Raw genomic sequence first — 57,671 nt, 5'->3', positions numbered from 1 at the left:
TCATTTCTTCTTTTGCGGTTAATCAAAAACAAGCTTATAAAGAAAAAGCAGATGAAAAAAGTTCATGGATATTAAAATACAGCCACATTATGATGGTCGTTACAGTGATGTTTTTCGTCTTTAGTTGTGTCCTTAGTTTATCACCGCAGGATCTCGCACTAGCCAAAAAGCAAAATATTTCAATTTTGTCCTACTTGGCCAATCACTTTCATACTCCAACCATTGCTTACATCGCCCCGATCATTGCTTTTATTGCCATCGCAAAATCGTTCCTTGGGCATTATTTGGGTGCTAGCGAGGGTTTACATGGCTTAATTGTTAAATCCCTTCGTTCTCGTGGCAAAACAATCGGAAACTTTAAACTGTATTCTTTAATTGAAGGATTCATGATTATCAGCTGCTGGGCTGTAGCGACAATTAATCCGAATATCCTGACAATGATTGAAACGCTCGGTGGCCCTATTATTGCGCTCATTCTGTTTTTGATGCCCATGTATGCAATCCTGAAAGTGCCAGCGATGAAAAAATACCGTAGTCCCTTTATTAATGTTTTTCTCACCATCATCGGAGTCATTGCGATTTCCGCTATTCTTTATGGCTTAGTGCGCTAGCCCTCATTGAGGGTTCGTGCATGCCCTTCGTAGGGATAGCCGAGGAGCAGACCAGCCATCATTAAGAGCAAAAAACAGCATCCCGAATGACGACGGCTTCTTCATTACGGGCTATCCCTTGCTCTTAACTCAGTTAAGATTAAAACCCCTCATAAAAATATATACTATTATATTGAAATCCAACTTGATTTGCTCAGTAGGAAAAAGATGAAGCAAGATTATGTTCTTTGTGCCACCAAAGAGGGGTACCATAAAGTGGCTTATACTGAATGGGGCGAGGTGAATTCTGAGCCCTCTGCGGTGATTTGTGTTCACGGGCTAACGCGAAACGCACATGACTTTGATCCACTTGCAAACTATTTAAGCACGCAAGGATACCACGTCTTTTGCCCAGACGTCGTTGGTCGTGGAGACAGTAGTTGGCTTAAGAACCCACAAAATTACAATTTCGACCGTTATATCTTAGACATGAATGTGCTCATCAGTCGAACGGGAGCAACAAAAATTGATTGGATAGGGACCTCGATGGGCGGTCTAATAGGAATTATGATGGCTGCTTTACCTAATACTCCTATTCGTCGGCTCATTCTCAATGATGTGAGTCCTCAGGTGCCCATTCACGCATTGTGGCAACTGGCAAAATACGTGGGTAAAGACCCCGAATTTTCAAGTAAAGAACAAGCCAAAGAGCACTATAAGAAAATTTATGCTGAGTTTGGTAATCTTACTGAGGAACAATGGGATCAATTCACCGAAACCAGCGTTATCGAACACTCCCCTGGTGTATTTATCAGTAAATATGATCCAAGTATTCATGATTTCCGAATTAAATGGCAGGCGGTTAAAGAGTTTTTTTATCATCCTCATAAAGCACTGGAAGGAATTTTGTTTGACGTCGATCTTTGGGAATTTTGGCATAATGTGAAGTGCCCTGTCCTTGTGATTCGAGGCCGTCATTCTAAGCTACTGCTCCCAGAACACATCAGAAAAATGAAGCGAACCCACCCGCATGTAGATGTTTTAGAGATCGAAGATGCCGGGCACGCCCCTGCCTTATTTGATCGAGACGATCATGAAAAGATAATCGATTGGTTAGACCATGTTAGTACTCATGCTTAACCACCCTATCTGTAGTAATCACTCCTACTAAGAAGAAAATCCACAAATTGATTAAGAAACATTCTAACTTACACGTTTTATGCAAATAATTTCAATCCTTTTCGCTTCTCCCACTGCTTTAGTATATTATTTATACAGGAACCACAATAATTTCATCTTGAGTGAGTTTACAATCTATATTCCATGGCTTGATAATGGCTAAATGAAAAGAGAATATAGAGGGACCGGGACTTAAGGATAGTTTAATGAAGCTATTATTTCTGGGTGTCTCATCGGCTTTTAGTGTAGGTGAAAACCGATTTCAATCGAATATGCTGGTTGAAAGTGACTCAGGGAGTAAATTGCTTCTTGATTGTGGAAGTGATGCAAGGCATTCACTCTATGCCCAAGGATACACCTATAGCGACATTGATGCTGTTTATGTGAGCCACCTGCATAGTGATCATATTGGGGGATTAGAATGGCTAGGCTTTTCCAAGCGCTTTATTGATGAGGGAAAAATAACGCTCTTCATTAGCCCTGACCAGGTAGATAGACTATGGGACAGCGTTTTGCGCGGTGGTATGTCATCCATAGAAACCGAGCAAGCCACATTATCGACTTACTTTAATGTTCAACCTGCTTACCACCACTTCGTTTGGGAAAATTATCACTTCCAACTGGTGAAAACGATCCATTCTATCTCGAACGGAAAAATTTTGCCGAGTTACGGGTTATTCATCACCGGGATTGCTAAAAAAGTATTCATTTCAATGGACACTCGTTTCACCCCTGATATTTTACAACCTTTTTACAATGCAGCGGATGTTATTTTTCACGATTGTGAAACTTCAGCAAAATTAAGTGGCCAACACGCACATTACAATGAGTTAAAAACCCTTGATAACAAAATTAAGAAGAAAATTTGGCTGTACGATTATAACTGTGGCCTTTTACCAAACGCAAAAAAAGATGGTTTTAAAGGGTTTGTAGTGCGGGGACAGCGCTTCGACTTTTAATCCATCCTGGAACTCAATTTGATCAATATCTAAAACAAAGTTATATTATTTTATCGATAAAAACCAATTGGTTAACTGTTTAGATTTAAAAAAAGAGTTGCATTCAATTCCAATTCGTGTAAAATTTGCCCAGTTATGAAAAGAAAATTAATACTTACTACAGGAATCGCTCTGCTCTCAATACTAGGTTTCTTTTCGTGGTGGCATTGGCTACAAAAGCCCCAAAAGCCCAAAGAAATCGTATTAAAGCAGAAATCATTCGAACAATTACCCGGTTGGAAAACAGCCAAGGTAAAAAAATCGCTCCTTGCCTTCCAGATCTCTTGTAAAGCTTTTTTGAAGCAAGATCCCGAACAATTAGTAGGTAGCGAGCATATCGCTTTACGAGCAAAAGACTGGCAACCTGCCTGCCGTGCTGCACTTGCGATTCATCCGCTTTCGGAAACCACTGCAAGAGCGTTTTTTCAGCAATGGTTCACTCCCGTTGAATTCAACAATAATCAGCCAGTACGTGGACTATTCACCGGTTATTATATGGCGCAATTGCGTGGCAGCCGTACCAAATCTAAAGAATATAACGTCCCTATTTATGGCTTACCTACTAACCTTGTGACAATTAACTTAGGCTTATTTGATCCAACCCTTAAAAATCGCCGAATTGTAGGGCGAATGGCTGATAATCAAGTGCTTCCCTATTATACTCGCGCTGAAATCAATAATGGGGCTATAGCGGAAAAAGCACCGGTGTTAATTTGGGTGAATAGTCATATAGATCGCCTTTTCTTAGAAATTCAAGGTTCAGGCACCGTTGAGCTTGACGATGGTTCACGAGTACATCTAGGCTATGCCGGCGAGAATGGCGCTCCTTATACTTCAGTCGCACGTGTTCTCATCGATCAAGGAGTTATGACAAGGGATAATGCCTCCATGCAGCACATTAAGCGCTATCTGGAAGAAAATCCTGAGCAAATGCACAAGGTGTTAAATCAAAATAAGTCCTTTGTGTTTTTTCATTATTTGAAAGATGAAGCTGCGCTGGGTTCTCAAGGTGTTGCCCTGACCCCAGGGTACTCCTTAGCAATTGATAAAAAATGGATTCCTTTAGGAGCACCACTGTGGTTAAGTACTACAAGGCCTGATGTGAACCCAGACCAAGAGAAAGCCTTTCAACGCTTAATGATTGCTCAAGACACCGGCGGCGCAATTAAAGGTTTAGTGCGTGGTGATGTCTATTGGGGAGCTGGTGAAAAAGCGACTTTTATTGCAGGTCACATGAAAAATCCAGGGCATTATTGGCTTTTGCTACCTAATCACATGATGACTAAATTACAGAAAAAAATGGCTTAGATCTCGACTTCTGGGTCAATCGGTTAATCGGATTGACCTATGCAGTCCCTTCCCATATTACTGCTTTAGAACGGTATCTATCCTTATCAAAATAATGAATTTTATACCCTATTGAATGCTCAATTTGCAACGTATCAGTACCTTTCTTAATTTGAAATACAGTAGCTGGTGAACACTCCACGTTAACACCTTGGTAAACAAAGCTATAATCTCCATGCACATGGCCAGTAACAATTAATTTCACTTTAGAATTGGAAATGGTTTTCCATAAATCCTCTCTATTGTTCAAAATATACTGATCGATCAATGGGGTATTAACAGGAATGGGATGGTGGTGCATGATTAAAGCGATATTCTTTTTGCTTGCATTGATGATTTTTTCTACTTCGTTTAACTCATCTAAATGAATATAACCACTCCCAGAGCCTTCAAGCTTAGAGTGAATAAACACTAAATTCCAATGCTTTAATTCAAGTAATCTTGTGCGTGTAAACAAAGAGAATGAATTAAAAACCGCACTCATAACGCTTTCATTATCATGATTCCCCGGGAGCCAAAAAACACGGCTCTTGCAGTTTTTAAATGACTTCAATAAATGCTGATAGGCAGCTGAGGTTTCATCTTGTGATAAATCCCCTGTTAATAAAATAAAGTCGGTATCTTCAAGTTCATTTCTAAAAATGACCTTCATAACCTCATCAAAATTTTTATTAGGATTAACACCGAACAAACTGGAATGATGAGCAAAGAGGTGCGTATCTGTAATTTGTAGAATTTTCAGACTGTCTTTTGTGGAAAAATCATTGAACATATCGATAAAGAACCGAATTGTTTCATTGCATTGTAATCATAATGCATTAAAATATCCATTTTTCAAATTCACTTTCTTCTGGGGATGTTGAATCATTGAGTGGCGGGTCATCAATAGGGGCTATCTTCGATACACCTGCGGTTTGATCTAAACTATCAGCTATGTCATTCCCTGTCGATGAGTTTTCCCCCAGTACGGGTTGTTGCAGCGCTTCTGACAAGCTAATGAATCGATAACCGTTTTTCTTAAACATAGCAATAATCTCTTCCATGCAGTAGCTATTGAGCAAATTAGAATGAATGAGCAAAATTTGTTTTATCGGTTGATTTTTATTTTTGGCAATCCTTTCTGCTTTTTGGATTTGACTTGCGAGATAAGCTAAGTATTCTTGCTTAATACGATTTAAATTCTTTTCTCGCACTTTGTATGACATTGCGTATAGCCGAGCATTAAAAACGAAATCTTTGCTGTCAATAGTCACTGGCGCAATAATGTAATTATTTGCCGCGAGAAAATCCTGCACTCGCTGTTTTTTCTCACCTCTACCTTCAGCTAAAAAAGGGTAACGAAAATACTTCGGTGATGACATGAGAGGGGCTAGAATTTTATCTGCTTTTTCCACATTGGAGATGTATTTGTCAGTGCTCATTGCATTTAAATTGGCATGAGTATAGGTATGATTACCTATCACAATACCCGCTTGCTGTAATTGTTCTAAAAGCTCCCATTGGCCATTTTCTATGTTTCCTGCGATAACAAAACCTGTGGCAGGCACATTGTTATCAATAAGTGCTTGCATGATTTTCCAGATTCTAACCTCTTCTCGTTTTAATTTAGCGGCATCATTATTTGCAAACCCCACATAAGGTAAATCATCAATGGTGATTGCAACTTCTTTTTCAAAAGCAAAGGAGGAATTGATCAAGCTAAATCCTAATAAAGTTAGACTTAAAAGGTATTTCTTTATCATTAAAAATCCTCCGCCATTGAATGAATTGATTCTCTATTCGTTTGCAATATCTATACCAAATGAACGAAGATAATTTTATGATAGCAATGAATTGAAATTGCGATTTGTAAAGCGCTTTTACCAAAAAAGGTTATTCGATGAACTCTAACCAGCGTAGTCGCCATAATTTAAACAAGAATATCTGATTGTGCTTGTCGTTAATAAAAGGAATGAGTCTTTTAGTGGTCAAGACCCGTGAATTCGCCACTGCCTTAATTAAATCGTTAGCGGCTTGGTCCGAGTCCCACAAACCCCCATTGATAAATAAATGAAGGAATCGTCGATCAATCGATTCTTGATAAGCAAAACGGCAAAGCGGGTTGCGAATGAGCCCTTCACTGTTTTTTAATTCTTTAACAAAATGATCTAACTGAGCACTTTTCTTGTTCAGTGGAGAAGGCAATAATGCTTCTGCTTGGCAATCCAACCGGGTGACAAAACAGCCAAACCAAGATTTAAGTAGCTCTTCATTATCTAATAGATGCCTCATCAGTTTTTTTGCGTTTAGCCAAGCCTGTTGCGGCAGTTCTGAAGTTCCACGATTAGGCTCCCAAATCGGATCTTGATACAACAAGGTGGACTGTCCTTGTTCTGCTAAATACTCCGCATAACTATCCCATAGTTCGTGGCCTTGATAACTGCGATAACCGAAAGAATACGTCATGCACGCTTCTGAGATGGCTATACCATAGTGCCCCACATGAGGCGGGAGATAAAGCATATCCCCTTCTTCAAGTATGTATTCATCTTCGATGTCAAATTGCTTCATAATGCGTAACTCGGTGTCAGCTAGGTAATTATGATTATTACAATCTTTAGTAGTAAGCGACCATTTTCGTCGCCCTTTTGCCTGATATAAGAAAACATCATAATTATCATAATGCGGTCCTACACTGCCATGATTAACTGCGTAACTGATCATCACATCATCAATTCGCCATTGAGGGATAAAATCAAAGTGATCGAGCATTGCATAGACATCCGGAATAAAACGGTCAACACCTTGCACCAGCAAGGTCCAATGCGTCGCAGGCAAGCGAGTGAAATCACTTTCGGAAAAAGGGCCACGTTTTAAATGCCAACGGGGGGCTTTATTCGGTGTTTCAAAAACAATTCGACTTTCTATTTCTTCTTCCATGGCTAAACCGGCTAATTCATCAGGAGTTAATGCATTGATAAAATCAGGCAAAGCCTGGCGAATAACAAGAGGCTTTTTTTGCCAATAGTGATTTAAAAATTCGTTTGCACTGATTTCTGTAAAACAAAGCATGCTAAAATTCCCCATTGAATTGAAGTCTATAATCCATTGATATTGATGAAAAAGGATGATTTCATGAATAATAGCTTAGAAAAACCAATCCGCTTACTGTTTATTTTACCCTTTTTTGCTTTTTAAAAACCCTCACTTCTACTGACGTACGCGAATTCGAATCCATTGCCAGAGTGAATGAAACATCACCCGTTGAATTGACTTTCATGTCTTGTTCATTGTTCTCTTCGATTTTATTGCTTTTTTCTCTCCTTTTATTAGAAAAATAAGCGTGGGTATCCTTAATTGTTATTAGAGCAAAATTGGTCGATTAATCGCTCATTCTCCTGCATAAATCTTATTGCGGAAAAAAGAGCACAATTAAGGTCATTATCCGCCAAAACTCCTTTTTAGACGTTCGAAACTAAGCACGATTAATACATAAAATAATAAATTCTAAACCTTAATATTGTGTTAATAATTATTACTTAGCTGTAAAAGCAGGGCTCCTGTTCTTCTGCTAATAGTTTGACCATGTTAGGCTTGCTCCAGTGTTCAAATGAGGGTCAGATTATGGCAAGATTTTTCTATCGATATTTACCTAAAAAAGCGCTTAATGAGGCAGAGCAAGCCTTACAAGAAGCGAAGCAGTTAATGCAGTTACCATCAAAAAACTACGATCATAATCAAGTTCAATCTCTTTTACACCTGATTGATGAGAGAGCGGCTGCTTTCAGAAGGCAAATTGAACGATTTAAAAAACCAAGTCACCAACAACCTTACATCAATAGTTTTTATGCTTTCGCAAAAACATTAAAAGACTATTTTGAAACCCCAGGAATGACAGATCCACTCAGCCGATACCATAATTCTGGGCTTTACTGTTATGTGGGTGAGAATCCAGATCTTTCCTATAGCTTTGCCGATACTGCATCCAGTGCTTTTTTCTACGGTGGTCTTGGACTATTAGTTTTGAGTTTATTCCTTATCCCGGTCAATTTGCCTGCCGCACTCATTACCCTAGGAGTTGCACTCAGCTTTCTATTCCCGAGCGCTTATTACTCGTTTTGTATCACCCGACCCAATGAGGCAGCAGTATTCAAGAAAGAAGAGGAATTATTTAATGCGGCCATTGCCGTTGCGACTGGTACACCCAGTAGGTCTGCAAATGAAGAATTTGAGCTTGAGGAGCACCTAAAAGTACAATAACCTTATCCAGTCAATGATTGACATCCTTTAATTAAAAAAAATTGCTGAAGCATTCCTTTGGCCCATGAAAACTTGCTTTATTTGAGCTATCATAATTGCTTTGAACTCAATGGAGTCGGTATATGAAAGTGGGCCAAAACAGTCTCTCAACTGAATGCCAATTACAAGTAGAAGATAAAACCTACCATTATTTTAGCCTCAAAGAAGCAGAGAAAAGACATTTTAAAGGCATTAATCGCCTACCCTACTCGCTCAAAGTCCTTTTCGAAAACTTATTGCGCTTTGAAGACGGCAGTACAGTGACGACAGAAGACATCAAAGCCCTGGCTGATTGGATACATACCAAAACCTCGCAACATGAGATTGCTTATCGTCCGGCAAGGGTATTAATGCAAGATTTCACCGGCGTGCCTGCGGTCGTCGATTTAGCAGCCATGCGCACGGCTTTGGAAAAAATGGGAGGAAATCCAGAAAAAATTTCACCGCTTTCCCCCGTGGATTTAGTGATTGACCATTCAGTAATGGTCGATAAATTTGCCAGTCCCGATGCCCTGAAAGTGAATACTGAAATTGAATTGGAACGTAACATCGAGCGTTATGAGTTCTTACGTTGGGGGCAGAAAGCGTTTGCTAATTTCCAGGTAGTGCCTCCAGGTACAGGGATCTGTCACCAAGTTAATTTGGAATATTTAGGAAAAGCGGTCTGGTCAAGTCAAGAAAATGGGACCTGGTATGCTTATCCAGATACTCTTGTCGGTACCGACTCACACACCACAATGATTAATGGCTTAGGTGTACTCGGTTGGGGGGTCGGCGGCATAGAAGCAGAAGCGGCAATGCTGGGACAACCTATTTCCATGCTCATACCCGAGGTTATTGGATTTAAATTAACAGGAAAAATGCGAGAAGGCATTACGGCAACGGATTTAGTGTTAACTGTCACACAGATGCTCCGTAAAAAAGGAGTTGTCGGTAAATTTGTTGAATTCTATGGCCCTGGTCTTGCGGAATTGCCCCTTGCCGATCGCGCAACCATCTCTAACATGGCACCGGAATACGGTGCGACTTGCGGCTTTTTCCCTGTCGATAAAGAGACTCTCCATTACATGCAATTGACAGGTCGCGATTCACATACTATCGCGTTAGTTGAAGCATATGCCAAAGCACAAGGCTTGTGGTATGACAGCAATGCAGAAGATCCTGTTTTTACTGACACATTAAGTCTTGATTTATCCACGGTGGAACCCTCACTTGCTGGCCCCAAACGTCCTCAAGACAAAGTGAATTTACCTTCGCTCTCTCAGGAGTTTTCCGCGTTTATGGAAGGAGTAGGTAAAATCAATGAAATGGATAATGCTTTTGCGGTTAAAGGAGAATCCTATGAAATGCATCACGGAGATGTGGTCATTGCTGCTATAACCAGTTGCACTAACACTTCAAATCCGAGTGTATTAATGGCTGCAGGCCTGGTGGCAAAAAAGGCGGTAGAGAAAGGGTTAAAACGTAAGCCTTGGGTTAAATCTTCTTTGGCTCCTGGATCAAAAGTGGTCACTGATTATTTGAAATACGCAGGATTACAAACGTACCTCGACGAACTCGGGTTTAATTTGGTGGGCTATGGCTGTACTACATGCATTGGTAACTCAGGACCGCTTCCTGATTCTGTTTCCCAAGCGGTCAATGACCATGATCTCGTAGTGTCCTCCGTTCTTTCAGGGAATCGTAACTTTGAAGGAAGAGTTCATCCTCAAGTTCGTGCAAATTGGTTAGCGTCTCCTCCTTTAGTCGTTGCTTTTGCGCTCGCTGGAACTGTTCGGATTAACTTAGCCCAAGATCCCATTGGTGAAAGTGCTGACGGCAAAGCCGTTTATCTTAAAGATATTTGGCCGAGCAATGAAGAGATTGCTCATGAGGTTGCCAAGGTAAATGGTTCAATGTTCCGCAAGGAATACGCTGAAGTCTTCCAAGGGGATAGTCATTGGCAAGGAATAAAAACCAGCAGTAGCTCGACTTACAATTGGAATGCAAGTTCGACTTACATTCAGCATCCACCGTATTTTGAAAACTTGCCTAAAACACCACAATCCATCAAACCAGTCACCAAGGCTTATGTCTTAGCCCTTTTAGGTGATTCAATTACAACCGATCATATTTCACCGGCAGGCTCTATTAAAGCAAACTCACCTGCAGGTTTATACCTAAAATCTCAAGGCGTAACAGAGGCCGACTTTAACTCATATGGTTCGCGGCGCGGAAATCATGAGGTGATGATGCGAGGAACCTTTGCCAATATCCGCATCCGCAACGAAATGACACCGGACATTGAAGGAGGCATTACTCGTCATATACCCACTGGCAAAGTGATGTCCATTTATGATGCTTCCATGCTTTACCAGAAAGATAAACAGCAGTTGGTGGTGATTGCCGGTAAAGAGTACGGAACAGGCTCTTCACGCGATTGGGCAGCAAAAGGAACTAATCTTTTGGGAGTAAAAGCCGTGATTGCTGAGAGTTTTGAACGTATTCATCGTTCCAACCTGATTGGCATGGGGATACTTCCCTTGCAATTTCAAGAAGGAACAACACGAAAAACATTGAACCTTGATGGTAGCGAACAAATCAGTATTGCCGTGGACGACACATTAAAACCCGGTGCGAGACTGGAAATGACCATCACTCGCCAAAATGGTCATGAAGACAAAATAAAAGTCATTTGCCGAATTGACACAGCAAATGAACTCGAATATTACCGTCATGGCGGTATCTTGCAGTACGTACTTCGTAATTTGCTTTGAGATAAAGTAACCAGCACGCGTACGCATCTAATGGTGGGACATAAAACCAAAAAGACCTGATTCCGCGCTTTATGCGCCAATCAGGTCTACGTCCCGTTTAGAGTGCATGAATCTCGCGCATAAAGCGCGGGAAGTTAGGCAAAAAAACAGGTTTTTATGTTCAAAAATTAGATGCGTTTGGCCTGAAGAAGCCACTAACCTGATTGATTTTAAGTAGGTAAACTGTTAAATTTTGCCGCCTGTCAATTTAACTGCGTGGCTTGCACTTATCTACCACCCATTTTTTAGAATTGAGTAACAATTCTCGAGTAAGGACTTTGCATGCATCCTTCTAAAAAAGTCTTGTCGGTTTTTTCCTTAGTCATGATCAACGTCATTGCTGTTGATAGCCTGAGGACTTTACCCATAAGTGCAAAACTTGGTTTACCTTTAGTCTCCTATTATTTAGTTGCTGCCGTCACTTTTTTTATTCCCATTGCGCTTGTTGCAGCGGAATTAGCAACGGCTTATCCCAACACAGGTGGGCTTTATGTTTGGGTTCGTGAAGCCTTTGGACGGCGTGCTGGGTTTATAACGATTTGGTTACAGTGGATTTATAATGTTGTTTGGTACCCCACAATTTTAGCTTTTATTGCAGCAACCTTGTCCTACCTTTTTGCCCCGGAGCTTGCTAACAATAAATTTTACTTACTGACCACTGTCCTTGGCTTGTTCTGGCTTTTCACTTTGCTCAACTGCTTTGGCATGAGAGTATCCAGCATAGTGAGCATTATTGGTGCAAGTTTAGGTACTATCCTGCCCATGGTTCTCGTCAGTATTTTAGGTGCACTTTGGCTTTTCCAGGGAAAACCTCTTCCTATCGATATGCCGTTTAATTGGATTCCTGACTTTAGCTCTGTAGGTAATTTATCGCTTTTTGCCGCTGTTTTATTCGGGCTACTTGGCATGGAAATGTCTGCTGTGCACGCAGAAGAAGTCAAAAATCCTCAGAGGGATTATCCAAGAGCCATTTTATACTCCACTATACTCATCTTTGCTACCCTTGTATTAGGCTCGCTTGCCATTGTGATCGTCGTGCCTAATAAAGAATTAAGTGTTGTATCTGGTTTGATTGATGCCTACGCCGTATTTTTTAGCAATTACCACATACCCTGGATGACTAAAGTCATTGCTGTCTTGATTATCCTTGGTGGGGTAAGCGGGGTTTCAGCCTGGATTATCGGGCCGACTAAAGGCTTATTGGTTGCTGCACGAGATGGCTCTTTGCCTGAGCGACTGGCAAAAGTAAATCGCCATGGCGCTCCTGTGGCCATTTTAATCGCTCAGGGAGTTATTTTCACTTTACTCAGCTCTGTGTTTATATTATTGGATTCCATCAATGCAGCCTACTGGCTTCTCAGCGACCTTAGCGCCCAGATGGCTCTACTCGTTTATGTTTTCATGTTTTCTGCTGCGATAAAATTACGTTATAGCCAACCCCATAAGCATCGAAGTTACACTATCCCTGGGGGAAACCTAATGATGTGGATTGTTGCTGGACTTGGTATTTTATGCTGCCTCACTGCGATGCTTATTGGTTTTGTTCCACCCACGCAAATCCCTGTAGGCAACGTTTTCTTTTTTGAAGCATTTCTCCTTGGCGGATTAATCCTTTTTGTTGTGCTTCCTTGGTTTTTGGCTAAAAAACATGAAGAGGTATTTGATCGTGAGCATGGAATTGACTCTGAAGCCTTCGATCTTCATGGAAGCAGTCAGCAAAAAAGTTGATTTTCAACTTCAAACATTGTTATCAGTTCAAAGTGTTTGCTTTTAAAAACAAGACCATTATAATTGCAGCGCTGTATAGAGCTCATGGAGTTACACCAGCTGTATTAGTTTTGCGCTTTAAATACAATAAAAGGCTCATGAGCTCTAAATAGCATCCCAGCCCTATTCGTAATGTGCTATTTTAGTATTCCATTTAAAGACTAGGATAGTTTTTTTAACCCAAGTATTTCGAGGACAGAGATGAAGATAAAAATTTTTGTAAAGGATGAATCAGAAAATAACAGCCCAGCTTTAAGAGGTTTATTAGAAGAAATCCAGCTTGATTCAGATGAAGATCAGGTAACTTATCATGATATTAGTGAAACTGAATTACCCTTAGAAAATGTAGTCTTTCAAGAAATAGGTCAAGGAATCACTTTATATTATCAATTCGATGAAGAGCCAAACGAAGAAAACAATAGCTCCAAACTGTTAGAATTTGCTAGTTCTCATAAAAACCGTATTGTTTCAAAACTAGAAACAAACGAACATTTTCAGCCTAGGCTGAAATCCAATTTGGAAACAGTATACAATGCGGTAAGAGAAGAGGCTACCCCTATATTCGCAACGATAAAAAAAGAAGTAGCGCCTGCTCTCGGAGGAGTATGGAATAGTGTAACTGCTTACGTTAGAGGCGGCCAATATCAACCCACTATGTTTAGCGCAGAACAACGCAAAAACTACTTCAATAAACAATCTAGAAATGAATTAATAGCAGGTGTTACGCTTGGTTTACTTTGTATACCAGTTGCCCTCTTTCTACCCACAGCAGTTACTGCCATTCTAGCTGTTGCTGCCATCGCTTTAATCGGCGCCGCGATTTATCATAAAACAAAAGCCAATCAAGTGGAAAATTTAGAAAAATACGAGCCAGTTCCACAGATGTAATTACTGCAGGAAATATATATAGCCTCAAACGAGGCTATATATACCTTAATGAATAATTTTAATGAGTCATCATAAGTTGCTTAGCATTGCCAAATTTATCAGCAATCGCAGCGTGAGCAAAAACATCCTTGGTTCGAGCAAAGCCAACGACCACCAAACAACAACATAGAACAGCAAGGATAATCTTAAATAGGCTTGATCTATCCATATTATTCTCCCCTATTTGAAGTTATTCTGTATTTTCCTTGAAATTAAAGCATAGGCAATGAATTTAAATTCTGCAAACTATCGCAATCCATCGATTCAATAGGAGTAAATTGATCATACTCTCGCAGGTGAACTACAAGAGATAATCGCAATACATCGGAATAAAAAAGCTACAGTATTGGAAGAGCGCACCCACCTTTACGAATCACCAAATTTTTAAGGTTTCTTTTTAGCAACTACCTTAAAATCGACCTTCACCTCATCCTGAATTTGATCAGTACTCGCCCACTCACCTTGTCCAACACCAAAAGCGCTGCGTTTCAAGACAGTACTTCCCACCACAACCCCGGTATCAGGTGAGGATTGCTCTGCAGTAAATGTTAAAATCACTGGGACCGACTTATCACGAATCGTAAGGTTACCGTTGGCTTGATAAGTATTATTCCCTGTTTTATTAAAATTCGTTGATTTGAACTCAGCCTTAGGGAACACTTTTACATTGAACCAATCGGATGTAAGCAAAGTATCTCTTACATCAGAATAATCAGTACTGATTGAATTCATATCGATAACAATATGGATACTGCTTGTTTTATAGTGGGCTGGATTCACAAAAATTTCTCCAGTAAAAGTCTTAAACAGACCTTTGACTGGTGCACCATTTTGTGTTGCTGTAAAAGAGAGATGACTTTGACTTGAATCAATTTGCCATTCCGGTGGAGTCGCTTCTGCTCCAAGCGGCATTAATAGGAATAGCAACACTATCATTCCGTGATGGATATACACTTTCATGCATTACTCCTTTAAACTCAACTTGTAATAGGTTTTCCTTTTTTCTCCGTTCCGCGATCCATGGTCTTTCGCCCTGCAGGACGGACGGAGGATAAGGCCAATCATTACGCTTTATACGCTTCAGCACCTATCTCAATTTTGACGTCATCACCGACTTGAGGAATTAGAGTCTTTATGCCGAAACTAGAACGCTTAATGGTCGTTGTGGCAGAAAAGCCTACCGTCATTTTGTTAGTGATGGGGTTTTTTCCTACTTTATTGAGTGTCACATCTAACGTAACGAGCTTAGTGACACCGTGTAAAGTTAATAAGCCTTCTACTTTAGCCGTGTTTTCACTGAGCACATTCACTTTCTTAGATACGAAAGTGGCCTTTGGGTATTTTGTGACATCAAAGAAAAGGGGGCCTTGCAAATGCTTATCCAACTCTGGAATTCCAGTAGTAACATTAGCCAGATCAATGACCACTTCCACTTTGCTGGTTTGTGGATTATCTTTATCCAGTGTTACCGTGCCATTACTGATATACCATTTACCCGCTTGAGTGGAAAAACCTAGATGCTCGACGCGCCATAAAACATAGCTATGTTTGGTATCAAGCGTCAGTGTTTCAGGGGCAGCATAGAGGTTAGTGTTAGACAGAATAAATAACGCAACCATAAAAAAACGCGCTAGATTCCTAATCATAAAGTACTCCGTGTAAGGTTAAATAGGTTTATGATTTTTTTTCTGTTCCGGCGCTTAAACTACCGCCTACGAGTTTCTCACATAACCCTTTTGAAACAAAAACAAAAGCGTCTGGCTGATTATCTTTGGTTGAAGAACCAGCACAAGAGGCAGTTGCTGTTGCGCAATCATTCATTCCTGCTTTAACTACACCATAACATTTTTCTGTATTTTGAGACGATTGATCTTCAGTTTTGGTATCAGCAGCAAAATCCTGAGCGGCAGCCATTGCAAGAAAAGCGGATACCGCAGCTTTAATTATTTTATCCTTATTCTTTATCATAATAGTCTTTTTCCCTATTTTCTTTAGAATAACAATAACTTCAACTTCTCTGTCTTGTCTACTTTTTACTTATTGAGATTCCATTCAAATACCTTTTGCTCGTCGATCACGTCATTTGTTTCACTGAAGCCACCCCGATTTTTTAGAGGCTCAATCGCCGAAGCGGCAATATTAATACAATTGGGCTTAGCGTATTTTTGCATGTGGCCAGCGATATCAATGACCCGATCACTGACTTGTTCAAGGGGCGTGTCTTCATCAAAATAGACAAATCCCGCATTTATCCCACAACGGATCTGAAAGTCTCGCTTTATTTTCTTGCTGGTTGCATTAAATACTTTTAACTTATCTAATAAATTTTGTGCGGCCCTCACTGCATCATCCACTGTACGAAAGCAACTCATGATACCGTCAGGAGTCATAGCGTATTTAAGAACACCGCTTTCTTTAAGACTACTACTAACAAGTTGGTTGTAACGATCGAAATCATAAGCAGCAACGTATTTATCCTCATTCCTTTTCATCCCCGTTGAATCAACGACGTCAATGGCAAGAAAAGCAAGCTGTTGCCCCATACTATCCAATTTACTTTTTAATAGAGCGAATTCTTTCAGGATTTTTTTCCGGTCGCTTGCTTTGCTCGTACTGAGCGCTTCAAATTTGCTATCAATTTCATGCATTTTCTCTTTCGATACCACAGTACTTACCTGCTTACGCCATTGATAATAAGTTTCTTTCTCATGAATTCGCTGAACCAACCCTTGCAATCGAGAGCGGGCCATGACGCAAAAATGACCCAAAATGAGCATCAGAAAAATTAGAATAAGCCTGCTGTAATCGGTTCCTTGATAGCGATGCGGCATCGCCATTTTTATTTGCTGGATCAATGGCCCGCTTAATTGTTGTTCGAGCTTATTTATTTTTACCAGAGTGGGATACTGACTAATGTTTTCAACAAATTGTGAAATAAATGCAATAAGTAAAAGGAAGACAAAAAGTAGAATAACTATTCTCACAAAATAGACTAGATACGCCAATGAGTTTAAGAAGAATGATTTCATTTTAGTCGTTCCCGCGCATGTTGGATTGTATCCTCACGTATAAGTTGGCCTTCGCCCAACAATGATTGATTAAGACATCGCTCTGTTCTGATATTGAGCTTAGGTCCAACTTTTACTTTGGTTCACCCTCAACTCATGAATTATTATAATAATAGGCTTTATTCGGCAGATCTGTAAATTGAATGACTTTATTCTTATTGAATAATTTTTCCCACATCTTCTTTTTTTAAAAAGAGTAGTTCATTTTTCCCCTTTATTTTTAGGTAAAAAGCTGTTTTTATTATTGAATTAAACGCATTTCCCCAAATTAACCAGACAAAACCCAAAGCAATAACCCCATAAAATAAAATATCTTTGACTATTTCTTGATAACCCAAAGGAGTTAGTTGTTGAGCTAAATAGAGAGAAGCAATTAATGGGACAAGGTAGAGGCCTAATAAGAATAAAATATTCACCTGAAATACCGCCGACGACACAAAATATTGCGAGGATTTTTCGAAAGCCGCACTGGGTGTTAGTTTTTCAATAATAAGGTAGGGCATCATTAAAAAAGCACAGATATGCCATCCAGCATTAGCCGTTGAAAAAATAAGTTTATCAATCTTTCCAGCACGCGAAAGCAACGATAAAATAAATCCCGCGCACAAAAAAAATATTCCCCAAGATAATAAGGCATTTCGTTGCAGCCAGCATTGCTGGAAAGCTTCTTTGCAAGAGACCGTTTTTCCTAATAAATTAAAACTCGCAATATAAACGATTGAGGCGCTAACGAACGTGTTGATGCCAATTATAAAAAACAAAAGGACTAAAAAAAGCCCAAGCTGTAAATACCAATAATATTGAGGGGCGTTGGCATAAGATCCATTGGACGCATTAATCCAATGAATATCACACCCGAGTAAAATAAACGCGGATAAACTTAATACTACGGAAATGAATGGTAGGATGATGAATACTTTATTATGTACAAGCAGATGTAGCGCTTGCATAAATAAACGGTTTGAGAGATACCACATACGAAGAACTTGAGTTTTGACTAGCGTGTTTCTTAGTATAGACAAACTGGATGGAGGGCGTTGGGCCGAAGGCCCAACTTACTCGCTGAAAAACCTAATACCCTTCGGGTAGCGACATTAAACTGGCATTCCCGCCGGCAGCAGTTGTATCAACCGTATAAGTCCGCTCATGGCATAAACGGAGCAAATAGTTTGGCCCCCCTGCTTTCGGCCCGGTACCAGATAGTCCCTCGCCACCAAAAGGCTGTAAACCCACTACAGCCCCAATCATGTTACGATTAACATAACAGTTACCGGCATGTACGCGCTCTTTGATATATTGCACCGTTTCGTTGATACGGCTGTGTATGCCTAATGTTAAACCGTAACCCGTGCTATTAATTTGCTCAATAACATCGTCAAGATTCTTTCGCTTGTAACTGATGACATGCAAGACGGGACCAAATATCTCTTTATGTAATGCCGATATAGTGTCAATTGCGATTGCCGTAGGAGGCATAAAGCAACCTGATTCACATTCTTCTGGAAGTTCACACTGATAAATGATTTCATGTTTTTGTCGCATCGCGGCAACATGCGTTTTTAATCCAGCTAAGGCCTCACTATCAATTACCGGTCCTATGTCCGTGGATAACCAACGAGGATCTCCTACCTGCAGTTCGGCCATTGCCCCTTTCAGTAAATGAATCATGCGAGGGTAAACTTCTTCCTGGACAAACAAAATACGTAAAGCAGAGCATCGTTGACCAGCACTACCGAAGGCCGAAGTGATCGCATCCACAGTGACTTGTTCAAGTAACGCGGAAGAATCCACAATCATTGCATTTTGGCCACCAGTTTCAGCAATTAAAGGAATAATCTCGCCACCACGTGTTGCAAGCGTTTTATTAATAAGTGCCGCGGTTTGTGTGGAACCGGTAAATAAAATTCCTTTCACCCGCAAATCAGCAACCAACGCAGCACCTACTGTTTCGCCGCTTCCCGGAAGTAATTGCACGACGTCTGTCGGAATTCCCGCTTTATGCATTAGCTGCACGGCAAAACAAGCGATTAATGGAGTTTGCTCAGCGGGTTTCGCAATGACACAATTGCCAGTCACCAGTGCTGCCACCACTTGTCCTGTAAAAATGGCCAAGGGAAAATTCCATGGACTTATACAAACAACAACTCCTCGCCCATGTAAACTAAGCTCGTTTAATTCACCAGTATACCCGTGCAATTTCATGGGCTTTGCCATGAGTTTTTCTGCCATCATCGCGTAATAACGGCAAAAGTCGACTGCTTCGCGAATCTCTGCAACCCCATCACTCCATGTTTTTCCAGCCTCAAGGCAAGCCATGGCAAGCAATTCAGGCATATTCTCTTCTAAAAGATTAGCAAAGCGCTCGATACAGACTATTCGCTCATTAACTGGCTTTCTACTCCACTTCGGAAATGCCAACTCTGCTTGCGATAAAGCCCAATCAACGTCTTGCCGGGTGGAATCATTGACACGACCAATGGGACGTTCGGGTTTTTGCGGTGAGACAACAGAGCGGTCTACTTCACCGCCTTGCTTTCCTCCGGCTAACAGAGGTTTAGCGAACCAATGTGAAAGATCCATATCAACATAGCGTTGCTGTAATTTTGCCACGGCTTCCCGATCAGAAAAATCAAATCCACTTGAATTTTTTCTTCCTGGAATAAAAATAGAGGCAGGCAATGGAATATTTTGGTTGATTTTACCTAACAAATGCATCGCTTTACTGACTGGATCTTCAACTAAAGTGCTTATTGGCGCTTTTTCGTCAACAATACGGTTTACAAAAGAAGAGTTCGCTCCATTTTCTAATAATCGGCGCACTAAATAAGGTAATAAATCTTCATGAGATCCAACGGGTGCATAAATACGACAAGGGATACCTAAGCGATTTGCAGGGACAATTTGCTCATAGAGTTCATTTCCCATCCCGTGCAAACATTGGAATTCAAAGTCGCGATAATCGCCAACAATATGGAGTATCATCGCGACAGAATAGGCATTGTGGGTAGCAAACTGCGGGTAAATGGCATCAGTCATTGTCAACAATTTTTTTGCACACGCTTGGAATGAAACATCAGTAAATACTTTTCGTGTGAACACAGGGTATTCTGAAAGTCCTTGCATTTGCGTTTTCTTAATTTCGCTATCCCAATAAGCGCCCTTAATCAAACGCACCATCATTCGTCGCTGTTTACTTCTGGCCAAAGCAGCAACCCAATCCAAGACATAAAAGGCTCTTTTTTGATACGATTGTACGGCCATTCCAAACCCATGCCAGCCGTGCAAACTATCATCAGTGAAGACTCGCTCAATAATATCCAGGGACAAATCAAGCCGTTCTGACTCTTCGGCATCAATGGTGAGAGCAATATCGAATTTTTTTGCTAATTGTGCCAGTGCCAGCAATTTGGGTGGGAGTTCTTCCATTACCCTTGCTCGCTGTGTTTCTTGATAACGTGGATGTAAAGCCGACAGTTTGATTGAAATACCTGGACGCTGATAAACATTCGTATCTTTATCAACACTTGCCCCTATCTTTTCAATGGCCTCTTTATAGGCATTGAAATAACGCTCAGCATCAATCGCAGTCAGTGCAGCCTCACCTAACATGTCATAGGAATAACGGTAACCTAAGGCTTCTTTTTTCTTTGCACGTGCTAACGCTTCTTCAATTGTTCTTCCAGTAACAAATTGTTTACTCATAATACGCATCGCCTTGTCCACTGCTTTACGTACTACAGGCTCACCGCTTCGATTAAGCAGTTTAAACAACGCTTTTGATAACATTGAATCTGCTTTCTCCGGAGTTAACACTTTTCCGGTTAACATCAGCGCCCAAGTGGTGGCATTGACAAAGAAAGAGTCACTTTGACCACGATGTGCCTTCCAATCGGCGCCAGTCAGTTTATCTTTAATTAAACTATCAATAGTCGGATTATCAGGCACGCGCAGTAGCGCTTCTGCCAAACACATTAAAGCAATTCCCTCATCACTGGATAATGAATACTCCGTTAAAAAGGAATCAATTCCGGTGCTTTTTTTTCGCTCAGCCCGAACTTGCTCTACTAAACTTGTCGCTTGATTGCGAATAGCAACGATTTGATCATTATCCAATTCAGCTTGTTTTATAAGCTCAGTTACTATTGTCAATTCATCAATGCGGTAAGCATTATTTATCAGTGCACGAGCACCTTGCGGCAGTTGTGCTGAGTATCGCTCAAGCATAATAATCTCCAGTCCAGCAGGTGAAAAATACCAAGGGATGATAATTCAGAACATTTCGAAATGAAATGCATTAGAACTAATTTTAGCGGTTCAAACCAGTTGTTTTCGCTTATTATTACAAATAATTTGTTCAAAAGATAGCCAAAATAGATCTATTTGTGATAATATTGCGTTTTTTTAATACTGTTAAATCGGTGGAAATTGAACAAAATAGATTTTTTTACAGACTTTTTGTGTAATATTTACCCTGATGTTAAGGTGTATTCTTTTAATAAGTTGCTGAATTTGGATAATATTTTATCCTAATGGGCAATCATCATCCTTGTAATTTTACATTTGCCTTACTTGTAAATATAATCACCAACCGTTTGTAGACGTTATTTCCTACGTTTAACAAGAAAAAAGGAGTGCTATGAGTACATTATTAAGCATAATCTCTGCAGCTTTTTTTTCAACAGGGCTCACACACAATTCATTGCCCTCAGCAAAAAACTTTGACATTAACACCCACGTGCAACATTTAAGTCAGAAGGCACCCCAACTTAACAAGAGGGTTCTTAAACTCGCACTAACTGCCTATAAAAAAGCAGCGGACAGAGGGGCTGTCAAAAAACAAGTTCTGACTGTCATTGATTATTCTTTACCTTCTAATAAACAACGTATGTGGGTTTTTGACCTTGGTAGAGAACGCCTTTTATATAATACTTATGTTGCTCATGGTAGAAACTCAGGAATGGATGTACCGACTCACTTCTCCAATGCGCCTTCAAGTAAGGCAACAAGCCTAGGTACATTTGTTACTCGCGACACCTATATTGGTTCTAAAGGCTACTCACTTAACTTACAAGGTTTAGAGCGTGGCTTTAATGATAATGCCTACAGTAGACGCGTTGTGATCCATGGAGCCTGGTATGTGGAACCCGATTTTATTAAGAAAGCGGGGCGTGCTGGTCGTAGCTGGGGTTGTCCATCTATTGCTCAGACTTTAGCTAAACCTGTGATCAATACCATAAAAGGCGGTTCTGTCGTCTTTGCCTATTATCCTGACCGCTACTACTTAAGTCACTCAGGATTTGCCACCGTATAAAAAGATAAAGCCAGGGGTCTACCCTGGCTTTCGCAGTCTTCCGTCAGAACATCCTGTTCCGACATCATCCCTGACTATCATTTCCCTATGATTACAAATCCTTTTGTCGAGCCCCAATTCCATTGAAGCCATGTTTGAAATTTAGCAACTGAATTGCTGCTTTGCAAGACAGTATGTCAGTCACAAGCCGGAATGCCCTTTTCTTAATAAATGGGTTTAGCGCATATAATTCAAAGAGTTAGTTAGCATAACAGAAGAATATAGAAGCAATTCCAATTGATTTCTTAATACAAATTGAGAAATTTCTTGGACTAAAGCAAGACATTAAGACAGAAAAAGATTAAGTTGATAAATAAAAGTGATGATTTAAAAAGAATTAAGCATTACGTGAAAACAATTGTGGCTAAGATGGGTATCCACTTAGTGGTCTGGATTCAAATTTGAGCCACTTATCGATGACGTACCCTTGATAAACGCATTAATTATGGTAGTTTAGTCAACATCCTATTGCTTCGGAGTGTAAAGCATGATTCAGCAAAGTGAGACTGCAAAAAAGGACAAACTGCAGATTATTGATTGGTTAGTGGAACATTTTCCCAGTGCTTTTTTTAAGAAGGCGAGTCAAGTAAGGCCCTTACAAATTGGTATATTTGATGAGATTATTGATTTTTATGAACGCTTGGATACTCCGCCTTTTAGCAAGAAAGCACTGCGAGAAGCCTTGAGCTATTACAGTTCATCACCTGCCTATTTAAATTGTCAAAAAGCGAATACTGCGCGTGTTGACCTATTTGGCAATGAGGTCGATGTCGTCACGGAGGAGCAAGCGAAGTACGCGTACCAACGCTATCAGCAACGGTATGGAGATAAAAAAAATCAGGGTTTAAAACAAGAAAATAAATAATTGACATCCACCGATTCTTGAAGTCTTGCCGTTCGACTTAAAGGATTGTAATTCATACCGACTAAGCCACGGAATTCAAGCCCGGCTTTTCTTGTCATAGCAGCTAATTCACTGGGCTTTATGAATTTCTCAAAATCATGGGTTTGTCTAGGAAGTAATCCCAGTACATATTCTGCAGCAACAATGGCAGTCGCATACGCTTTTAAGGTTCTATTGATAGTTGATAAAAAAAGATAACCACCTGGTTTTAATAAACGGGCGCAATGATTAATCACTAATTGTGGATCATTGACATGCTCTAACATCTCCATACAAGTTACAGCATCAAAAACACCTTCAAAGTCCTCCACCGGAGAACATATATAATTGATAGCGAATTGACTTGTTTTTGCATGTGCCTTTGCGGCTTCAAGTGCCTCAGCTTCAACATCCAAGCCAGTCACCAGAGCACTCTTCGCTGCCATTCCTTCACACAAAATACCCCCACCACAACCCACATCAAGAACGGAATGTTGAGCAAGAATAAAATAATTTTGAATGAATTCAAGTCGCGCAGGATTAATATCGTGCAACGTTTTAAAAGGGCCCTCTTTGTCCCACCAATGGGCAGCATGCTGCGCAAATTTAGCAACTTCTTGAGGATTAATGGTCGATTTATCCATAGCAATTCAGTAAGTTTAATGGTTTGAAGAATTCCAACACGTTTGGGTTGGTAATAAAACTTAAATTGTATGGATGCTCGGCAATTAAGCAAGAAAAAAAATGCGATTCGGGGATTTGTTCAGCAATTTTGCCAAATAAAAGGAGTTGTAAAGAGTCTTTTCTCTCTACCAACTGAATTAACAGGCTATGCATAAAAGGTCGCCATTGACGTGCATGGAATTGTACCTTACCTTCATCATAAACAAGCGAAGCATTTAGCAGCAAAAATCCTTTTTTGATTAAACTCGTAAAAAACTCTTCGGCTGTTTGCCAATAGTTTGATTTATCTAGCCCAGCAATCGCTGCTTGTGAGCAATCTTCACGGAGATCACCACAAGCGGTGAGTAACATTTTTAGCCAATTACGCAACGAAGTGGCTCGATTCACTTGTTTGCTAAACCCCGTACTACTCCACAACCCATGAACAGCACCATCCCAAAATGCATAACCATTTGCTGATTCAGACCGTGGATAAGGGGACTCCCCAAATAAAATATAGTTTGTTTGGCTTAGGGGAAGGCTAAACGCTGAAAATAATCGTGAAGAACCTGGCAACCAGTTCGTGCTGTTTAGTAATAGCTGTAAATATTCAGGATCCATCTGCTGTAATGCTTTCGTCAACACTGGATGCCATTCTGAATGGGTATTCTCGATGAAATAATGCACCACTTCTCCAACCAAAAAACATAATAAAAGTTAAGCATAATAGCGGATAAAGTGCTTAATGTCCTGAGTTAACTCATAAGTAAGTTGCATCTTGCCCTCGACCTACCCATTATTCTACCGAAGTGTTGATGCACTTCGCGTAATACAATATTGCGAACCCGCCTATTTTCCGCTAATGTCATTAATTGCCTTATCAATTTAAAGTGATCAATCTGATGACAAAGGAAGTTCTTCTCTCTTTAAATGCCCGTAAACAAACCATGGTTGAACAACTTCACCATCTTTGTGAAATCAATTCAGGAACTGAAAATTTGCAAGGGTTATCCCTCGTATGCCAAAGTCTAAAAACCTTGTTTTCTCCGCTGGCGGATGAAATTGAGACATTAAAGCTTCCCCCAATCACTCTCATGAACATGAGCGGGGAAAGCATAGCCCAGCAATGTGGTGACACCCTTCTCATTCGCAAACGTCCTGAGCTGAAACGACGAGTTCTATTAAGTGGTCACATGGATACGGTCTATGGGGTCAATCACCCCTTTCAAACACTGACTTATGTCAATGATAATCAACTCAATGGACCCGGGGTAGCAGATATGAAAGGCGGTTTACTGGTGATTCTTCATGCGCTCATCAGCGTTGAAGAAAGTAATGCCTCCAAAAACTTAGGCTGGGATGTGTTAATTAATGCGGATGAAGAAATTGGCTCTCCCGCATCCAGCCCCCTTTTTGCTGAACTAGCCCATCATCATCAAGCGGCTTTAGTGTATGAACCTGCAATGACGCCCAGTGGCACGCTCGCTAAAAATCGACGCGGTAGCGGCAAAGCCACTCTCATCGCCACTGGAAAATCTGCCCATGTGGGCAGGGCCTTTTCGGAGGGTCGCAATGCAATCTGTTATTTAGCAGAAACTATCACAGCAATTCATGCACTCAATCAGCAAGACAATGGCATCACAATTAATATCGGTAAAATTGCCGGGGGAGGAGCCTTGAATGTTGTTCCGGATAAGGCCGTTGCCAAATTAGATATTCGCATTACCAAACCTGAAGATGAATATTGGGTTAGACAACATCTTAATGAGATCATCAGTACTATGAATCGTGAAGATTACTCATTAACACTTCATTGTGATTTTGGTCGCCCAGTTAAACGGGTTTGCTCCGCTACAGAACGTTTATTTGCTCGGCTTCAAAAAGCAGGATGCGAATTGGGTTTGTCAATTGATTGGCAAGACAGTGGTGGTTGTTGCGATGGAAACAATTTTGCTCAGCTCGGTTTACCCGTGATCGATACTCTGGGTGTTCGCGGTGGAAATATTCATAGCGCAGAGGAATTCATTTTACTCGATAGTCTAACAGAACGCGCTGCACTAAGTGCCCTACTACTCATGGACTTAGCAGAGGGTGGGCTCGAGGAGCTAAAAACATGATGCTTTTTCGCAGCGCTCATACCGCTGATTTAGATGCCATTCATCAATTAGCTGAGCATTGCGGTGTCGGAATGACTACGCTACCGAAAGATAAAGAACTCCTGCATCATCGTCTTGATTGGTCTTGTCAATCTTTTCGTAAGACAGTGAATTTCCCAAGCAATGAATATTATTTATTTGTGTTAGAAGATCCCGAGTCCTCAAAAGTAATAGGCACCGCTGCAATTGCTTCGGCAATAGGACACGATGCCCCCTTCTATTCTTATAAATTATCGAAACGGACACGGATTTGTCGCGCATTAAATATTCGAAATGATTATGAAATTTTAAGCCTGGTTAACGATTATCAGGATGCAAGCGAGGTCTGTACACTCTTCTTAGAGCCTGCTTTTAGACACAGCGCAAATGGTTTGCTTCTTTCCCGCGCTCGATTCTTATTTATGGCCCACTTCCCAACGCGCTTTTCCCCCATTGTCATTGCAGAAATGCGTGGTATCTCGGATGATGCGGGTCACTCTCCTTTTTGGGATAATGTAGGTCGTCATTTTTTTCATATGCCTTTCCCTGAGGCGGATCGCTTGACACTATCTACCAATAAACAATTTATTGCTGATTTAATGCCAAGAAATTCCCTCTACGTTAAACTGCTCGCTCCAGCAGCCCAGGCGGTCATTGGCAAACCACATCAATCCACAGCGCCGGCTATGAATATTTTGCTTCATGAGGGTTTTCGCTATAACAACTACATTGATATCTTTGATGCAGGACCGACACTAGAGGCACCTCGTACACAAATAAAAACAATTGCGTCAAGTGGCATTATGACGATTAAAAGTCTCAGTGATGAAGTGAGCGCTAAACGACTTCTGCTTTCTAATACCAAACTTGATTTTCGTGCCACAGTAAGCCAAGCGATTTTAAATGAACCCCAGGGTTCCTGCATCATCAGCAAGAAAACCGCCCAGCTTTTAAAAGTAAAAGTGGGTGATTGCCTGCGAATCGCCCCTTTACAACAAGAGCAAGCCACCCCTGCAAGCGAGTCGTACTATGAAAAACAATCCACAAAATAGCAAGACAGCCGATCATTACATCAACGGACAATGGATGAATGGCCAAGGTGAAAATTTTATTTCAAAAAATCCTGCAGATGGCTCCATCATTTGGCGAGGAAATAAAGCCACCATTGCAGAAATCGCTTTGGCTTGTGAAGCAGCTCATTTAGCGCTCCCACATTGGTCTTCGCTTGAGGTACAAACTCGAACTCATTATCTACAGGCTTTCGCCAAAGAAGTCGAAGCAAGACGTCAAGAACTGGCCTATTTAATCGCGTTAGAAACTGGGAAACCCCTATGGGAAGCCCAAACCGAGGTGAGCGCAGTGGTAAGCAAAGTGAATCTTTCTATTCAAGCGTATCAAGAACGCAATGCAGAAAAGGAGTTTGCTCTACCTGAAGCCAATGCCTGTTTGCGTTACAAGCCACATGGTGTTGCCGCGGTATTGGGTGCCTTTAATTTTCCAGCTCACCTCAGTAATGGCCATATTGTTCCTGCTCTTTTAGCGGGTAACACTGTTGTTTATAAACCCAGTGAACTTACGCCAGCTGTTGCTCAATTCATAATGCAATGCTGGCATGAAAGTGGCCTACCTAAGGGGGTCCTTAATTGCATACAAGGTGATGGTTTTTGCGGTAAAGCCCTGCTCTCTTTTGATGTGCAAGCAGTGTATTTCACCGGTAGCTATAAAACAGGGAAACAAATTCATCAACAGTTTAGTGACAAACCTGAAGTGATTTTAGCGCTTGAGATGGGCGGCAATAATCCACTCATTATTGATGAAGTTAAGAATAGCCAAGCTGCTGTTTACCTCAGTCTTCTTTCATCAATGATTACCGCAGGACAGCGCTGTACTTGTGCAAGACGACTTTTTATTCCAAATGGCACTGCAGGAGAGCGCTTTTTAAAGCAATTCATTAAAAGTTGTCAATCACTTCGTGTAGGCAAATTTAATGACAAACCTGAGCCTTTTATGGGGCCTGTCATTACTCACGAACAGGCTCAAACACATCTAAAAGCTCAACAAGAGCTAACCGCTCTTGGTGGTCATGCACTGCTCACCATGTCATTATTAGCCGAAGACACCGGCCTGCTTTCTCCCGGTATTATGGATATGACGTCGATTGCAAACGTACCTGATGAGGAGATTTTTGCACCATTCGTGCAAATCTATCGCTATAATGATTTTGAAGAAGCCCTTTTTTTAGCAAATCAAACCCGTTATGGATTAGCTGCTGGTTTGTTATCAGACAATCTTAAGCATTATCAGCACTTCTATAAACACATTCGAGCAGGACTTATCAATTGGAATAGACCAACGACAGGGGCCGTAAGTAGCCTGCCTTTTGGCGGAGTGGGTTGTAGCGGTAACCACCGGCCAAGTGCTTATTTTGCTGCAGACTATTGTGCTTATCCGATTGCGAGTTTGGAGCAGTCTCATCTAACCTTGCCAGAGCAGTTATTACCTGGCATTAATTTGGAATAATAATGCGGGTACAGGTCTACGAGTTAAATATGGATGGCTTAGTCGGGCCAAATCATAATTATGCAGGTTTGTCTGTAGGCAATATCGCCTCCACATCTAATGCACTGAGTGTTTCAAATCCGCAAGCCGCGGCGTTGCAAGGCATCGCTAAAATGCGTTTGTTACATCAACTTGGTCTCAAACAAGCTTTATTACCTCCGCATCAACGCCCAAATTTGCAATTACTCCATCAGCTAGGATTTACAGGTACCCCAGCACAGCAAATCGAAAAGGCCTATCATACAGCACCAGCGCTGCTGGCTGCTTGCTATTCCGCTTCAGCCATGTGGACAGCAAATGCAGCAACCGTCTCTTCTAGCCTCGATACTGCTGACAATCGCGTTCATTTTACTGTGGCTAACCTTATTTCGAATTTACATCGACATCAAGAAGCTGTTTTTTCACAGGCGTTATTAAAAAAAATATTCAATGATGAGAAATTTTTTGCCCATCATCAGATATTACCTAACAGTTTTACGACAAGTGACGAAGGTGCTGCTAACCATAGTCGTTTATGTGCTTCTCATAATGCTGCTGGAATTAACCTTTTTGTTTATGGCAAAGAAGCGCTTAAAACCGGACAGGTAGAAAATCCAGTTAAATATCCAGCGCGGCAAACCCTTGAAGCCTCCCAGGCTATCGCCCGCGCACATTTGCTTAATCCAGAGAAAGTGATTTTTGCTCGCCAAAATCCAAAAGCAATTGATCAGGGTGTTTTTCATAACGATGTCATCGCTGTCGCTAATGAGTCCATCTTATTCATTCATGAAGAAGCTTTTGTTAATCAATCGGATGTTCTTACGGAACTTAGACGCAAGGCTGATTTTCACGTGCAAGTGATTGAGGTGAATAGTCAACGCCTTAGCGTTATGGACGCAGTAAACAGTTATCTTTTTAACTCTCAACTTGTTACCCTTCCTGATGCTAAGCAGATCATGAGTTTAATTGCACCCGCAGAATGCGCAAATAACTCTGCCGTTAAAACCTTAGTTGAAGAGCTAGTGGCAGAGACGACAAATCCCATTACGAGCGTCTATTACCTCGATCTGAAGCAAAGTATGCGCAATGGTGGCGGACCAGCCTGTCTACGGCTAAGAGTTCCTTTAGTACAAGACGAACTTACGGCGATGCATCAAGAAGTCTTAGTCACCGAGGCCCTTTTGAATAATTTAGAGCAATGGGTCATGCGCCATTATCGTAATCATCTGCACCCTAGTGATTTGGCTGATCCTCAATTCATCGATGAATGTTTATCGGCTTTAGATGAGCTCAGCCAAATAATAGCACTCGATTCGATTTATCCTTTTCAACGTGAAGTCAGCAGCTGAACATGTGGAAAACTTTCGCAGGACATTGTATTTATCACTCACCAACCGGTATTCGCGTTTTTCAAAATCCGATTTTTCGTTGGCTGCAGTTTGAAAGCAGAGCAATACAAACATTAATAAATCGCTATTATCCACAACAGCCGGGTTTAAGCTATATTAAAACGCTTATTTTTGCTGTGTCGCTGCAACCCACGAATTGTTGCATGCTAGGATTGGGTGGAGGAGGAGCAGCACATGCACTGTCCCCTCTTTTGGGCAAAGACAAGCTCGTCATTGTTGAAAATGATGATGAGGTGATTGAGGTCGCTTCTCGGTTTTTTATGATTAATGAATTAGATAATCTTTCTATTATTCATCAAGAAGCCAGTTCATTTGTGCACGAATGTCAAAATCAGTTTCAGCACCTTTTAGTGGATCTGTTCGACGCCGATACTTTTCCTGCGAGTTGTAATACTGAGGAATTTTTCTTTCATTGCAAACGATTGTTAAAACCTGGTGGTATCCTCGCCGTAAACTTAGCAAATCGCCATGAGCAATGGCCAATTTTTAAACTTATCCAAGAACAATTTTCCTATGCAACCCTTGTTTTACCTGTGCTGAACTCTGCAAACATGATTGTACTTGCACAAAATAATGATTCAATCATTCCTCTTTTGGACTTATTAAAAAAGAATACCAGATGTAAAAAAATCGCTTGGGACAGTAAATGGGGATGCGTGGCTAGAATCAAATGAGGCTCCATAAAAGAAAAGCACGGTCATCTTTCGCAAACTGCTTGTCGTCTTGAACATAGTGAAGAATCTTCTGTGTTTGTCATCCAGAACATAGTGACGAATCTTCTGTGTTTGTCGTCCTGAGCGTAGTGAAGGATCTCCCGTTGTTTGTCGTCTCCTGAACGCAGTGAAGGATCTCCTGTTGTTTGTCGTCCTGAGCGTAGTGAAGGATCTCCTGTTGTTTATCGTCCCGAACGTAGTGAAGGATCTCCTGTTGTTTGTCGTCCTGAACGCAGTGAAGGATCTCCTGTTGTTTGTCGTCCCGAACGTAGTGAGGGATCTCCTGTTGTTTGTCGTCCTGAGCGAAGCGAAGGATCTCCTTAGTGGAGTTACTGCCAAGAGTCGGGAGGTCCTTCGCGTTGCTCAGGATGACAGGGGTATTGTCGTCCTGAGCGAAGCGAAGGATCTCCTTGGTGGGGTTACTGCCAAGAGTCGGGAGGTCCTTCGCTTTGCTCAGGATGACGGTGGTGTTGTCGTCCCGAATGTAGTGAGGGATCTCCTTAGTGGGGTTATTGCCAAGAGTTGGGAGGTCCTTCGCTTCGCTCAGGATGACGGTGGTGTTGTCGTCCTGAGCGTAGTGAGGGATCTCCTTAGTGGAGTTACTGCCAAGAGTCGGGAGGTCCTTCGCGTTGCTCAGGATGACAGGGGTATTGTCGTCCTGAGCAACGCGAAGGATCTCCTTGGTGGGGTTATTGCCAAGAGTCGGGAGGTCCTTCGCTTTGCTCAGGATGACAATGGTGTTGTCGTTCCGAACATAGTGAGGGATCTCCTTGGTAGGGTTACTGCCAAGAGTCGGGAGGTCCTTCGCTTTGCTCAGGATGACAGTGAGTTGTATTGTCGTCCCGAACGTAGTGAGGGATCTCCTTAGTGGGGTTACTGCCAAGAGTCGGGAGGTCCTTCGCTTTGCTCAGGATGGCATAAGAGGGGGAAAGTAACTATTAAATTTCCATCAAATCTTTTTCTTTTTCCTGCAAAGCAACATCCACATCAGCAATATGTTTGTCGGTAATTTTTTGGATAACCTCGGCAGCACGACGTTCATCATCTTCAGAAATTGACTTATCTTTAACTAATTCCTTTAAATGATTGTTTGCATCACGACGAATATTGCGAATTGCAACTCGTGCATGCTCACCCTCGCCACGAACTACTTTAATGAGCTCCTTTCGGCGCTCTTCAGTTAAAGGTGGCATTGGAACTCGAATTGCATTACCCGCAGTTGCTGGGTTTAAGCCAAGATCAGACGTTAAAATGGCTTTTTCAACAGCAGCAACCATCGATTTTTCCCAAGGAGTGACCACTAGAGTGCGCGAGTCACTGCTTGTGATGTTTGCAATTTGATTTATGGGTGTGGGATTTCCATAATAATCGACTATGACATGGTCAAGAAGACCTACATTTGCTCTTCCCGTTCTTACTTTGCCTAAGTCATTTCGAAACGCTTCAACAGCCTTCTTCATCCGCTTTTCAGTATCTTGCTTAATATCATTGATCATGGTTTGCTCCTACTATAGTTCCTACTTGTTCACCTAGAACAATTTTCTTTAGGGCATGGGGTTCGGCAAGGTCAAATACTTGTAAAGGCATGCCATGGTCCTGACATAAACAAATTGCCGTGGCATCCATTACCTGTAATCCCTCTTGTAATACCTGCTTGTATGTTAAGTAATCATAGCGGATGGCATTAAAATTTTTAACAGGATCATCGGAATATATTCCATCAACCTTTGTCGCTTTCAAAACAACGTCAGCGCCGACTTCAATGGCTCTCAGGCACGCAGCTGTGTCAGTAGTGAAAAAAGGATTACCAGTGCCTGCTGCAAAAATTACCACATGTCCATTGCGTAAATGGGTAATTGCTTTACGTCGATGGTAAGGATCAACAATGCCAAGCATAGGAATAGCCGACATAATACGAGCAGGTAAATCAATGCGCTCAAGCGCGTCACGCAAAGCTAAAGCGTTCATTACCGTCGCCAACATACCCATATGATCACCGGTTACACGGCCAAGCCCAGCTTCAGATAAAGCTTTTCCACGAAATAAGTTTCCACCACCAACAACCAAACCGACTTCAACACCCATATGGATAAGCTCAGCGACATCTTTAGCAATGCGATCCAGGACAGAGGGGTCAATCCCGGATTGAGATTTCCCCATCAATGCCTCACCACTGCATTTTAGTAAAATGCGTTTATACTTTAATTTAGGGTGATTATCGTCCATCATTGATCACGAACCTGCGCCATTACTTCTTCAACAAAATTATCTTCTTTTTTCTCGATGCCTTCACCCACTTCGTAACGGACGAAAGAGATGATTTCAGCATTTTTTTCTTTCAGTAATTGACTCACTTTCTTGTTAGGATCCTTCACGTAAGGTTGCCCCATCAAGCTCACTTCATCGAGGAATTTATTAATACGACCTTCAATCATTTTATCGATGATTTCTTGCGGTTTTCCGCTTTCACGAGCTTGAGCGGTAAAGATATCACGCTCATTTTCGATGGCATCAGCAGGAACTTGCTCACGATTAATAACTAATGGGCGGCTAGCTGCAATGTGCATAGCGATATCCTTAGCTAAGGCCTCATCGCCATTTTTTAAAGCCACCATCACACCAATTCGAGTACCATGCAAATAAAAACCAATAACGCCATCGCAACTCATGCGAATCAAACGACGTAATTTAATGTTTTCTCCGATTTTGGCAATCAACTCTTGTCTCGCCTGTTCAACGGTAACATTCGTTCCAACTAATTTCGCATTGGCTAGCGCATTAATGTCTTCTGAACCTTGCAGTGCTGTTTCGACAGCTTTGTTTGCAAAAGCGGTGAAGCTTTCGTCACGAGCAACGAAATCAGTTTCACTGTTAATTTCAAGCATAACCGCAGTACGACCATCGTCAGAACGTGCAATAACGACAACACCTTCTGCCGCAACTCTGTCTGCCTTTTTGTCTGCTTTTGCTTGCCCTGCTTTACGCATCTCAGAAATTGCTAACTCAATATCACCGTTAGTAGCAATTAAAAACTTCTTACATTCCATCATACCAGCGCCAGTACGCTCCCGAAGTTGCATAACTAATGAAGCACTAATTGACATATAAAATCCTCCGCATAGCAAAAGGGGTAGGTGTTATTTGCAATAGTCATCTTGCGTCATTCTTTTAAAGCAAGATGACTAATTCATCCCTACCCCTGAAAAATATTACTCATCTGTCTTTTCTGATTCTTTTTCAGCAGCAATTTCTACAAATTCAGCATCAGAAGCAACACCACCAACAGTATTTCCACGTTTAGCATCAAGTATAGCATCGGCAATGCAACGGACGTAGATATCTACTGCGCGCATAGAATCATCGTTACCAGGAATAACATAATCAACATTATCTGGATTGTTATTCGTATCAACAATACCAATCACAGGGATTTTTAAACGACGAGCTTCCTCAACAGCAATGTGCTCAAAGCCAACATCAACAACAAATAGCGCATCGGGCAAACCACCCATCTCTTCTATACCCCCTAATCCGCGCTCTAGCTTTTCTAACTCTCGAGTCAGCATTAAGGCTTCTTTTTTAATCATTGCGTTAAATGCACCCTTTTCGCGCATTTCTTTCAATTCTTTCAGACGGAAGATGGATTGACGAACAGTTTTATAGTTAGTCAGCATACCGCCTAACCAACGATGATCGACATAAGGCATACCACAGCGCTTTGCGTGCTCTCGAACACTGTCTTGTGCAGCTCTTTTAGTACCAACAAATAGAATTTTTGCTTTATTGGCTGCCAAGCGTCCAACATAGTTAACCGCATCATTTAACATGGGCAGCGTTTTTTCTAAATTAATGATATGAATTTTATTTCTTGAACCAAAAATGTATTCAGCCATTTTTGGGTTCCAAAATCGGGTTCTATGTCCAAAGTGGGCACCCGCTTCAAGCAGTTCACGCATACTAACATTCATTTTTTTCTCCAGGGTTAGGCCTCCACGCTTCCCATACGGCACCCATGCGGGACCCTGTCGTATGTGACGAAGCGTGTGTGTATTTAAAAAGCGCGATAGTTATACCACAATTAGGTCTAATCATCAATGAATTAGCCTCCTCCCCGGCAGAAAGTAGATTCATGGAAGGGCAAAAATCGAATTTCCCGTCTATAATCTTTCTTGCCGTAATCAATAACTTTAACTAAGGACAGTATGATGAACAAACCTATTTTAAGGATAATCATTGTTGCTTTCTCTTTGATAGCAGGGCAAGTTTTTGCTGAATCTCAAAATCAGCAGCAAAAACCGCAAGATCAACAACAAACAAACAAATCCTGCGGTTGTAAAGAAGCTAAATTTAAGCAAATGATTAACTCATTGCATTTAAGCAGCGACCAGCAAGCTAAAATTAATGCAATTAAGGAACAGGCCAAAACAACCATGCAAGCGAATCATCAGCAAATAAAAGCGCTTCGCTCTCAACTCAATCAGCTCGTTGAATCGGACAACATGGATGAATCTAAACTGGATAGTCTAATTAATCAGAAAAAAGAACTCATGGCGTCAATGATAAAAACAAAAATGATGGCCAAGCATCAAATGTATGCCGTATTAAATACGCAACAAAAGGCACAATTTCAACAAATGATGCACCAAATGCAAATGGAAGACTAAATAAGATAATGCTTTCTGCAGGACTTGCGAAGCCTGCAGAAATAAAATTCAAGCGCTTTATGGAAATAACCACTAGGAGGGATATGACGCATTACACGCCACTCATCACCATCTTAGTTGCTGGTTTCGGTTTAGCTTTTATTTTTGGTTATCTTGCCCATTGCTTACGTATTTCTCCTATCGTCGGATACATCATCGCAGGCGTCGCTATTGGTCCATCAACACCTGGTTATATCGCGGATCGGGCCTTAACGGCTGAATTAGCAGAAATCGGCGTTATCTTATTAATGTTCAGCGTTGGACTTCATTTTTCTTTGTCTGATTTACAATCCGTTAAAAAAATTGCCATTCCAGGTGCCATTGCTCAAATGATTATCGCTACCTTATTAGGGATTGGTTTTTCTTCCTTAATTGGATGGCCTCTAGCGACTGGATTAATTTTTGGCCTGGCTTTATCCGTTGCAAGTACAGTCGTGCTAATTCGTGCTTTAGAAGAATGGAATTTTCTTAAAACCATTAACGGCCGAATAGCGGTTGGTTGGCTGATTGTTGAAGACTTGGCGATCATCATCATCCTTATTTTCCTTCCTTCTCTTGCGGCAATGACCGGTATCCAAGCAGCAGAAAAATCAAGCGCATCACCGTTTTTCTTAGTCGGGGTTACCCTACTTAAAGCCATTACTTTTTTTACCCTGATGCTCATTTTCGGCCGACGATATTTGCCCCGACTTCTTGCGAGCGTCGCTAAAAAGGGTTCGAATGAATTATTTCGTTTAGGTGTTTTAGCCATCGCTCTTGTGGTGGCATTTACCGCCGCTAATTTATTTGGTGTTTCTCTTGCGTTAGGTGCATTTTTTGCGGGTATGTTTTTGAGTGAATCAAAATTAAGTAGCCGTGCAGCCGAAGAAACATTGCCTTTGCGAGATGCCTTTGCTGTGTTATTTTTTATTTCCGTAGGTATGCTGTTGCGGCCTGAAATTTTGATTTCGCAACCACTTCTCGTCTTAATGACGGTATCAATCATTATTATGGGAAAAAGCTTTATTGCCTTTTTTATTGTTCGGCTATTCCATTATCCTTTTCATACCGCACTTATCATCTCAGTAAGTCTTGCCCAAATTGGCGAGTTTTCCTTTATCCTTGCTCAGCTAGGCTATAAACTGGAAATGTTGTCTGAACAAGCAAAAGATTTAATCCTTGTCGGTGCTATAATTTCAATTATGATTAATCCAATGCTCTTTGCCCTAATTAATAGGTTCAAATCTGAACAAATTCGCGACACAAACTAATTTTTATCGCATAATCGCTTATGCTAATATTGTTAATTTTGGGATTGCAAAATAATGGCAGTAACAATTAAAACCCCTGAAGAAATTGAAAAAATGCGGGTAGCTGGTCGTCTTGCTGGTGAAGTGCTCGAAATGATTGGTCCTTATGTGCGTGAGGGAATTACAACCGACGAATTGAACACAATCTGTCATGACTATATTGTCAATGTACAGCAGGCTATTCCTGCTCCTTTAAATTATAATGGTTTTCCTAAATCCATATGTACTTCAATTAATCATGTGGTTTGCCACGGTATACCGGGGAAAAAGGCACTCAAGGAAGGTGATATTATCAATATTGATATCACCGTCATTAAAGACGGTTACCATGGCGACACAAGCAAGATGTTTTTTGTTGGCGAACCCTCCATTAAAGCCAAGCATGTCGTTGATGTCGCCCATGAATGCCTTTTTATCGGCATTGAAATGGTAAAGCCAGGCGTCCGCTTAGGCGATATTGGTTATGCAATCCAGACATTTGCTGAAAAAAACCGCTGTTCAGTCGTGCGTGAATATTGTGGACATGGCATTGGACGTATTTTTCACGAAGACCCTCAAGTGCTTCACTATGGGATCCCTGGCACTGGAGAAATATTGCGGCAGGGTATGACTTTTACGATTGAGCCCATGATCAACGCCGGTAAACATCACACTCGGCTCCTCCCCGATAAATGGACAGTGGTCACCAAAGATCATAGCCTCTCTGCACAGTGGGAACATACTCTTTTGGTCACAGAAGATGGGGTAGAAATACTTACTTTACGTAATGAAGAACGATAACCTGTCTTTCAAGCAATCCATTAATCAGTTCAAAAATGAGCTATGTGAAGAATTTAAGCAAAAAACCAACATTAGTACACTCACTCACAAACTGGTGGGTTTTATTGATGAGATTCTCCTCACTTTATTTCAAAAAAACCGCCTGCACCTGAGTAATCAATTTTGTTTATTAGCGCTTGGAAGTTACGGGCGGCGCGAACTCCAACTGCACTCAGATGTTGATTTACTGTTACTCCATTCAGAAAAAATTACAAAATCACAATTGCAGCATGCTCAAGCGTTTATTCAAGATTGCTGGGATGTCGGCTTGGAAGTGAGTCATCAACTGACCACAGTAGACGCTTGCGCTGAGTTAGCCGCACGCGATCTCAGTGTCATTTCAAGTATTTTAGATATGCATTTGCTGTGTGGACGCGGTAGTTTAATGGAAGAGCTCCTGTATCAAACTCATCCTCTTCACATGTGGCCCAGTCATGATTATTTCTTTGCCAAGCAGCAAGAGCAGCTGCGGCGTTACGCCAAGTATGGAGAAACTGCGTATAATTTGGAGCCGAATGTTAAAAATGGACCAGGGGGATTGCGCGATTTACAAATTTTATTATCCATTGGCAAACGCCATTTTGGCATTAAAAAACTAGCTGATGGAATCAATTGCGGCTTTATTACCGATAAAGAATACGAAGAATTGATCGCATGCCAACATTTTTTGTGGCGAGTTCGTTTTGCTTTGCACTTATTATCTGAGAAACAGGAAGAGCGTTTGCTATTTGATTATCAAATGAAATTAGCAGCACTTTTCGGGTTCCACGATAATGCACACTCACTTGCTATTGAGCAGTTTATGAAGACTTATTTTAAAGTGATTAAGCGAAGCCGAGAGCTCAATGAAATGCTTTTACAATGGTTCGCTGAAGCAATTGTGCATCAACAAAAGCAGCGCATAACCCCTCTTAATCGTTATTTTCAACTCTCAAACAATTACATTGAAGTGAAGAACAACAGGATTTTCGCGTATAAACCGCAAGCGTTACTCGAAATCTTTCTTTGGATTGCTAAAATACCAAATATTGAGGGGGTTCGTGCCAGTACGATTCGCTTGATTCGTCAGCATCTTTATTTAATCGGCAATCGTTTTCGTCTCTCCAAATTCGCTACACAAACGTTTCTTGCTTTATTTGAAACAGAAGATCCTTATGAAGCCCTGCATCATATGAATCGTTATGGGGTTTTGGGACGATATTTGGATTGTTTTGCTGCCGTAACAGGACAAATGCAATATGATTTGTTCCATGTTTACACTGTTGATCAACACACCCTCTTTGTCATTCGTAATCTTGCCCGATTTTTAAAAGCGGAGTATGCCAACCAATTCCCTTTAGCCGCCAAATTGATGTCTCAAATAAAGAATCGCGCTATTTTATATTTGGCAGCGCTCTTCCATGATATTGCTAAAGGACGAGGTGGAGATCATTCAGAGTTAGGTGCTGAAGAAGCAAAACAATTTTCACTGCGGCATAAACTAAGTGAAGAAGCATCAAACCTCTTAATTTGGCTGGTACGCCATCATTTGCTCATGTCACAAACCGCTCAGCGACAAGATATTTATGATCCCAAAACCGTACAACATTTCTGCAGTCAGCTACCGCGCGCTGAATACCTCGACTATTTATACTTGCTTACTGTCGCCGATATTTGTGCCACTAATCCTGCGTTATGGAACGCCTGGAAGGATTCGCTGTTAAAAGAATTATATCGCGCAGCGAATCAACTCATGCAACAAGCAAAGCTTTCACTGGATGAAACGTCATTGATTAGCTCCCGACAGCAACAAGCTTTAAAAATTCTTACAGATGATGGCATTTCTCATTCAATCATTCAAAAGGTATGGGCTAATTTTAAAGAAAAGTATTTTCTTCACCAACCGGCTGAGGTGATCGCTAGGCATACAAAAGCCATTATTCATTGCAAAAAATACCCCCTCGTTATGATTATGCCTCACCACAGTGAAGGCGGCACAGAAGTTTTCATTTACATGCCCCATCGTGATGAACGGTTTATTATTACCACAACCGTTCTTAGCAACCATTATGCGACCATTCAAGAAGCCACCATCTTAACGTGTGATAATAATTATGACTTAGATACTTATATTATTCTTGATGAGCAACATCAGGCCTTTTTCGATAAACAACGAACCGCAGGTATACAGAAAGCGCTTGAGGAACAACTGGCGAATACAACCGAATTACCCACTATCACACGTCGTCGATTATCACGCACACAAGCGCATTTCAAATTAAAGCCACAAATTACTTTTGAAGAGACTGAAGCGCATTTTAGTCGTTTATTTTTAGTAACTCCTGACCGCCCCGGTTTGTTAGCGAGCATTAGTCATGTTTTTCTCAGTCATGAGATTCACTTACATAATGCTAAGATTGCAACAGCCGGTGAACGTGCAGAAGACATGTTTTTTATTTCTACTTTAAAGGGACAGTCTTTAAATACCAAAGAGAAAGAAAGCCTTAAACAAGCTTTAATTGCCGAATTAACTCATTTGGATTAAAACCTTTCCTATCGTCGGATTTTAAAAAAATCGGCAAGGAGTTTCGCGCATTTTTCTTGCATAATTCCTTCGTCGATGCGCACTTGGTGATTTAGAGGATAGCCGCGAAGCAAATTATATACTGAACCCGCCGCGCCGGCTTTAAAATCACGAGTGGCAAAAACTAATCGTCCTATGCGGGCATGCACTAATGCTCCAGCACACATGGGACAAGGCTCTAAGGTCACATAGAGGGTGGTGTGTAATAGGCGATAATTATTAAGCGTTGCTGCCGCTGAGCGAATAGCGAATAATTCGGCATGCGCACAAGGATCATTCGTTTGTAGTACTTGATTCCACCCACTTCCCAGTAAATTGTTTCCTTCGGAAACAAGAACAGCACCTACTGGAATCTCTCCTTGCTCTTCGGCTTTTAAGGCCAGCTCGTAAGCCTGTGCCATCCAAAATAAATCGCTCATTCCCATTCAATGGTTGCAGGTGGCTTTCCTGAAATATCATAGGTCACACGTGACACTCCTGGGACTTCATTGATGATACGGTTAGAGACTTGAGCTAAAAAATCCCAGGGCAATTGTGCCCAATGCGCAGTCATAAAATCAATGGTTTCAACTGCGCGAAGGCAAATGACATAATCATAACGCCTTCCATCCCCCATCACCCCGACGCTTTTTACGGGTAGAAACACGGCAAACGCTTGACTTACTTTTTGGTATAAATCAGCTTTATGTAACTCATCAATGAAAATGGCATCTGCTTGACGTAATATATCTGCATACTCCTTCCTCACTTGACCAAGAATGCGAACGCCAAGCCCTGGTCCAGGGAAAGGATGCCGATAAACCATGGTGTAGGGTAAACCGAGCTCTAAGCCAATCTTGCGTACTTCATCTTTAAATAATTCGCGAATGGGCTCTAGCAATTTTAAATTTAACTCTTCAGGTAATCCACCTACATTATGATGAGATTTAATGACTGCTGACGCGCCTTTTGTTTTAGTGGCGGCAGACTCAATGACATCAGGATAAATAGTTCCTTGTGCTAACCATTTTACATTGGGGATACGGTGCGCCTCTTCATCAAACACTTCGACAAAAGTTCGACCGATAATTTTCCGTTTTGTTTCTGGGCAATCCACTCCTTCCAGCGCTTTAAAAAATTTTTCTTCAGCATCAACAGCAATGATGCGTATTCCCATGTGTTGACCGAACATTGACATCACTTGTTCAGCCTCGTTTAAACGCAATAATCCGGTATCAACAAAAACACAAATTAATTGATCACCAATTGCCCGATGCAGTAAAGCAGCAACGACAGAAGAATCAACACCACCCGAAAGGCCGAGGAGTACTTGGTCATCCCCTACTTGCTCGCGAATATTCTTAATGGTTTGCTCGATAATATTATCGGGAGTCCAAGTGGTTTCCGCCTTACAAATATCAACAACAAAACGCTCCAGAATACGTAATCCTTGCAAGGTGTGAGTGACTTCGGGATGAAATTGCAATCCGTACCAGTGGCGTTCTTCGTTAGCCATGCCTGCAATAGGTGCATTGCGTGTTTCACAAATCACTTTAAAACCAGGCGGAAGTAAAGTCACCTTGTCGCCATGACTCATCCAAACATCTAATAAGGCTCGGCCATCCTGAGTCGTTCTGTCCTCGATGTTGTCGAGCAACTGACTGTGACCGTGCAATTTTAATTCAGCATAGCCGTATTCACGTAAAGGAGAAGCTTGGACTTCACCACCCAGTTGAACAGCCATTGTCTGCATTCCGTAGCAAATACCAAGTAAGGGCAATCCCGATTCAAATAACCATTCAGGTGCACGCGGGTTGCTATGCTCTGTGACCGTTGAGGGGCCACCTGATAGAATAACACCGCAGGGAGAAAGTGATTTTAAGCTGTTAGAGTCAATATCATAAGGGTGGATTTCGCAGTACACTCCCATCTCTCGTACGCGTCTTGCAATCAACTGGGAATATTGTGAACCGAAATCGAGAATAACAATAGGTTTTTGGGCGATAGCTCTCATCTTAATTATCAACCTGATAATTAGGCGCTTGTTTAGTAATACTTACATCATGTACATGAGATTCACGCATTCCCGCATTAGTTACTTGAACAAACTGTGCCTTTTCATGAAGTTCTGCTATGGTATTACAACCAGTGTATCCCATACAAGAACGAAGCCCTCCCATCATTTGATGAATAATCGTCTGTACAGGGCCTTTATAAGGAACTCTTCCTTCAATTCCCTCTGGAACTAATTTCTCAGCACCTTGGCTTGCGTCTTGAAAATAACGATCGCTTGAGCCTTGCGCTTGGGCCATAGCACCAATAGAGCCCATACCTCGGTAACTCTTATAGGTGCGCCCCTGGTACAGCTCGATTTCACCGGGTGATTCTTCAGTTCCAGCGAACATTCCACCTAACATCACCGTATCAGCACCTGCAGCCAAAGCCTTGCAAACATCACCTGAAAAACGAATTCCCCCGTCCGCAATAACAGGAACACGCCCCTTAAGACCCTGTGCAACATTGGCAATAGCAGTCACTTGAGGGACACCAACACCCGTCACAATCCGTGTGGTACAAATGGAACCAGGACCAATGCCTACTTTTACAGCATCTACTCCTGCTTCAACTAAATCTAAAGCGGCTGCGGCCGTAGCAATATTACCGCCGATAACTTGGACATCAGGAAATTGTTGTTTTATCCATTTTACGCGGTTAAGAACACCTTGTGAATGACCATGCGCAGTATCCACTACGAGCACATCCACTCCAGCCTCTACTAAAGCAATGACACGTTCGTCGGTGCCCTCACCCACGCCAACTGCAGCACCCACGCGCAATTGCTCCGCACTATCCTTACAAGCAAAGGGATTCTCTTTCGCTTTTTGAATATCTTTAACCGTAATTAATCCCCGAAGATTAAAGGCATCATTAACTACGAGTAATTTTTCGATACGATGCTTATGAAGAAGACTGCAAACCTCTTCACGGCTTGCACCTTCTTTCACCGTGACCAGCCGCTCTTTAGGCGTCATGACGGCAGAAACAGGTAACGCCAGATTGGTTTCAAAACGAATATCTCGACTGGTTACGATACCGACTAAAAGGTCCCCATCTACCACGGGAACGCCAGAAAAATTATGCTTTGTCATTACACTCAGCAATTCTCTCACACTCATGTTAGGAGTGACTGATATCGGATCTTTCACCATTCCACTTTCAAATTTCTTTACTTTGCGCACCTCTTCTGCTTGAGCTGAGATACTCATGTTCTTATGAATAATTCCAATTCCACCGTCCTGAGCCATGGCAATTGCCAAGCGGGCTTCCGTGACGGTATCCATTGCAGCAGAGATTAATGGAATATTTAATTCAATTTCGCGAGTGAGGGATGTTTTTAAAGAAACTTCTTTCGGTAACACGGTCGAGTGGGCAGGGACCAACAACACATCATCAAAAGTCAATGCTTGTTGCACAATAGAAAGCGACATACCACACTCCTACGGTTAGATTAACCGGATATTATATAACTATTATAGAAAACAGGGAAGAGTTTAGGTTTGAATAATTCTTAGGTGGAGGGTATCTTACCGAACTTATTACGCTTTGTTAAAGGTTTATGGCCGAAAGTGAAATTTCACTGCGATCCAAAGGTTAAAAACCTAAGCATGCAATCCATTTATAATCTATCTTTTAACCATAAACCCGCTTATTGTAGGCTTACTAGTGCTTTTTTACTCACTCAAAACAATACTTTAGGCTGAAATTCGGTAAGCAAATTGAATTGATTGTTCAAATCAATAGCTGGGTCCGCCTAACCTCATTAGTATCTATGTATTGCTCTTCCTCTCTGTTTTGATTATTACGTTTATAAAAAAAAGTACCTGCTGCTACAGCTCCGAGCACGACACCACCTGCTAACAAGGTAGCAGCCAAGGGAATCGAACCAACGACTCCCGCAGTGACTATAGCAGCCACACATAAACCAATCCCCCCTACTGCAGCAGTTGCAAATAAAGCATCTAATAAGAATGAATGGTTTTTTTCGGGCTCGCTGTGATTTAATGTCAATACGGGTTGTTGATCTTCAGTCGTTTTTTCCTCATGCCTCTCTTTCTGTTTCTTCTTGGCACGAAATATCTCGTCAAAAGTATCTTTCAATTGTTCAAGACCATCGCCTGATTTAGCACTTGTTTTTACATGATAAGTGATTCCATGTTCAATCTTCCATTGTGTAACTTCGTCTTCAGATACTTGTGGGGAACCCTCCAGGTCAGAGCAAGTTTCAACAAGAACAAATTGGCAATCTTGTTCAACGTAAGTTTTTAGTCTATCAATGTCTGCTGTAATTTTATAAAAGCTCTCTTTTTTTCTTGGATCGAAGCATAAACAAATAATCTTTGAGCCTTTATAATACAACCTTGTGATAGATTCATAGCGGCTATCACCACTAAGGTCCCAACATTGATATCTATTTTCAGGGGTATTAAAGAGAATAAAATCTACCCCAACAGTTGCTTTATAATCTTCGTTAAATTTAATTCCATCAAGTCTCTTAACTAGATTAGTCTTACCAATTTTTGTCGCACCATGAAACGATACTTTTAGCGTCATAACATAAAGCCTTCAAATCAAAGAGAAATAGAATACCATATTTAAATTTACGCAACAAGAACAAAATTAATACACCCATGCATAAATTAACTCAATACCCCGACGGCAAGTTGATTGGGCTAAAATGTTTATTCATCACACGAATACCCTAACGCTTCGAGCCCTTTTTCTAAATAATAAGCAATTAAAGGTTTAGCGAATAAATAGTCAGTCAGGTTATCTGCCAAATTGTTTTTTGCCTCTTGTTGGGCAGCATCCCATTCGTAACCTTCAAAATCGCCTCTTCCTACATACATTAATGCGAGCAGCGCAACTTTTTGCTCCTGATCGAAGGCCTCTATCTCTTTTTTCACTTCGATATAACAAAGATCATCAACATGATCAGCTAAAACCTGTGCCCAATCATATTCATAGGAAGAATCAGGCATTTTTTCGCTAAAGGTTACTTCTTCTTTGGCATGAAACTCCCTTGCGCGGGAAATAATAAAACAAACAATTTCTGGGTTAATAGTTAAGTTGTTTTTATTGACCATTTCAACATCCTTTTCCTTATCTAAACGGAATTAATAATCGTTACTAGCGTTGTTGATGACTGAGGTAATAAAATCATTAGTTAACATAAGAAGTTACAGGAGCAGCATTCCACAAAATACATTGTGGGGCAGGAAGGGCGTAAGCTGTAACGACATTATTAATAATACTCCTTAATAGTGCCTTTTTACCGCTAGAAATACCTTTCACCTTTTCCACTGTACATAACACATCTTTTTGTGAAAGATACACTGTGCATCCCCCATCTTCAGTGGCATTGCGCGTATAATTTATATCTCGAGTCGTCATACTATAAACGCGGCTCGCATTGTTTTCAGGGCTTGGAAGCCTTTTAATACTGAATGGAGAGGTAATATGGTGTTCACCATGATTGTCTATACCGAAGGCAGCTGTATTAGCCAAATCAGTAATCCCATCCACCACAATAGAAATTGTACTAGTAAGCTCTGGCGGAACAGGAAGCTTTTGTACTTCAAAGTGAACATCTGGCGTCACTACTTTTGTAAATTCTTCGGTAAACAGCGGGAGTTGAGCCGTTTGGTCACTTCTTAAATTTGACTTTATCGTTTCAAAAGAGAACCAGAGATGGTTATAGGCATTAATGCACAACTGTACTTCTTTATCAGAATAAGAGCTCGCAAAGCTGATATGGGAAGTACTCAGTAAAAAACAGAAGATTATAAATAGTCGTTTCATCATTCTTTTGGTTTTATTTTTGAATTAACAGTATAAAACGACAATACTTTATTTTTCAAGAAATTAGCGAACTATTTTTTGCCACATAATTCCTGTAAAAGCCACAGAAAAAGGATTTATTTCATGTGACTTAGGATTCGAACCAATTGATTGTTTTTTACAAAACCAACAATTTTTTCAGCATGTTGATGCGTAAAGGGTTTATTGAAATAACCTACCATTCCAACGGCTTTTGCCTTGTCTCGATACTCAGGTTCAATATGGGAAGTAACCGCAGCAATGGATGTTTTTTTATTTAAAACACTTTGTGATTTAATTTGAGCAGCAAGATCAAAACCATCTAATCCACTACCAAGATTTATATCCATTAAAATGACATCATAGTGATGACTATGCGCTTTTTGTAAGGCACACTCAGCATCATGTGCGACATCAACAATGCATCCGTGTTGCGCTAAGCTAGCCTCGATCGCCATTTGCGCAATCTCGGAGTCCTCAACGATCAAAATATGTATTGGATAACTCATTTTAAGCTTTCCTTTATAAGAATATTTATACACTGGGCAACATTAGACTTTATAAAAAAGTATCATACTTTCAGTTTTTGCGTAAATCACTCTCTAAAGTTTACCTATATAATACAGAATGTTTTTATTTTAGTCACTAAGTTTTTTTAGCAATGCCTTTTACATCACTTCATTGGATTAAGATTAGCAAATAAGAATCGTGCGTTGAAATAGGCCTTCAGAGCCACTCGAGAAGATTTATTTTTTTATTTTTTGTTTATTTAATATTCTATGCGTATAATTATTGATAATAACTAAAGCAAGGACTGCCACCATGAAAAAAATACTAATGCTTGCAGTAATTCTTACTTCAGCAGCGCTAATAACAGGTTGCGGTTTTACCAATTGCGGTTATTCAACATGTACTTCATGCTGTAGCACCAGTTACTATGGTGGTTGCTGCGGCTCTAATGGATGGTACTAATTCTTTACACCATTTATCTGCCTTCGTGGTTTAGGTCTGACTTACCCTAAAACTCAATTGGGTAAGTCAGTCCTGCCCGTTTGCTATAGACAGATGACTAGCATTTAAATAACGCTTGGCCCTTTCTCCATCCATGATGGTTAAACCGATGCGATGCTCTAGGTATAAAAACACCTAATTTTTGAAATGCAGCAAACTGAGTACGCGCAATTAAAAGGGTCATTTTTGCATTATTTTCATTAAGTTGATCAACCAATTTGCTCACATCTGCCCACTCAGTTTTGGGAGTAGCCATTATGCCTTTTAATTGCATTTTAAGGGCCATTTTTTTCTTAATTAAAGGCGTCAGCTGCTCATGTAAATTGTCCATAATATTCCTTAACTCACCTTGTTGTTCAACAGTGAGTATGCCTCCCATTCTTTGACAGTAGTATTTATTCTTCATGGGCATATTATTGACGGTGATTGTGGAAGATTGATTTGCAGAAACGCCTGTAGTACCCAACATCAAAATGCTGAGCATCGTGGTTATCATTAATTTTCTTAAATACATGGTTTATCTCCTCTTCTTTACAAACTCATATAGATTAACCATGTCATGTAATAGGCTTATGACAGTAATGAAAAACATTGTAACGATGTTGTTACGAAGAGTTATTTAGTCAGTCAAAATATCTCATCATGAAAAGAATTAGAAACACTCATTGAATTCATAGAAATTAAATAGACTTTGAGCTTGAATTAACTCAACAATACCGTGTAAACTGGGTAAAATTTTTAACCAGTCGGCTAAAGGAAGGGTTCAACGTTGGCTAAAATTATAGTTGTAACATCGGGCAAAGGTGGCGTGGGTAAAACCACAACTTCTGCAGCTTTTTCTTCAGGTCTTGCCTTGAAGGGTCATAAAACAGTAGTCATTGATTTTGATATAGGCCTTAGAAACCTCGATATCATTATGGGGTGTGAGCGCAGGGTTGTTTATGATTTTATCAATGTCATTAATGAAGAAGCGAGCTTAAATCAGGCTTTAATTAAAGATAAGCGCATTCCTAATCTATTTATATTACCTGCATCTCAAACACGTGATAAAGATGCCTTAACCCTAGCAGGGGTTGAAAAAGTGCTGTCTGATTTAGCAAAAGAATTTGAATACATTATTTGTGATTCACCAGCAGGAATAGAAGCGGGAGCACACATGGCAATGTATTTTGCTGATCATGCTATCGTGGTCACAAACCCTGAAGTTTCCTCCGTAAGAGACTCAGATCGCATTTTGGGGATCTTAGCAAGTAAAACCAAGCGCGCAGTTGAAAATGCAGGGTCTGTTCAAGAGCATCTATTATTAACTCGCTATGACCCAGAACGAGTCGAAAAAGGCGAGATGCTCTCCGTTGATGATGTAAAAGAAATTCTTGCAATTCCTCTTATTGGGGTCATTCCTGAATCCAAAGCAGTTCTTAAAGCCTCTAATACAGGAACACCGGTCATTCTTGATGAAGCCAGTGATGCTGGTCTTGCTTATCAAGATGCTATTGCGCGTTTTCTTGGCGAAAGTAGACCGATGCGCTTTGTTACAAGTGAGCGTAAAGGATTATTACGCCGCTTATTCGGTAAAAACAAGGAGGATGTGCCAGCATGAGCCTATTCAGTTATTTAAGAAGACGCAATAATACTGCCTCTGTAGCCAAAGAGCGCCTTCAGATTATAATTTCGCATGAGCGCTCTCAGCGGAATACGCCTGACTATCTGCCGAAATTACAAGAAGAAATTTTAACAGTGATTGCCAAGTATATCCGCATCAATCGCGATCAAGTCAGCGTGAATCTTGAGCGCATGGGCGACAATGCCGTACTTGAGCTGAATGTCACAATGCCTGATGAAGCTTTAGAGGAGGCGGATAGGTAATCATCCTTTCCTCCACGGTCCGCTATCCACACCCAGTCATCCTGAGCAAAAGCAAGGACCTCCCGACTCTTGGTAGTACCTTATCCCAGGAGATCCTTCGCTTCGCTCAGGACGACAATCTATAGGGTCATCCTGAGCAAAAGCGAAGGACCTCCCGACTCTTGGCAGTACCTCATCCCAGGAGATCCTTCGCTTCGCGCAGGACGACAATCTAGGGTCATCCTGAGCAAAAGCGAAGGACCTCCCGACTCTTGGCAGTACCTCATCCCAGGAGATCTTTCGCTTCGCTCAGGACGACAATCAACACGCAGGACGACAATAATCACTTTAGGAGCAACAGCAACCGTTACAATTAAACCTTAAACCGTTTCCGTTGCTAAATCATCATGACTATTTGCTTTTTCCTTTTTATTAACATTATCCGCAGATTGCCTTCGCAATTCTTCATCTGCGAAATCATCTACTGCAATAATTTCCTGCCTTGCCTGCTCTGCATCCCTTAATTGCTGCGCCTCTTTAGCATCCAGAATACCAGCACGTTCAGCTTCATCTATTCGCTCAAGCAAAGTTAATGAATGCAAGACGCCTTCTCTGCTTGCCCGACTCACCCTCTGTTCCAATGATTCCACAGCACAAAGTTTAAGAAAAGCCTCTTCTAATCTTCCAAGAGGACAATTAGGCAAGGGTTCTGCAAACACAAACCGTGTTAAGCGAGTCCGAGTATCATTGGGTTCAGTGAGTAAATGCGCTACTTTTTGGCTTAATTTATCAGAGGGTTGAGGACGCTGGGTTCCAAATGGTTGTAAGAATAACTTCAGAACAATGCGAGCCCAGCGCATTGGAAAATTTGCAATGACTCCGCGAATAGCAAACTCACATTCATGCAGCAATTGCTGACAGCACCACTCCACTAAGGGCAAATCTGCAAGTGGCTCGCCATCATCATGAAAACGCTTCAAGACTGCAGAAGTAAGGTAGAGTTTACTCAGTACATCGCCTAAACGAGCTGAAATCATTTCTTTACGCTTCAACTCACCACCTAATACAACCATTGAAAAATCAGCAAGAAAAGCAAGATTTGTGCTGTAGCGATGCACGAGCTGATAATATCGTTTTGCAGCACTGGCGGGTGCTCTTGTCAATCGAGCATCAGTCAATGCAAAAATAAGTGATTTCGTTAGGTTAGCCAGAACAAATGCGGCATGCCCCCAGAAAGCTTCATCAAATTGATGCAGGTTATTTCCTCTTACACTTTCTAACTCACGAAACACATAAGGATGGCAACGGATAGCACCCTGACCGAATATGATTAAATTGCGAGTTAAAATATTTGCTCCTTCAACGGTAATTCCTATGGGTGTATTTTGATAGCCACGGCCGAGATAATTGTTTGGGCCTAGGCAAATTCCCTTTCCACCATGAATATCCATTGCATCCATTACAACCTGCCGGGCGCGTTCAGTAGTATTAAATTTTAATATGGCACCTGCTACCGAAGGTTTTGCCCCTTGATCGATTGCAGCTGACGTCATCGTTAATCCTGCATCGATAATATAAGTATTCGCAGCAATACGGGCTAATGGCTCCTCGATGCCCTCAAAATTAGCGATGGGCTGATTAAATTGCTTACGAATCCTCGCGTAAGCCCCACTTGCTAGAGCACCTGCTTGTGTTCCCCCCGTGGAACTGGAAGGTAAAGAAATGGCTCGACCTGCACTCAAACATTCCATTAGCATCCGCCAACCGTGCCCAGCCATAGCCGCGCCGCCAATCAAACAATCAATGGGAACAAATACGTCTTTCCCTTGCGTTGGACCGTTTAAGAAGCCGGTATTTAAAGGGAAATGGCGTCTTCCCTTAATCACTCCAGGGGTATTAGCGGGTATTAAGGCGCAACTGATGCCAACATCATGACCCTTACCTAAAAGATTTTCAGGATCAAATAAGCGAAAGGCCAAACCAATAACTGTCGCTACCGGGCAAAGGGTAATATAACGCTTATTCCAAGTTAAGCGAATTCCCAATACCTCCTGACCATTGACAGTTTGCCGACCTATTACCCCTTTATCTGGTATAGAGGCTGCATCTGATCCTGCATTAGGTCCCGTTAAGGCAAAACAAGGGATTTCTCGTCCATCAGCTAACCGAGGCAAATAATACTCTTTTTGTTCTCTGGTGCCGTATTTTAAGAGTAATTCAGCAGGTCCAAGGGAATTAGGAACAGAAACAGTACTTCCGACAGTGACTGAGCGGCCATAAATTCGCGCTAAAATAGCCACTTGCGCTGTGGCAGAAAAATCAAGTCCTCCATACTCTTTAGGAATGATCATGCCAAAAAACCCCTTCTCCTTGAGGAATTGCCACATCTCTGGAGGCATATCAGTGCGAACGTGGGTAATATCCCAATCGTCGATCATTCGGCATAATTCATTGACAGGTCCATCCATGAACGCTTGCTCTTCAGCGGTGAGTTTCACTGTTGGAGCATTAAGCAACGCATTAAAATCGGGTGATCCACTGAATAAATCCCCTTCCCAGCTGACAGTTCCAGCTTCCAAAGCTTCACGCTCAGTTGCTGACATAGCAGGCATTGCTTTACTTATAACGGCAAAAAGCCGCTTAGATACTAGATTTCTACGCAATGGTTTTATTGAACTGAAGACAAGCATTGCAAACACTGCCCACAGGAAAAATTGAGCAATTAAACCCGGTGAACCATAGCGCTCAATCAATAGAGCAAATATCGCGTAGCTGATCGTCCAGACCATGATCGACGCTTGCCGGGTTATTAATAAGAGAACTCCCAATATAACGGCCAGAATAATCAGACTATGCAACACTGTTTTCTCCTTATCAGTCAACAATTCAGTATTTTCCACGGTAACCTACTGCTTTCGGGCACAGGAGCCTCTAGTAATCAATCCTTAATGAGCAACAATTCATCAATTCAGTATAGCATCCAAATGGCTGAGGATTTGCTTCGCCACTTGGGCTGGATACTCCATGGGAAACATATGCGTACCCTTCGTTTGATAGCCGGGTATATTGTAATGTTTCTCCATGTAACGAATATCAAGCCTGTCCACCACATTACTTTTGTCGCCGTAAATTAATGCAGATGGAACTACAAGTCGGCCTTCGTACTCGGATAAAGTGTGAGGTATTGTCCGGTAAATTAAATATTCAATGTGGCGATCAAACCGCAGCACGTAGCCGTCTTCCGTTTTTTTTAATCCGTAATCAATATAATCTTGTAAACATTCATCGGTAAATGTTCTAAACAACACCCTGGTTCGCAGATAAGCAATAAGCTGTTCTCTACTTTGCCAATGTTTTCTGCGTCCACGTGTCCGTGCAGCCGGTGTCACTCGATCAATGACTCCTAATGCTTTTGCCAACCGCACCATACTTGACTTAAAGCGACCAATTAACGGCGAATCAAGCATAATGACTGCTCTAAACAACGATGGCTGCTCTATTGCTGCAAGAAGACTTAGTACACCACCTAAAGAGTGCCCCACCGCAATCACAGGTTGTCTACTTTGCTCCTTAATGCTGTTGATCACCTCATCAACTAAATAATGCCAATTTTCAGTAACCGGAAATTGAGGGTTATGCCCGATTCGATCGATATAACAACAGTCATAACGAGCCTCTAACCCATTCAATAATTGCCTGTAACAAGGTGATGGAAATCCATTACCGTGTGCAAAATGGATTAATTCTCTCACGCAACCACCAGTTTCTGGCTTTCCCTTTTAAGTGATACTACAGCATAACTAAAATAAATAATAAAAATCAGTGGCATAAAAAATCCGTATTGGTTGGAAAAGCGTCCTAATGTCAAAAGAATCCAGAGGACAACCATGAAGGGGGTAATACTAACCATCGCTAAACGGCAGGATTGCGGGTAACTAATGGAAAATTTGAATAATTTTGCAATGAATTGTCCCATCAAAGCAAACGCAAGCAAAAGAATGAGGAACATAGCAAAAAAAATCAAAGCGACAGTCGGATAAATCAAAATTGCAAAAAAGATTTTTAGATTCGTCATTCCTGATGCTTTAACCCACTCCTTTCCATCAAAAACGGAATTACTATGCTCATTAAAAGGATAAACATAAATAGGGCTTACAGGATTTTGCACACCGCTTGTGTTAAAGAAAAATTGCGGCGAAGGAAATCGATAGAAAAGTTTATCTTTTGTGATGAGAATATTTAAAAAAGGATAGGTTTTATCTATCGTCTTGACTGTGCCGGTGGTATCAACAATGGCCACCACCTGATTTTGCTTGTTTTTTATCATGTAAGGCATTGGTTTGTCCAAACTTACAGTCCCATTCTGTATATACAGTGTGGGGAGCTGCTGCAGCGGTTGGACCAAATCCTCAACAAAAAAGCGATTAAAATCTGCTGCTACTCGCAATGAAAAAGGGAGCGTCACCACAAACATCAAAAGGAGCAAATAGCCAATTCCTAATCCCTTCCACCGCTTACCCACGTCAACATATAACTCATTATTAAAAAAAGAATGGTACAAAGCCTGCCAATAGCGATAAAAAGGTTTATCGATTTCTCGTAATGCTGTCTTATCTTCAGCCATGCCAGCCTCCCAAACGCAAACCTGTTTTTTGATGAAATAAATTTGCCTTATTTACAATTAGTTCTACAGCGAGTTGGTTATCAATCACTTCAATATCGGTTGATGTTCTTACTGCAAATCGTGCTTTCCCACATTGACTTGAAACTTGGATCAATTTATCCGCACCCATATCATCAATATATTCTACTTTTACTAAAATTGCGCCTTCTTTATTTCTTGGTGCAATCGTCAAATGCTCAGGCCTGATCCCCAAAACTACCTCTTCTCCGCAAGCAAGAAACTCGGTCATTTTAGGTAATGGTAGCTCAATACCAATATCAGTCATTATTTTCTGGCAACTCCGATTAATTTTTGCTGGTAAAAAATTAATGGGATAATGACCAGTAAACCCTGCCACAAAAAGCGAAGCGGGTCGCTGATATAAATTTTGTGGGGTATCAATTTGTTCTACTTTTCCTTTATTTAATACAAGAATTCTTGAAGCCAGAGTCATGGCTTCGGTTTGATCGTGAGTCACATAAAGCGAAGTTGTCTTTAACTGCTGATGCAGTTTTTTGATCTCTTGACGCATTTCGCTACGTAATTTTGCATCAAGATTTGATAACGGCTCATCAAATAAAAACACGGCAGGAGAGCGGACAATAGCTCTACCCATCGCAACACGCTGTCGTTGGCCACCTGAAAGCTCCGCGGGTTTACGTGTTAAGTAATCACCTAATTGCAGTAAAGACGCGACTTCGGTTACTTTTTGTCGGATTTGGTTGCGCTTCACTCCACGCATCTTTAAACCGTAAGCCATGTTATCAAAAACAGACATGTGTGGATAAAGGGCATAGCTTTGAAAAACCATGGACATATCCCTTTTGGCAGGTGGAATCGCATTAACGCACTGATTATTAATTAAAATATTACCGCTACTTACCTCATCCAAGCCGGCCACCAAACGAAGCAGCGTGGATTTACCACAGCCTGAAGGGCCAACAACCGCCACGAACTCCCCTTTATTAATCTGCAAATTAATTTGATCCAAGATAAGTTGTTGGCCACGGTATTTGCTCACTTCTATTAAATTGACGATTGCCATTTAATGCGTTAACCCCTTTTCAAACCAACGTTGCATGGTTACCACCACTAAACAAGGCGGCAACAGCGCAATCAATGCAACGGTCATAATGTAGTGCCATTGGGGAATTTGATCAGCAACACCTGCCAAATAACGAATCCCCATTACAATGGTGGCCATATCAGTCTCAGTCGTAATAACCAAAGGCCAGAGGTACTGATTCCAGCCATAGACAAAGAGGATAATAAATAAAGCAGCAATTTGCGTTTTTGATAAAGGGAGAAGAATATCGAGAAAAAAACGTACGGGCCCGGCTCCATCCAATTTTGCTGCATCAACAAGTTCTTTCGGCACCGTTTTGAAAAATTGCCTAAATAAAAAAGTTGCAGTTGCGGAAGCCATCAACGGTAATGTAAGCCCTGCAAATGTATTCAACCAAGAAAACGAGGCAATGACCTGAAAGGTAGGCACAATACGAACCTCCACTGGCAACATCATGGTTGAGAAAATAATAGCAAAAAAGAACCGTTTCAATGGAAGTTCAAAATAAACCAGAGCAAATGCCGAAAACAAGGCAAAAATAATTTTACCCAATGCAATTAAAACAGCCATCAGAAAACTATTTAATAACAACTGCCCTATCGGTTGTCCTCCTGTTGCCACTAATCCTTCAGTCAGTACGGTCTTAATGTTATGAAATAACGCGGTACCAGGCCATACAGGTAGAGGAGCATGCATCATTGCGGAACCTTCATGGCTAGCAGCCACAAGCGCTAAATAAAGAGGAAGAAACAAGAAAATAATAAACCCAATTAATAAGCTATGAGCAAGTACCTGGCGTAAACGTTTCATTCGTAATGCACCTTTTTTTCAAGGTAGCGAAACTGAAACAGTGTGAGCGCAATGACTATCCCCATCAGCATGACTGATTGGGCGGATGAGCTACCTGGATCCATACCCACAAAGCCATCTTTGTACACTTTATAAATGAGTGTCGTAGTACTGTTACCTGGCCCCCCATGCGTCATGACATCAATAATACCGAATGTATCAAAAAATGCATAAATTAAATTCATGACAAGCAAAAAGAACGTTGTCGGAGAAAGAAGAGGAAAAATGATTTGCCAAAAACGTCGCCAAGCAGACGCCCCATCCAAAATCGCTGCTTCTAACAAAGACTGAGGAATGGCTTTTAATGCAGCAAAGAAAAAAAGAAAATTATAGCTAAACTGTTGCCAACTGGCGGTTAGGATAATGACAAGTAAAGCCTGGTTAGCATGAGTCAGGTAATTAAAATGGACGCCTATGCTTTGCAAGCCATGAGCTAACCACCCCATCGTAGGTTGACAAAGAAAACGCCACAAAATCGCTGCCACGGCTGGAGCAACAGCATAAGGCCACAAAAGCAAAGACTTATACATTTTTTGGCTTTTACCTCGGCCTTGGAGCACGGTAGCCAATAGCAGCCCAAGACTCATGGTGGTTAAAGTAACGCAAAAAGCGACTACTAAAGTAATCCCTAATGCCTTACCATAATCCGGGTCTTGCAATAAATCAAGGAAATTGGTTAAAGCCGCAAAACGATGGTACAGACCAAATGAGTCGCTAAAAAAAACCGATTCGATTAAAGCAGAAAAGGCAGGCCAAATAAAAAATAAAACAGTAATTATTAATTGGAAAGAAATAAAGAAAAGCGCCAATTTCTTATGCTTCGTGTATTTTGCCATCAAACAACCAAGTTGCTCGCGTGAGCAAAAAGTATAACCCTAAGAAACTTTAAAACGCTAGGTTAAAGAGAGGTTTTTGATTCGCTCTGTCCATTCTATTCCAATTCTCCTATAAAAAATCCATTCTATTGTTCAATCAACGCAAATGAGTTATCAATATAACTTTTCAAACTATTCTTAGGAATTTTATGCGTTACGTAGCCATCGATACCCCTGGACAAGAAAGTCGTTTAATCCTACAAGAGCAAGACAAGCCTAGCTATAACAACGATCAACTCTTAGTTCGAGTCAAAGCAGCTGGGATAAATCGTGCCGATTTAATGCAAAGGCAAGGTAAATACCCACCTCCACCCGGCGAATCGGCTATTCCTGGGCTGGAAATTGCCGGCGAGGTGGTCGCACTTGGGACTCATGTTAAAAATTTTAATGTGGGTGATCGCGTGTATGGGTTAGTGGGTAGCGGAGGCTATGCCGATTATTGTTGCCTGCATCACTCCCTCGCAGCACCCATCCCTAAAGACTGGAGTTTTGATTATGCTGCAGCTATCCCAGAGGCCTTAATCACTGCCCATGCCACGGTATTTTCAATCGGCCAATTAAAACAAGGGCAAACCCTGCTTATCCATGCCGCTGGTAGTGGGATTTCCTCTTTCGCAATTCAGATGGCAAACCATATTGGAGCGAAGGTAATCACTACCGCAAGTCATCCAGACAAGATGGAAAAAGCAAAACAGCTGGGTGCGCAAATCATCATTAACTATAAAGAAGACGATTTTGCCGAGCTAATTAATACAGAATCCGTTAACTTAGTAGTGGATTTTATTGGGGGTTCTTATTTTCCTAAACATTTAGATTTGCTCAAACCAAAAGGCAAACTAATACAGATCGCCTCCATGCAAGGGCATAAAGTGGAATGTAATCTGGCCACATTAATGAGAAAGCGCCTACACATTATAGGCTTTGTATTGCGATCCCAATCGCTTTCTGAAAAAGCAGCACTGTGGAAATCAGCGCAAGAACATTGGGCTACGCCCTTGCTCAATAAACACATTATGCCGATCATTGATTCGGTGTTTGAATTTGCTGAAATTGAACAAGCCCATGCTCGCATGAGAAGCAGCGCGCATTTTGGCAAAATTGTTATCCGTATGGATTAATTGGGTATTGCTATCACTTTTTTATTAATAATTGCTCATTACCATTGCAATTCGTCTTCTTTTTTTGCCAAAAAAAGCAATTTTTATGGTAGAATGAGGGCCATTTTTTATAGAATAGCTTGATTATGTTGAATAAAAATCTTTTTAAGTCATTGATCTTAATTGGTTTGATGCTGGTTTATTCTTTATCCTTTGCCATTGATGTGCCTATTTATGATTTTCCTTTAGAGACCTACAGCCAAAATAGCAATGATTATTTGCCAACAGACAGTGAGGATTATTCCACCTCGATTCTCAGCGAAAATTATCAAAAAAAACAATTAAAACAATTCTACAATCACTATTATGCTAGTGATGCTCAAGGACTTTCTCCA

The 57,671-nt window shown here is 41.1% G+C and carries 55 protein-coding genes (2 of these 55 running past the window's edge); 24 read left to right on the top strand and 31 right to left on the bottom strand.

Annotated elements, in window-relative coordinates; translation table 11 throughout:
• From B5D33_RS05315 to mltA, 4 genes are all read left to right on the top strand, one after another.
• A protein-coding gene (locus B5D33_RS05315; protein ID WP_058451569.1) for a serine/threonine transporter crosses the window boundary here: on the top strand, positions 1 to 611 show its final stretch. Its footprint begins 685 nt before the window's first position; only the last 611 of its 1,296 coding nucleotides appear in the window; its start codon lies off the left edge, out of view; it ends in the stop codon at positions 609 to 611.
• Positions 612 to 818: 207 nt separating this feature from the next.
• Positions 819 to 1,730, top strand: a complete 912-nt coding sequence (locus tag B5D33_RS05310) for an alpha/beta fold hydrolase (RefSeq protein ID WP_058451570.1) — start codon at positions 819 to 821, stop codon at positions 1,728 to 1,730.
• 245 nt (positions 1,731 to 1,975) lie between these two features.
• Positions 1,976 to 2,728 carry an MBL fold metallo-hydrolase gene (locus B5D33_RS05305; protein WP_058451571.1) on the top strand — a complete coding sequence of 251 codons (753 nt, stop codon included), beginning with the start codon at positions 1,976 to 1,978 and terminating at the stop codon, positions 2,726 to 2,728.
• A gap of 135 nt (positions 2,729 to 2,863) precedes the next feature.
• Positions 2,864 to 4,075, top strand: a complete 1,212-nt coding sequence (gene mltA, locus B5D33_RS05300) for a murein transglycosylase A (RefSeq protein ID WP_058451572.1) — start codon at positions 2,864 to 2,866, stop codon at positions 4,073 to 4,075.
• Positions 4,076 to 4,112: 37 nt separating this feature from the next.
• Here the strand turns inward: mltA and B5D33_RS05295 are convergent, their stop codons facing one another.
• The 3 genes from B5D33_RS05295 to B5D33_RS05285 all read right to left on the bottom strand — a co-directional run bounded on the left by B5D33_RS05295 (position 4,113) and on the right by B5D33_RS05285 (position 7,165).
• The gene (locus B5D33_RS05295; RefSeq protein ID WP_058451573.1) at positions 4,113 to 4,886 is read right to left on the bottom strand and encodes a metallophosphoesterase; all 774 of its coding nucleotides are present in this window, start codon (positions 4,884 to 4,886) and stop codon (positions 4,113 to 4,115) included.
• 46 nt (positions 4,887 to 4,932) lie between these two features.
• Positions 4,933 to 5,856 (bottom strand): polysaccharide deacetylase family protein, encoded by a 924-nt coding sequence (locus B5D33_RS05290; RefSeq protein WP_065239980.1) that lies wholly within the window; start codon positions 5,854 to 5,856, stop codon positions 4,933 to 4,935.
• Between the two features lie 130 nt (positions 5,857 to 5,986).
• Positions 5,987 to 7,165 (bottom strand): cupin domain-containing protein, encoded by a 1,179-nt coding sequence (locus B5D33_RS05285; RefSeq protein ID WP_058451574.1) that lies wholly within the window; start codon positions 7,163 to 7,165, stop codon positions 5,987 to 5,989.
• Between the two features lie 552 nt (positions 7,166 to 7,717).
• Between B5D33_RS05285 and B5D33_RS05280 the strand changes: the two genes are divergently transcribed.
• From B5D33_RS05280 to B5D33_RS05265, 4 genes are all read left to right on the top strand, one after another.
• Positions 7,718 to 8,353, top strand: a complete 636-nt coding sequence (locus tag B5D33_RS05280) for a hypothetical protein (RefSeq protein ID WP_058451575.1) — start codon at positions 7,718 to 7,720, stop codon at positions 8,351 to 8,353.
• A gap of 122 nt (positions 8,354 to 8,475) precedes the next feature.
• Positions 8,476 to 11,148, top strand: coding sequence for an aconitate hydratase AcnA (gene acnA, locus B5D33_RS05275; RefSeq protein ID WP_058451576.1), 2,673 nt, complete (start codon positions 8,476 to 8,478; stop codon positions 11,146 to 11,148).
• Between the two features lie 321 nt (positions 11,149 to 11,469).
• Positions 11,470 to 12,915, top strand: a complete 1,446-nt coding sequence (locus B5D33_RS05270; RefSeq protein WP_078767349.1) for an APC family permease — start codon at positions 11,470 to 11,472, stop codon at positions 12,913 to 12,915.
• 240 nt (positions 12,916 to 13,155) lie between these two features.
• Positions 13,156 to 13,842, top strand: a complete 687-nt coding sequence (locus B5D33_RS05265; RefSeq protein WP_058451577.1) for a hypothetical protein — start codon at positions 13,156 to 13,158, stop codon at positions 13,840 to 13,842.
• A 58-nt stretch (positions 13,843 to 13,900) separates the two neighbouring features.
• On the opposite strand, the gene B5D33_RS16580 is transcribed toward B5D33_RS05265, so the two are convergent.
• The 7 genes from B5D33_RS16580 to putA form a co-directional block, all read right to left on the bottom strand.
• Positions 13,901 to 14,050 (bottom strand): hypothetical protein, encoded by a 150-nt coding sequence (locus tag B5D33_RS16580; RefSeq protein ID WP_156415001.1) that lies wholly within the window; start codon positions 14,048 to 14,050, stop codon positions 13,901 to 13,903.
• A 215-nt stretch (positions 14,051 to 14,265) separates the two neighbouring features.
• Entirely contained in the window at positions 14,266 to 14,841 is a 576-nt protein-coding gene (locus B5D33_RS05260) for a YceI family protein (RefSeq protein WP_058451578.1), read from the bottom strand.
• 104 nt (positions 14,842 to 14,945) lie between these two features.
• Complete coding sequence (locus B5D33_RS05255) at positions 14,946 to 15,524, bottom strand: YceI family protein (RefSeq protein ID WP_411550296.1); 579 nt, start codon at positions 15,522 to 15,524, stop codon at positions 14,946 to 14,948.
• A 31-nt stretch (positions 15,525 to 15,555) separates the two neighbouring features.
• Positions 15,556 to 15,846 carry a BufA1 family periplasmic bufferin-type metallophore gene (locus tag B5D33_RS05250; RefSeq protein WP_115304976.1) on the bottom strand — a complete coding sequence of 97 codons (291 nt, stop codon included), beginning with the start codon at positions 15,844 to 15,846 and terminating at the stop codon, positions 15,556 to 15,558.
• Positions 15,847 to 15,914: 68 nt separating this feature from the next.
• The gene (locus B5D33_RS05245; protein ID WP_058451581.1) at positions 15,915 to 16,910 is read right to left on the bottom strand and encodes a hypothetical protein; all 996 of its coding nucleotides are present in this window, start codon (positions 16,908 to 16,910) and stop codon (positions 15,915 to 15,917) included.
• Between the two features lie 194 nt (positions 16,911 to 17,104).
• Positions 17,105 to 17,926 carry a hypothetical protein gene (locus B5D33_RS05240; protein WP_058451582.1) on the bottom strand — a complete coding sequence of 274 codons (822 nt, stop codon included), beginning with the start codon at positions 17,924 to 17,926 and terminating at the stop codon, positions 17,105 to 17,107.
• A 94-nt stretch (positions 17,927 to 18,020) separates the two neighbouring features.
• Positions 18,021 to 21,173: a bifunctional proline dehydrogenase/L-glutamate gamma-semialdehyde dehydrogenase PutA gene (gene putA / locus B5D33_RS05235; protein ID WP_058451583.1), complete on the bottom strand. Its 3,153-nt coding sequence runs from the start codon at positions 21,171 to 21,173 to the stop codon at positions 18,021 to 18,023.
• A gap of 412 nt (positions 21,174 to 21,585) precedes the next feature.
• Here putA and B5D33_RS05230 point away from each other — a divergent pair, with 412 nt between their 5' ends.
• Positions 21,586 to 22,260: a murein L,D-transpeptidase catalytic domain family protein gene (locus B5D33_RS05230; RefSeq protein WP_058451584.1), complete on the top strand. Its 675-nt coding sequence runs from the start codon at positions 21,586 to 21,588 to the stop codon at positions 22,258 to 22,260.
• 526 nt (positions 22,261 to 22,786) lie between these two features.
• The gene (locus tag B5D33_RS05225; protein WP_058451585.1) at positions 22,787 to 23,164 is read left to right on the top strand and encodes a ProQ/FINO family protein; all 378 of its coding nucleotides are present in this window, start codon (positions 22,787 to 22,789) and stop codon (positions 23,162 to 23,164) included.
• Here the strand turns inward: B5D33_RS05225 and ubiG are convergent.
• Positions 23,137 to 23,826 carry a bifunctional 2-polyprenyl-6-hydroxyphenol methylase/3-demethylubiquinol 3-O-methyltransferase UbiG gene (ubiG, locus tag B5D33_RS05220; RefSeq protein ID WP_202972385.1) on the bottom strand — a complete coding sequence of 230 codons (690 nt, stop codon included), beginning with the start codon at positions 23,824 to 23,826 and terminating at the stop codon, positions 23,137 to 23,139. The two genes, B5D33_RS05225 and ubiG, sit on opposite strands and share 28 nt — an antisense overlap.
• The gene (locus B5D33_RS05215) at positions 23,819 to 24,535 is read right to left on the bottom strand and encodes a uracil-DNA glycosylase family protein (RefSeq protein WP_058451587.1); all 717 of its coding nucleotides are present in this window, start codon (positions 24,533 to 24,535) and stop codon (positions 23,819 to 23,821) included. Before B5D33_RS05215 ends, ubiG begins: the two co-directional genes overlap by 8 nt.
• A gap of 212 nt (positions 24,536 to 24,747) precedes the next feature.
• Here B5D33_RS05215 and B5D33_RS05210 point away from each other — a divergent pair, with 212 nt between their 5' ends.
• From B5D33_RS05210 to B5D33_RS05190, 5 genes are read left to right on the top strand one after another with little or no spacing between them, the layout of a single operon-like run.
• On the top strand, positions 24,748 to 25,962 hold the full coding sequence (locus B5D33_RS05210; RefSeq protein WP_078767348.1) for a hydrolase: 1,215 nt from the start codon (positions 24,748 to 24,750) through the stop codon (positions 25,960 to 25,962).
• The gene (locus B5D33_RS05205) at positions 25,959 to 27,032 is read left to right on the top strand and encodes an arginine N-succinyltransferase (protein WP_058451588.1); all 1,074 of its coding nucleotides are present in this window, start codon (positions 25,959 to 25,961) and stop codon (positions 27,030 to 27,032) included. The genes B5D33_RS05210 and B5D33_RS05205 overlap by 4 nt, the downstream gene beginning before the upstream one ends.
• A complete protein-coding gene (gene astD / locus B5D33_RS05200; protein WP_058451589.1) occupies positions 27,010 to 28,500 on the top strand; it encodes a succinylglutamate-semialdehyde dehydrogenase in 1,491 nt (496 codons plus the stop codon). The genes B5D33_RS05205 and astD overlap by 23 nt, the downstream gene beginning before the upstream one ends.
• 2 nt (positions 28,501 to 28,502) lie before the next feature.
• Positions 28,503 to 29,867, top strand: a complete 1,365-nt coding sequence (astB, locus tag B5D33_RS05195; protein ID WP_058451590.1) for an N-succinylarginine dihydrolase — start codon at positions 28,503 to 28,505, stop codon at positions 29,865 to 29,867.
• Between the two features lie 2 nt (positions 29,868 to 29,869).
• Entirely contained in the window at positions 29,870 to 30,601 is a 732-nt protein-coding gene (locus B5D33_RS05190; RefSeq protein WP_058451591.1) for a spermidine synthase, read from the top strand.
• A gap of 79 nt (positions 30,602 to 30,680) precedes the next feature.
• Here B5D33_RS05190 and B5D33_RS16290 read toward each other — a convergent pair whose 3' ends face one another.
• The 5 genes from B5D33_RS16290 to rpsB all read right to left on the bottom strand — a co-directional run bounded on the left by B5D33_RS16290 (position 30,681) and on the right by rpsB (position 34,608).
• Complete coding sequence (locus B5D33_RS16290; protein WP_139364745.1) at positions 30,681 to 31,523, bottom strand: magnesium transporter MgtE N-terminal domain-containing protein; 843 nt, start codon at positions 31,521 to 31,523, stop codon at positions 30,681 to 30,683.
• A gap of 55 nt (positions 31,524 to 31,578) precedes the next feature.
• Entirely contained in the window at positions 31,579 to 32,136 is a 558-nt protein-coding gene (gene frr / locus B5D33_RS05180) for a ribosome recycling factor (protein ID WP_058451393.1), read from the bottom strand.
• The gene (gene pyrH / locus B5D33_RS05175; protein ID WP_058451392.1) at positions 32,126 to 32,869 is read right to left on the bottom strand and encodes a UMP kinase; all 744 of its coding nucleotides are present in this window, start codon (positions 32,867 to 32,869) and stop codon (positions 32,126 to 32,128) included. Before pyrH ends, frr begins: the two co-directional genes overlap by 11 nt.
• Positions 32,866 to 33,744, bottom strand: coding sequence for a translation elongation factor Ts (gene tsf, locus B5D33_RS05170; protein WP_058451391.1), 879 nt, complete (start codon positions 33,742 to 33,744; stop codon positions 32,866 to 32,868). The genes pyrH and tsf overlap by 4 nt, the downstream gene beginning before the upstream one ends.
• 105 nt (positions 33,745 to 33,849) lie before the next feature.
• Positions 33,850 to 34,608 (bottom strand): 30S ribosomal protein S2, encoded by a 759-nt coding sequence (gene rpsB / locus B5D33_RS05165; protein WP_058451390.1) that lies wholly within the window; start codon positions 34,606 to 34,608, stop codon positions 33,850 to 33,852.
• Between the two features lie 234 nt (positions 34,609 to 34,842).
• Here rpsB and B5D33_RS05160 point away from each other — a divergent pair, with 234 nt between their 5' ends.
• The 4 genes from B5D33_RS05160 (at position 34,843) to glnD (ending at position 39,975) form a co-directional block, all read left to right on the top strand.
• The gene (locus tag B5D33_RS05160) at positions 34,843 to 35,304 is read left to right on the top strand and encodes a Spy/CpxP family protein refolding chaperone (protein ID WP_078767346.1); all 462 of its coding nucleotides are present in this window, start codon (positions 34,843 to 34,845) and stop codon (positions 35,302 to 35,304) included.
• 83 nt (positions 35,305 to 35,387) lie between these two features.
• On the top strand, positions 35,388 to 36,593 hold the full coding sequence (locus tag B5D33_RS05155; RefSeq protein WP_078767356.1) for a cation:proton antiporter domain-containing protein: 1,206 nt from the start codon (positions 35,388 to 35,390) through the stop codon (positions 36,591 to 36,593).
• A gap of 54 nt (positions 36,594 to 36,647) precedes the next feature.
• Positions 36,648 to 37,412, top strand: coding sequence for a type I methionyl aminopeptidase (gene map, locus B5D33_RS05150; RefSeq protein ID WP_058451387.1), 765 nt, complete (start codon positions 36,648 to 36,650; stop codon positions 37,410 to 37,412).
• On the top strand, positions 37,399 to 39,975 hold the full coding sequence (glnD, locus tag B5D33_RS05145) for a [protein-PII] uridylyltransferase (protein WP_058451386.1): 2,577 nt from the start codon (positions 37,399 to 37,401) through the stop codon (positions 39,973 to 39,975). Before map ends, glnD begins: the two co-directional genes overlap by 14 nt.
• Before the next feature lie 8 nt (positions 39,976 to 39,983).
• Here the strand turns inward: glnD and tadA are convergent, their stop codons facing one another.
• The 7 genes from tadA to B5D33_RS05110 all read right to left on the bottom strand — a co-directional run bounded on the left by tadA (position 39,984) and on the right by B5D33_RS05110 (position 46,379).
• Positions 39,984 to 40,433: a tRNA adenosine(34) deaminase TadA gene (gene tadA, locus B5D33_RS05140; protein WP_058451385.1), complete on the bottom strand. Its 450-nt coding sequence runs from the start codon at positions 40,431 to 40,433 to the stop codon at positions 39,984 to 39,986.
• The gene (guaA, locus tag B5D33_RS05135) at positions 40,430 to 42,007 is read right to left on the bottom strand and encodes a glutamine-hydrolyzing GMP synthase (protein ID WP_058451384.1); all 1,578 of its coding nucleotides are present in this window, start codon (positions 42,005 to 42,007) and stop codon (positions 40,430 to 40,432) included. Before guaA ends, tadA begins: the two co-directional genes overlap by 4 nt.
• Before the next feature lies 1 nt (position 42,008).
• Positions 42,009 to 43,481, bottom strand: coding sequence for an IMP dehydrogenase (gene guaB / locus B5D33_RS05130; RefSeq protein WP_058451383.1), 1,473 nt, complete (start codon positions 43,479 to 43,481; stop codon positions 42,009 to 42,011).
• A 301-nt stretch (positions 43,482 to 43,782) separates the two neighbouring features.
• Positions 43,783 to 44,604 (bottom strand): Rab family GTPase, encoded by an 822-nt coding sequence (locus tag B5D33_RS05125; protein ID WP_058451382.1) that lies wholly within the window; start codon positions 44,602 to 44,604, stop codon positions 43,783 to 43,785.
• 128 nt (positions 44,605 to 44,732) lie between these two features.
• The gene (locus B5D33_RS05120; RefSeq protein ID WP_058451381.1) at positions 44,733 to 45,137 is read right to left on the bottom strand and encodes a DUF3775 domain-containing protein; all 405 of its coding nucleotides are present in this window, start codon (positions 45,135 to 45,137) and stop codon (positions 44,733 to 44,735) included.
• 76 nt (positions 45,138 to 45,213) lie between these two features.
• Positions 45,214 to 45,855 carry a hypothetical protein gene (locus tag B5D33_RS05115; RefSeq protein WP_058451380.1) on the bottom strand — a complete coding sequence of 214 codons (642 nt, stop codon included), beginning with the start codon at positions 45,853 to 45,855 and terminating at the stop codon, positions 45,214 to 45,216.
• 113 nt (positions 45,856 to 45,968) lie between these two features.
• Positions 45,969 to 46,379 carry a response regulator gene (locus B5D33_RS05110; protein ID WP_058451379.1) on the bottom strand — a complete coding sequence of 137 codons (411 nt, stop codon included), beginning with the start codon at positions 46,377 to 46,379 and terminating at the stop codon, positions 45,969 to 45,971.
• Between the two features lie 313 nt (positions 46,380 to 46,692).
• Between B5D33_RS05110 and B5D33_RS16575 the strand changes: the two genes are divergently transcribed.
• On the top strand, positions 46,693 to 46,842 hold the full coding sequence (locus B5D33_RS16575) for a hypothetical protein (protein WP_165481449.1): 150 nt from the start codon (positions 46,693 to 46,695) through the stop codon (positions 46,840 to 46,842).
• Between the two features lie 97 nt (positions 46,843 to 46,939).
• Here the strand turns inward: B5D33_RS16575 and B5D33_RS05105 are convergent, their stop codons facing one another.
• Complete coding sequence (locus B5D33_RS05105) at positions 46,940 to 47,395, bottom strand: Spy/CpxP family protein refolding chaperone (RefSeq protein ID WP_058451378.1); 456 nt, start codon at positions 47,393 to 47,395, stop codon at positions 46,940 to 46,942.
• 255 nt (positions 47,396 to 47,650) lie between these two features.
• On the opposite strand from B5D33_RS05105, the gene minD reads away from it, so the two are divergent.
• Positions 47,651 to 48,481 carry a septum site-determining protein MinD gene (minD, locus tag B5D33_RS05100; protein ID WP_058451377.1) on the top strand — a complete coding sequence of 277 codons (831 nt, stop codon included), beginning with the start codon at positions 47,651 to 47,653 and terminating at the stop codon, positions 48,479 to 48,481.
• Positions 48,478 to 48,747 (top strand): cell division topological specificity factor MinE, encoded by a 270-nt coding sequence (gene minE, locus B5D33_RS05095; protein ID WP_058451376.1) that lies wholly within the window; start codon positions 48,478 to 48,480, stop codon positions 48,745 to 48,747. The genes minD and minE overlap by 4 nt, the downstream gene beginning before the upstream one ends.
• Positions 48,748 to 49,106: 359 nt before the next feature.
• Here minE and B5D33_RS05090 read toward each other — a convergent pair whose 3' ends face one another.
• The 6 genes from B5D33_RS05090 to B5D33_RS05065 form a co-directional block, all read right to left on the bottom strand.
• Positions 49,107 to 51,584, bottom strand: a complete 2,478-nt coding sequence (locus tag B5D33_RS05090) for an acyl-CoA dehydrogenase (RefSeq protein WP_411550295.1) — start codon at positions 51,582 to 51,584, stop codon at positions 49,107 to 49,109.
• A gap of 105 nt (positions 51,585 to 51,689) precedes the next feature.
• Positions 51,690 to 52,478, bottom strand: a complete 789-nt coding sequence (locus tag B5D33_RS05085; RefSeq protein ID WP_058451374.1) for an alpha/beta fold hydrolase — start codon at positions 52,476 to 52,478, stop codon at positions 51,690 to 51,692.
• Positions 52,475 to 53,350, bottom strand: coding sequence for a DUF1189 family protein (locus B5D33_RS05080; protein WP_058451373.1), 876 nt, complete (start codon positions 53,348 to 53,350; stop codon positions 52,475 to 52,477). The genes B5D33_RS05085 and B5D33_RS05080 overlap by 4 nt, the downstream gene beginning before the upstream one ends.
• Entirely contained in the window at positions 53,343 to 54,434 is a 1,092-nt protein-coding gene (locus tag B5D33_RS05075; RefSeq protein WP_058451372.1) for an ABC transporter ATP-binding protein, read from the bottom strand. The genes B5D33_RS05080 and B5D33_RS05075 overlap by 8 nt, the downstream gene beginning before the upstream one ends.
• Positions 54,435 to 55,265 (bottom strand): sn-glycerol-3-phosphate ABC transporter permease UgpE, encoded by an 831-nt coding sequence (gene ugpE / locus B5D33_RS05070; protein ID WP_058451371.1) that lies wholly within the window; start codon positions 55,263 to 55,265, stop codon positions 54,435 to 54,437.
• On the bottom strand, positions 55,262 to 56,140 hold the full coding sequence (locus B5D33_RS05065; protein WP_058451370.1) for an ABC transporter permease subunit: 879 nt from the start codon (positions 56,138 to 56,140) through the stop codon (positions 55,262 to 55,264). Before B5D33_RS05065 ends, ugpE begins: the two co-directional genes overlap by 4 nt.
• 188 nt (positions 56,141 to 56,328) lie before the next feature.
• Between B5D33_RS05065 and B5D33_RS05060 the strand changes: the two genes are divergently transcribed.
• Positions 56,329 to 57,297 (top strand): NAD(P)H-quinone oxidoreductase, encoded by a 969-nt coding sequence (locus B5D33_RS05060; protein ID WP_058451369.1) that lies wholly within the window; start codon positions 56,329 to 56,331, stop codon positions 57,295 to 57,297.
• 125 nt (positions 57,298 to 57,422) lie between these two features.
• Positions 57,423 to 57,671, top strand: the beginning of a protein-coding gene (locus B5D33_RS05055) for an SH3 domain-containing protein (protein WP_058451368.1). 1,254 nt of this gene lie beyond the right edge of the window; only the first 249 of its 1,503 coding nucleotides appear in the window; it begins with the start codon at positions 57,423 to 57,425; its stop codon lies beyond the right edge, outside the window.

Origin of the sequence: Legionella maceachernii, from assembly GCF_900167045.1 — a bacterium.
Classification (GTDB): domain Bacteria; phylum Pseudomonadota; class Gammaproteobacteria; order Legionellales; family Legionellaceae; genus Tatlockia; species Tatlockia maceachernii.
Note: the sequence above shows the minus strand (reverse complement) of the source record. Positions and strands in the feature narration are given on the sequence as shown.

Excerpts from the sequence above, each read along its gene's own strand:
- B5D33_RS05310 (WP_058451570.1), top strand. The coding sequence starts at position 819 with ATGAAGCAAGATTATGTTCTTTGTGCCACCAAAGAGGGGTACCATAAA.
- B5D33_RS05305 (WP_058451571.1), top strand. The coding sequence starts at position 1,976 with ATGAAGCTATTATTTCTGGGTGTCTCATCGGCTTTTAGTGTAGGTGAA.
- mltA (WP_058451572.1), top strand. The coding sequence starts at position 2,864 with ATGAAAAGAAAATTAATACTTACTACAGGAATCGCTCTGCTCTCAATA.
- B5D33_RS05295 (WP_058451573.1), bottom strand. The coding sequence starts at position 4,886 with ATGTTCAATGATTTTTCCACAAAAGACAGTCTGAAAATTCTACAAATT.
- B5D33_RS05290 (WP_065239980.1), bottom strand. The coding sequence starts at position 5,856 with ATGATAAAGAAATACCTTTTAAGTCTAACTTTATTAGGATTTAGCTTG.
- B5D33_RS05285 (WP_058451574.1), bottom strand. The coding sequence starts at position 7,165 with ATGCTTTGTTTTACAGAAATCAGTGCAAACGAATTTTTAAATCACTAT.
- B5D33_RS05280 (WP_058451575.1), top strand. The coding sequence starts at position 7,718 with ATGGCAAGATTTTTCTATCGATATTTACCTAAAAAAGCGCTTAATGAG.
- acnA (WP_058451576.1), top strand. The coding sequence starts at position 8,476 with ATGAAAGTGGGCCAAAACAGTCTCTCAACTGAATGCCAATTACAAGTA.
- B5D33_RS05270 (WP_078767349.1), top strand. The coding sequence starts at position 11,470 with ATGCATCCTTCTAAAAAAGTCTTGTCGGTTTTTTCCTTAGTCATGATC.
- B5D33_RS05265 (WP_058451577.1), top strand. The coding sequence starts at position 13,156 with ATGAAGATAAAAATTTTTGTAAAGGATGAATCAGAAAATAACAGCCCA.
- B5D33_RS16580 (WP_156415001.1), bottom strand. The coding sequence starts at position 14,050 with ATGGATAGATCAAGCCTATTTAAGATTATCCTTGCTGTTCTATGTTGT.
- B5D33_RS05260 (WP_058451578.1), bottom strand. The coding sequence starts at position 14,841 with ATGAAAGTGTATATCCATCACGGAATGATAGTGTTGCTATTCCTATTA.
- B5D33_RS05245 (WP_058451581.1), bottom strand. The coding sequence starts at position 16,910 with ATGAAATCATTCTTCTTAAACTCATTGGCGTATCTAGTCTATTTTGTG.
- B5D33_RS05240 (WP_058451582.1), bottom strand. The coding sequence starts at position 17,926 with ATGTGGTATCTCTCAAACCGTTTATTTATGCAAGCGCTACATCTGCTT.
- putA (WP_058451583.1), bottom strand. The coding sequence starts at position 21,173 with ATGCTTGAGCGATACTCAGCACAACTGCCGCAAGGTGCTCGTGCACTG.
- B5D33_RS05230 (WP_058451584.1), top strand. The coding sequence starts at position 21,586 with ATGAGTACATTATTAAGCATAATCTCTGCAGCTTTTTTTTCAACAGGG.
- B5D33_RS05225 (WP_058451585.1), top strand. The coding sequence starts at position 22,787 with ATGATTCAGCAAAGTGAGACTGCAAAAAAGGACAAACTGCAGATTATT.
- ubiG (WP_202972385.1), bottom strand. The coding sequence starts at position 23,826 with ATGGATAAATCGACCATTAATCCTCAAGAAGTTGCTAAATTTGCGCAG.
- B5D33_RS05210 (WP_078767348.1), top strand. The coding sequence starts at position 24,748 with ATGACAAAGGAAGTTCTTCTCTCTTTAAATGCCCGTAAACAAACCATG.
- B5D33_RS05205 (WP_058451588.1), top strand. The coding sequence starts at position 25,959 with ATGATGCTTTTTCGCAGCGCTCATACCGCTGATTTAGATGCCATTCAT.
- astD (WP_058451589.1), top strand. The coding sequence starts at position 27,010 with ATGAAAAACAATCCACAAAATAGCAAGACAGCCGATCATTACATCAAC.
- astB (WP_058451590.1), top strand. The coding sequence starts at position 28,503 with ATGCGGGTACAGGTCTACGAGTTAAATATGGATGGCTTAGTCGGGCCA.
- B5D33_RS05190 (WP_058451591.1), top strand. The coding sequence starts at position 29,870 with ATGTGGAAAACTTTCGCAGGACATTGTATTTATCACTCACCAACCGGT.
- frr (WP_058451393.1), bottom strand. The coding sequence starts at position 32,136 with ATGATCAATGATATTAAGCAAGATACTGAAAAGCGGATGAAGAAGGCT.
- pyrH (WP_058451392.1), bottom strand. The coding sequence starts at position 32,869 with ATGATGGACGATAATCACCCTAAATTAAAGTATAAACGCATTTTACTA.
- tsf (WP_058451391.1), bottom strand. The coding sequence starts at position 33,744 with ATGTCAATTAGTGCTTCATTAGTTATGCAACTTCGGGAGCGTACTGGC.
- rpsB (WP_058451390.1), bottom strand. The coding sequence starts at position 34,608 with ATGAATGTTAGTATGCGTGAACTGCTTGAAGCGGGTGCCCACTTTGGA.
- B5D33_RS05160 (WP_078767346.1), top strand. The coding sequence starts at position 34,843 with ATGATGAACAAACCTATTTTAAGGATAATCATTGTTGCTTTCTCTTTG.
- B5D33_RS05155 (WP_078767356.1), top strand. The coding sequence starts at position 35,388 with ATGACGCATTACACGCCACTCATCACCATCTTAGTTGCTGGTTTCGGT.
- map (WP_058451387.1), top strand. The coding sequence starts at position 36,648 with ATGGCAGTAACAATTAAAACCCCTGAAGAAATTGAAAAAATGCGGGTA.
- glnD (WP_058451386.1), top strand. The coding sequence starts at position 37,399 with ATGAAGAACGATAACCTGTCTTTCAAGCAATCCATTAATCAGTTCAAA.
- tadA (WP_058451385.1), bottom strand. The coding sequence starts at position 40,433 with ATGAGCGATTTATTTTGGATGGCACAGGCTTACGAGCTGGCCTTAAAA.
- guaA (WP_058451384.1), bottom strand. The coding sequence starts at position 42,007 with ATGAGAGCTATCGCCCAAAAACCTATTGTTATTCTCGATTTCGGTTCA.
- guaB (WP_058451383.1), bottom strand. The coding sequence starts at position 43,481 with ATGTCGCTTTCTATTGTGCAACAAGCATTGACTTTTGATGATGTGTTG.
- B5D33_RS05125 (WP_058451382.1), bottom strand. The coding sequence starts at position 44,604 with ATGACGCTAAAAGTATCGTTTCATGGTGCGACAAAAATTGGTAAGACT.
- B5D33_RS05120 (WP_058451381.1), bottom strand. The coding sequence starts at position 45,137 with ATGGTCAATAAAAACAACTTAACTATTAACCCAGAAATTGTTTGTTTT.
- B5D33_RS05115 (WP_058451380.1), bottom strand. The coding sequence starts at position 45,855 with ATGATGAAACGACTATTTATAATCTTCTGTTTTTTACTGAGTACTTCC.
- B5D33_RS05110 (WP_058451379.1), bottom strand. The coding sequence starts at position 46,379 with ATGAGTTATCCAATACATATTTTGATCGTTGAGGACTCCGAGATTGCG.
- B5D33_RS16575 (WP_165481449.1), top strand. The coding sequence starts at position 46,693 with ATGAAAAAAATACTAATGCTTGCAGTAATTCTTACTTCAGCAGCGCTA.
- B5D33_RS05105 (WP_058451378.1), bottom strand. The coding sequence starts at position 47,395 with ATGTATTTAAGAAAATTAATGATAACCACGATGCTCAGCATTTTGATG.
- minE (WP_058451376.1), top strand. The coding sequence starts at position 48,478 with ATGAGCCTATTCAGTTATTTAAGAAGACGCAATAATACTGCCTCTGTA.
- B5D33_RS05080 (WP_058451373.1), bottom strand. The coding sequence starts at position 53,350 with ATGGCTGAAGATAAGACAGCATTACGAGAAATCGATAAACCTTTTTAT.
- B5D33_RS05075 (WP_058451372.1), bottom strand. The coding sequence starts at position 54,434 with ATGGCAATCGTCAATTTAATAGAAGTGAGCAAATACCGTGGCCAACAA.
- ugpE (WP_058451371.1), bottom strand. The coding sequence starts at position 55,265 with ATGAAACGTTTACGCCAGGTACTTGCTCATAGCTTATTAATTGGGTTT.
- B5D33_RS05065 (WP_058451370.1), bottom strand. The coding sequence starts at position 56,140 with ATGGCAAAATACACGAAGCATAAGAAATTGGCGCTTTTCTTTATTTCT.
- B5D33_RS05060 (WP_058451369.1), top strand. The coding sequence starts at position 56,329 with ATGCGTTACGTAGCCATCGATACCCCTGGACAAGAAAGTCGTTTAATC.